At 63.9% G+C, this 54,598-nt stretch carries 56 protein-coding genes, 1 pseudogene and 1 riboswitch (2 of these 58 running past the window's edge); of the genes and pseudogenes, 30 read left to right on the forward strand and 27 right to left on the reverse strand.

What is annotated here, in order from left to right:
• On the reverse strand, positions 1 to 63 hold the beginning of the coding sequence (locus AC3CCE_RS08405; protein WP_023671675.1) for a YihY/virulence factor BrkB family protein. 789 nt of this gene lie to the left of the window's left edge; 63 of the gene's 852 nt are visible here — the first part of the coding sequence; it begins with the start codon at positions 61 to 63; the stop codon falls past the left edge of the window.
• Between the two features lie 60 nt (positions 64 to 123).
• Here AC3CCE_RS08405 and AC3CCE_RS08410 point away from each other — a divergent pair.
• The 7 genes and pseudogenes from AC3CCE_RS08410 to AC3CCE_RS08440 all read left to right on the forward strand — a co-directional run bounded on the left by AC3CCE_RS08410 (position 124) and on the right by AC3CCE_RS08440 (position 5,548).
• Positions 124 to 985 (forward strand): annotated as a pseudogene (locus AC3CCE_RS08410) (SDR family oxidoreductase).
• Between the two features lie 24 nt (positions 986 to 1,009).
• Entirely contained in the window at positions 1,010 to 1,201 is a 192-nt protein-coding gene (locus AC3CCE_RS08415) for a twin transmembrane helix small protein (RefSeq protein WP_023671673.1), read from the forward strand.
• Positions 1,202 to 1,220: 19 nt separating this feature from the next.
• Entirely contained in the window at positions 1,221 to 1,802 is a 582-nt protein-coding gene (locus tag AC3CCE_RS08420; RefSeq protein ID WP_023671672.1) for a cob(I)yrinic acid a,c-diamide adenosyltransferase, read from the forward strand.
• A 31-nt stretch (positions 1,803 to 1,833) separates the two neighbouring features.
• Complete coding sequence (locus tag AC3CCE_RS08425) at positions 1,834 to 2,634, forward strand: rhomboid family intramembrane serine protease (RefSeq protein WP_352623507.1); 801 nt, start codon at positions 1,834 to 1,836, stop codon at positions 2,632 to 2,634.
• A 215-nt stretch (positions 2,635 to 2,849) separates the two neighbouring features.
• Positions 2,850 to 3,599, forward strand: coding sequence for an electron transfer flavoprotein subunit beta/FixA family protein (locus AC3CCE_RS08430; RefSeq protein WP_023671670.1), 750 nt, complete (start codon positions 2,850 to 2,852; stop codon positions 3,597 to 3,599).
• Positions 3,600 to 3,619: 20 nt separating this feature from the next.
• A complete protein-coding gene (locus AC3CCE_RS08435; protein ID WP_352623509.1) occupies positions 3,620 to 4,549 on the forward strand; it encodes an electron transfer flavoprotein subunit alpha/FixB family protein in 930 nt (309 codons plus the stop codon).
• 120 nt (positions 4,550 to 4,669) lie between these two features.
• A complete protein-coding gene (locus AC3CCE_RS08440) occupies positions 4,670 to 5,548 on the forward strand; it encodes a 3-hydroxybutyryl-CoA dehydrogenase (RefSeq protein ID WP_023671668.1) in 879 nt (292 codons plus the stop codon).
• A gap of 27 nt (positions 5,549 to 5,575) precedes the next feature.
• Here the strand turns inward: AC3CCE_RS08440 and AC3CCE_RS08445 are convergent, their stop codons facing one another.
• The 3 genes from AC3CCE_RS08445 to AC3CCE_RS08455 form a co-directional block, all read right to left on the reverse strand.
• Positions 5,576 to 7,510: a PAS domain S-box protein gene (locus tag AC3CCE_RS08445; RefSeq protein ID WP_352623511.1), complete on the reverse strand. Its 1,935-nt coding sequence runs from the start codon at positions 7,508 to 7,510 to the stop codon at positions 5,576 to 5,578.
• A gap of 202 nt (positions 7,511 to 7,712) precedes the next feature.
• Entirely contained in the window at positions 7,713 to 8,351 is a 639-nt protein-coding gene (locus tag AC3CCE_RS08450) for an NrsF family protein (RefSeq protein ID WP_023671666.1), read from the reverse strand.
• A 1-nt stretch (position 8,352) separates the two neighbouring features.
• Entirely contained in the window at positions 8,353 to 8,904 is a 552-nt protein-coding gene (locus AC3CCE_RS08455; protein ID WP_023671665.1) for a sigma-70 family RNA polymerase sigma factor, read from the reverse strand.
• A gap of 204 nt (positions 8,905 to 9,108) precedes the next feature.
• On the opposite strand from AC3CCE_RS08455, the gene AC3CCE_RS08460 reads away from it, so the two are divergent.
• From AC3CCE_RS08460 to AC3CCE_RS08470, 3 genes are all read left to right on the forward strand, one after another.
• Positions 9,109 to 10,116 carry an iron ABC transporter substrate-binding protein gene (locus tag AC3CCE_RS08460; RefSeq protein WP_023698702.1) on the forward strand — a complete coding sequence of 336 codons (1,008 nt, stop codon included), beginning with the start codon at positions 9,109 to 9,111 and terminating at the stop codon, positions 10,114 to 10,116.
• Positions 10,117 to 10,270: 154 nt separating this feature from the next.
• Entirely contained in the window at positions 10,271 to 11,842 is a 1,572-nt protein-coding gene (locus tag AC3CCE_RS08465; RefSeq protein WP_023737454.1) for an ABC transporter permease, read from the forward strand.
• A complete protein-coding gene (locus AC3CCE_RS08470; protein ID WP_023686694.1) occupies positions 11,839 to 12,921 on the forward strand; it encodes an ABC transporter ATP-binding protein in 1,083 nt (360 codons plus the stop codon). Before AC3CCE_RS08465 ends, AC3CCE_RS08470 begins: the two co-directional genes overlap by 4 nt.
• Before the next feature lie 35 nt (positions 12,922 to 12,956).
• Here AC3CCE_RS08470 and AC3CCE_RS08475 read toward each other — a convergent pair whose 3' ends face one another.
• From AC3CCE_RS08475 to ugpB, 4 genes are all read right to left on the reverse strand, one after another.
• Positions 12,957 to 14,018 carry a sn-glycerol-3-phosphate import ATP-binding protein UgpC gene (locus tag AC3CCE_RS08475; protein WP_352623514.1) on the reverse strand — a complete coding sequence of 354 codons (1,062 nt, stop codon included), beginning with the start codon at positions 14,016 to 14,018 and terminating at the stop codon, positions 12,957 to 12,959.
• 7 nt (positions 14,019 to 14,025) lie between these two features.
• Positions 14,026 to 14,874 carry a sn-glycerol-3-phosphate ABC transporter permease UgpE gene (ugpE, locus tag AC3CCE_RS08480; protein WP_023698704.1) on the reverse strand — a complete coding sequence of 283 codons (849 nt, stop codon included), beginning with the start codon at positions 14,872 to 14,874 and terminating at the stop codon, positions 14,026 to 14,028.
• 9 nt (positions 14,875 to 14,883) lie between these two features.
• The gene (gene ugpA / locus AC3CCE_RS08485; RefSeq protein ID WP_352498166.1) at positions 14,884 to 15,768 is read right to left on the reverse strand and encodes a sn-glycerol-3-phosphate ABC transporter permease UgpA; all 885 of its coding nucleotides are present in this window, start codon (positions 15,766 to 15,768) and stop codon (positions 14,884 to 14,886) included.
• Positions 15,769 to 15,839: 71 nt separating this feature from the next.
• Positions 15,840 to 17,150 carry a sn-glycerol-3-phosphate ABC transporter substrate-binding protein UgpB gene (gene ugpB / locus AC3CCE_RS08490; protein WP_023743999.1) on the reverse strand — a complete coding sequence of 437 codons (1,311 nt, stop codon included), beginning with the start codon at positions 17,148 to 17,150 and terminating at the stop codon, positions 15,840 to 15,842.
• 473 nt (positions 17,151 to 17,623) lie between these two features.
• On the opposite strand from ugpB, the gene AC3CCE_RS08495 reads away from it, so the two are divergent.
• Positions 17,624 to 20,071 carry a bifunctional diguanylate cyclase/phosphodiesterase gene (locus AC3CCE_RS08495; RefSeq protein ID WP_352623516.1) on the forward strand — a complete coding sequence of 816 codons (2,448 nt, stop codon included), beginning with the start codon at positions 17,624 to 17,626 and terminating at the stop codon, positions 20,069 to 20,071.
• Here AC3CCE_RS08495 and tlpA read toward each other — a convergent pair.
• Positions 20,068 to 20,760, reverse strand: coding sequence for a thiol:disulfide interchange protein TlpA (gene tlpA / locus AC3CCE_RS08500; RefSeq protein ID WP_352623518.1), 693 nt, complete (start codon positions 20,758 to 20,760; stop codon positions 20,068 to 20,070). The two genes, AC3CCE_RS08495 and tlpA, sit on opposite strands and share 4 nt — an antisense overlap.
• A 34-nt stretch (positions 20,761 to 20,794) precedes the next feature.
• On the opposite strand from tlpA, the gene argH reads away from it, so the two are divergent.
• From argH to lysA, 3 genes are all read left to right on the forward strand, one after another.
• Positions 20,795 to 22,195: an argininosuccinate lyase gene (gene argH / locus AC3CCE_RS08505; RefSeq protein WP_352623520.1), complete on the forward strand. Its 1,401-nt coding sequence runs from the start codon at positions 20,795 to 20,797 to the stop codon at positions 22,193 to 22,195.
• A 68-nt stretch (positions 22,196 to 22,263) separates the two neighbouring features.
• The gene (locus tag AC3CCE_RS08510; protein ID WP_023743996.1) at positions 22,264 to 22,470 is read left to right on the forward strand and encodes a hypothetical protein; all 207 of its coding nucleotides are present in this window, start codon (positions 22,264 to 22,266) and stop codon (positions 22,468 to 22,470) included.
• An 80-nt stretch (positions 22,471 to 22,550) separates the two neighbouring features.
• Positions 22,551 to 23,819 (forward strand): diaminopimelate decarboxylase, encoded by a 1,269-nt coding sequence (gene lysA / locus AC3CCE_RS08515; RefSeq protein ID WP_352511813.1) that lies wholly within the window; start codon positions 22,551 to 22,553, stop codon positions 23,817 to 23,819.
• Between the two features lie 20 nt (positions 23,820 to 23,839).
• Here lysA and AC3CCE_RS08520 read toward each other — a convergent pair whose 3' ends face one another.
• Positions 23,840 to 24,142, reverse strand: coding sequence for an ArsR/SmtB family transcription factor (locus tag AC3CCE_RS08520; protein ID WP_023694025.1), 303 nt, complete (start codon positions 24,140 to 24,142; stop codon positions 23,840 to 23,842).
• A gap of 50 nt (positions 24,143 to 24,192) precedes the next feature.
• Here AC3CCE_RS08520 and AC3CCE_RS08525 point away from each other — a divergent pair, with 50 nt between their 5' ends.
• From AC3CCE_RS08525 to AC3CCE_RS08535, 3 genes are all read left to right on the forward strand, one after another.
• Positions 24,193 to 25,134, forward strand: a complete 942-nt coding sequence (locus AC3CCE_RS08525) for a threonine/serine dehydratase (protein ID WP_352511814.1) — start codon at positions 24,193 to 24,195, stop codon at positions 25,132 to 25,134.
• Between the two features lie 136 nt (positions 25,135 to 25,270).
• A complete protein-coding gene (locus AC3CCE_RS08530; protein ID WP_023711721.1) occupies positions 25,271 to 27,859 on the forward strand; it encodes a TIGR02302 family protein in 2,589 nt (862 codons plus the stop codon).
• A 41-nt stretch (positions 27,860 to 27,900) separates the two neighbouring features.
• Positions 27,901 to 28,272, forward strand: a complete 372-nt coding sequence (locus AC3CCE_RS08535; protein WP_023685340.1) for a glyoxalase superfamily protein — start codon at positions 27,901 to 27,903, stop codon at positions 28,270 to 28,272.
• Here the strand turns inward: AC3CCE_RS08535 and AC3CCE_RS08540 are convergent.
• Positions 28,269 to 29,132 (reverse strand): LysR family transcriptional regulator, encoded by an 864-nt coding sequence (locus tag AC3CCE_RS08540; protein WP_023726969.1) that lies wholly within the window; start codon positions 29,130 to 29,132, stop codon positions 28,269 to 28,271. The genes AC3CCE_RS08535 and AC3CCE_RS08540 overlap by 4 nt on opposite strands.
• Positions 29,133 to 29,358: 226 nt before the next feature.
• Here AC3CCE_RS08540 and AC3CCE_RS08545 point away from each other — a divergent pair, with 226 nt between their 5' ends.
• On the forward strand, positions 29,359 to 30,309 hold the full coding sequence (locus AC3CCE_RS08545) for a DMT family transporter (RefSeq protein ID WP_023750539.1): 951 nt from the start codon (positions 29,359 to 29,361) through the stop codon (positions 30,307 to 30,309).
• 6 nt (positions 30,310 to 30,315) lie between these two features.
• Here the strand turns inward: AC3CCE_RS08545 and AC3CCE_RS08550 are convergent, their stop codons facing one another.
• From AC3CCE_RS08550 to AC3CCE_RS08560, 3 genes are all read right to left on the reverse strand, one after another.
• Positions 30,316 to 30,687, reverse strand: coding sequence for a response regulator (locus tag AC3CCE_RS08550; RefSeq protein WP_488377125.1), 372 nt, complete (start codon positions 30,685 to 30,687; stop codon positions 30,316 to 30,318).
• 63 nt (positions 30,688 to 30,750) lie between these two features.
• Positions 30,751 to 31,293: a hypoxanthine phosphoribosyltransferase gene (gene hpt, locus AC3CCE_RS08555; RefSeq protein WP_023673315.1), complete on the reverse strand. Its 543-nt coding sequence runs from the start codon at positions 31,291 to 31,293 to the stop codon at positions 30,751 to 30,753.
• 23 nt (positions 31,294 to 31,316) lie between these two features.
• Entirely contained in the window at positions 31,317 to 31,952 is a 636-nt protein-coding gene (locus tag AC3CCE_RS08560; RefSeq protein WP_023685343.1) for a hypothetical protein, read from the reverse strand.
• 180 nt (positions 31,953 to 32,132) lie between these two features.
• Between AC3CCE_RS08560 and ftsE the strand changes: the two genes are divergently transcribed.
• The 3 genes from ftsE to AC3CCE_RS08575 all read left to right on the forward strand — a co-directional run bounded on the left by ftsE (position 32,133) and on the right by AC3CCE_RS08575 (position 34,627).
• Complete coding sequence (gene ftsE, locus AC3CCE_RS08565) at positions 32,133 to 32,792, forward strand: cell division ATP-binding protein FtsE (protein WP_023685344.1); 660 nt, start codon at positions 32,133 to 32,135, stop codon at positions 32,790 to 32,792.
• On the forward strand, positions 32,785 to 33,774 hold the full coding sequence (locus AC3CCE_RS08570; RefSeq protein ID WP_023748502.1) for a cell division protein FtsX: 990 nt from the start codon (positions 32,785 to 32,787) through the stop codon (positions 33,772 to 33,774). Before ftsE ends, AC3CCE_RS08570 begins: the two co-directional genes overlap by 8 nt.
• Positions 33,775 to 33,907: 133 nt before the next feature.
• A complete protein-coding gene (locus tag AC3CCE_RS08575) occupies positions 33,908 to 34,627 on the forward strand; it encodes a YdcF family protein (RefSeq protein WP_023673311.1) in 720 nt (239 codons plus the stop codon).
• 98 nt (positions 34,628 to 34,725) lie between these two features.
• Here the strand turns inward: AC3CCE_RS08575 and AC3CCE_RS08580 are convergent, their stop codons facing one another.
• The gene (locus AC3CCE_RS08580; protein ID WP_023711719.1) at positions 34,726 to 35,358 is read right to left on the reverse strand and encodes a pyridoxamine 5'-phosphate oxidase family protein; all 633 of its coding nucleotides are present in this window, start codon (positions 35,356 to 35,358) and stop codon (positions 34,726 to 34,728) included.
• A 114-nt stretch (positions 35,359 to 35,472) separates the two neighbouring features.
• On the opposite strand from AC3CCE_RS08580, the gene AC3CCE_RS08585 reads away from it, so the two are divergent.
• Both AC3CCE_RS08585 and AC3CCE_RS08590 read left to right on the forward strand, forming a co-directional pair.
• Complete coding sequence (locus tag AC3CCE_RS08585; protein WP_023742890.1) at positions 35,473 to 36,378, forward strand: LysR family transcriptional regulator; 906 nt, start codon at positions 35,473 to 35,475, stop codon at positions 36,376 to 36,378.
• A 115-nt stretch (positions 36,379 to 36,493) separates the two neighbouring features.
• A complete protein-coding gene (locus tag AC3CCE_RS08590; protein ID WP_023673308.1) occupies positions 36,494 to 37,303 on the forward strand; it encodes a lysophospholipid acyltransferase family protein in 810 nt (269 codons plus the stop codon).
• 69 nt (positions 37,304 to 37,372) lie between these two features.
• Here AC3CCE_RS08590 and AC3CCE_RS08595 read toward each other — a convergent pair whose 3' ends face one another.
• From AC3CCE_RS08595 to AC3CCE_RS08605, 3 genes are all read right to left on the reverse strand, one after another.
• Positions 37,373 to 37,999: a LysE family translocator gene (locus tag AC3CCE_RS08595; RefSeq protein WP_023698717.1), complete on the reverse strand. Its 627-nt coding sequence runs from the start codon at positions 37,997 to 37,999 to the stop codon at positions 37,373 to 37,375.
• 82 nt (positions 38,000 to 38,081) lie between these two features.
• A complete protein-coding gene (locus tag AC3CCE_RS08600) occupies positions 38,082 to 39,029 on the reverse strand; it encodes an aldo/keto reductase (RefSeq protein WP_352623525.1) in 948 nt (315 codons plus the stop codon).
• Between the two features lie 165 nt (positions 39,030 to 39,194).
• Positions 39,195 to 39,728 carry a gamma-glutamylcyclotransferase gene (locus AC3CCE_RS08605; protein WP_352623527.1) on the reverse strand — a complete coding sequence of 178 codons (534 nt, stop codon included), beginning with the start codon at positions 39,726 to 39,728 and terminating at the stop codon, positions 39,195 to 39,197.
• Between the two features lie 123 nt (positions 39,729 to 39,851).
• On the opposite strand from AC3CCE_RS08605, the gene AC3CCE_RS08610 reads away from it, so the two are divergent.
• Both AC3CCE_RS08610 and AC3CCE_RS08615 read left to right on the forward strand, forming a co-directional pair.
• Positions 39,852 to 40,850, forward strand: a complete 999-nt coding sequence (locus AC3CCE_RS08610; RefSeq protein WP_352623529.1) for a DUF2125 domain-containing protein — start codon at positions 39,852 to 39,854, stop codon at positions 40,848 to 40,850.
• A 124-nt stretch (positions 40,851 to 40,974) separates the two neighbouring features.
• Entirely contained in the window at positions 40,975 to 41,898 is a 924-nt protein-coding gene (locus AC3CCE_RS08615; RefSeq protein WP_352623531.1) for a sugar kinase, read from the forward strand.
• Positions 41,899 to 41,904: 6 nt separating this feature from the next.
• Here AC3CCE_RS08615 and AC3CCE_RS08620 read toward each other — a convergent pair whose 3' ends face one another.
• The gene (locus tag AC3CCE_RS08620) at positions 41,905 to 42,840 is read right to left on the reverse strand and encodes a prephenate/arogenate dehydrogenase family protein (RefSeq protein ID WP_352623532.1); all 936 of its coding nucleotides are present in this window, start codon (positions 42,838 to 42,840) and stop codon (positions 41,905 to 41,907) included.
• A gap of 4 nt (positions 42,841 to 42,844) precedes the next feature.
• Positions 42,845 to 43,954 carry a histidinol-phosphate transaminase gene (hisC, locus tag AC3CCE_RS08625; RefSeq protein WP_352623534.1) on the reverse strand — a complete coding sequence of 370 codons (1,110 nt, stop codon included), beginning with the start codon at positions 43,952 to 43,954 and terminating at the stop codon, positions 42,845 to 42,847.
• 126 nt (positions 43,955 to 44,080) lie between these two features.
• Positions 44,081 to 44,158, forward strand: a riboswitch (SAM riboswitch).
• 60 nt (positions 44,159 to 44,218) lie between these two features.
• On the opposite strand from hisC, the gene metX reads away from it, so the two are divergent.
• Together metX and metW are read left to right on the forward strand one after the other, a co-directional pair.
• The gene (metX, locus tag AC3CCE_RS08630; RefSeq protein ID WP_023685352.1) at positions 44,219 to 45,388 is read left to right on the forward strand and encodes a homoserine O-acetyltransferase MetX; all 1,170 of its coding nucleotides are present in this window, start codon (positions 44,219 to 44,221) and stop codon (positions 45,386 to 45,388) included.
• Positions 45,385 to 45,999: a methionine biosynthesis protein MetW gene (metW, locus tag AC3CCE_RS08635; RefSeq protein WP_023673299.1), complete on the forward strand. Its 615-nt coding sequence runs from the start codon at positions 45,385 to 45,387 to the stop codon at positions 45,997 to 45,999. Before metX ends, metW begins: the two co-directional genes overlap by 4 nt.
• Positions 46,000 to 46,006: 7 nt before the next feature.
• On the opposite strand, the gene AC3CCE_RS08640 is transcribed toward metW, so the two are convergent.
• Positions 46,007 to 46,327: a DUF1330 domain-containing protein gene (locus tag AC3CCE_RS08640; protein WP_023694041.1), complete on the reverse strand. Its 321-nt coding sequence runs from the start codon at positions 46,325 to 46,327 to the stop codon at positions 46,007 to 46,009.
• A 247-nt stretch (positions 46,328 to 46,574) separates the two neighbouring features.
• Here AC3CCE_RS08640 and AC3CCE_RS08645 point away from each other — a divergent pair, with 247 nt between their 5' ends.
• The gene (locus tag AC3CCE_RS08645) at positions 46,575 to 47,510 is read left to right on the forward strand and encodes a glycosyltransferase family 2 protein (RefSeq protein WP_023673297.1); all 936 of its coding nucleotides are present in this window, start codon (positions 46,575 to 46,577) and stop codon (positions 47,508 to 47,510) included.
• Positions 47,511 to 47,561: 51 nt separating this feature from the next.
• Here the strand turns inward: AC3CCE_RS08645 and AC3CCE_RS08650 are convergent, their stop codons facing one another.
• From AC3CCE_RS08650 to AC3CCE_RS08660, 3 genes are all read right to left on the reverse strand, one after another.
• A complete protein-coding gene (locus tag AC3CCE_RS08650; RefSeq protein WP_023714977.1) occupies positions 47,562 to 48,350 on the reverse strand; it encodes a DUF1194 domain-containing protein in 789 nt (262 codons plus the stop codon).
• A gap of 64 nt (positions 48,351 to 48,414) precedes the next feature.
• Complete coding sequence (locus tag AC3CCE_RS08655; RefSeq protein ID WP_352511823.1) at positions 48,415 to 50,235, reverse strand: ABC transporter ATP-binding protein/permease; 1,821 nt, start codon at positions 50,233 to 50,235, stop codon at positions 48,415 to 48,417.
• 136 nt (positions 50,236 to 50,371) lie between these two features.
• Entirely contained in the window at positions 50,372 to 51,154 is a 783-nt protein-coding gene (locus AC3CCE_RS08660) for a class I SAM-dependent methyltransferase (protein WP_023670688.1), read from the reverse strand.
• Positions 51,155 to 51,271: 117 nt separating this feature from the next.
• Here AC3CCE_RS08660 and gloB point away from each other — a divergent pair, with 117 nt between their 5' ends.
• A complete protein-coding gene (gloB, locus tag AC3CCE_RS08665) occupies positions 51,272 to 52,039 on the forward strand; it encodes a hydroxyacylglutathione hydrolase (protein ID WP_352459742.1) in 768 nt (255 codons plus the stop codon).
• A gap of 20 nt (positions 52,040 to 52,059) precedes the next feature.
• Positions 52,060 to 52,491, forward strand: a complete 432-nt coding sequence (locus AC3CCE_RS08670; RefSeq protein WP_352511824.1) for a cupin domain-containing protein — start codon at positions 52,060 to 52,062, stop codon at positions 52,489 to 52,491.
• On the opposite strand, the gene AC3CCE_RS08675 is transcribed toward AC3CCE_RS08670, so the two are convergent.
• The 3 genes in view from AC3CCE_RS08675 to AC3CCE_RS08685 are tightly spaced (at most 44 nt apart) and all read right to left on the reverse strand, a layout consistent with a single transcriptional unit that may run on beyond the window.
• A complete protein-coding gene (locus AC3CCE_RS08675; protein WP_352511825.1) occupies positions 52,488 to 53,162 on the reverse strand; it encodes a lysoplasmalogenase family protein in 675 nt (224 codons plus the stop codon). The genes AC3CCE_RS08670 and AC3CCE_RS08675 overlap by 4 nt on opposite strands.
• Positions 53,159 to 54,046 carry an aromatic amino acid exporter YddG gene (yddG, locus tag AC3CCE_RS08680; RefSeq protein ID WP_352511826.1) on the reverse strand — a complete coding sequence of 296 codons (888 nt, stop codon included), beginning with the start codon at positions 54,044 to 54,046 and terminating at the stop codon, positions 53,159 to 53,161. The genes AC3CCE_RS08675 and yddG overlap by 4 nt, the downstream gene beginning before the upstream one ends.
• A gap of 44 nt (positions 54,047 to 54,090) precedes the next feature.
• Positions 54,091 to 54,598: the 3' portion of a DUF3108 domain-containing protein gene (locus tag AC3CCE_RS08685; protein ID WP_352511827.1), read on the reverse strand. The gene runs 293 nt beyond the window's last position; 508 of the gene's 801 nt are visible here — the last part of the coding sequence; its start codon lies off the right edge, out of view; it ends in the stop codon at positions 54,091 to 54,093.

Genomic DNA, 54,598 nt, shown 5'->3' on the forward strand with positions numbered 1-54,598 from the left:
ATCGGTGTTGAAATGGCCAAGCGCGTCATAGAGCACGCGGCGCAGCACGACGATATTCCGCATCAAGAGCCGCGTTCCCTTCGATTGTCTCGACGCCGCGAATATGGGAAGGGATTGTGGCAAATGGCAACCCTTGCTCAAACCACGATGCCGCCTGCCAAAGAGTTGCGCACCATCATCGTCACCGGCGCCTCGTCCGGGATAGGCGCCCACTGCGCCCGTGCGCTGAAGGCGGATGGCTGGCGGGTGTTCGCGACGGCGCGCAAGCCTTGAAGACATCGCCGTGCTCGAGGCCGACGGCATCGAGGCCTTTTATCTCGACTACCGTGAGCCGGACTCCATCGAAGCCCTTGCGGCCTCGGTGCTGGAGCGGACCGACGGACGCCTCGACGCCCTGTTCAACAACGGCGCCCATGCACAGCCCGGCGCCGTGGAAGACCTGCCGGTTGCGGCATTGCGCGAGCAGTTCGAGGCCAATTTCTTCGGCTGGCACGACCTCACCCGACGCATCGTACCGGTAATGCGTCGCCAGGGACATGGCCGCCTCGTTCATTGTTCCTCGATCCTTGGGCTCACGCCGATGCCTTTTCGCGGCGCCTACTCAGCCTCCAAGCACGCGATCGAAGGCCTGATGCTGTGCATGCAGCAGGAACTCAGCGGCATCCATGTCTCGCTGATCGAACCGGGGCCGGTGACCTCGAAAATCGCCAGCAACGGGCTGTTCTGGTTCCTGAAGAACATCGACCACAAGAATTCCGTCCACCACCTCGCCTATGCCTCGCAGCTGGCACGGCTTCGGGCCGGCGGCAGTTCATCGCGGCTGAAAAAGGGGCCGGAGGTGGTCTATGCGGCCTTGCGCCATGCACTTCTGTCGCGGCGCCCACGCCCGCACTATGTGGTAACAGTGCCGGCCAGGATCGGCGTGATGCTCAAGCGCATCCTGCCGGCATCGATGCTCTACCGCGTTCTGGCCAGACGCGCCTGACCGCAACAGAACTGGGAACAGATCATGGCAACCGTCATCAAAGTCCTCCTCGTCCTCGTCATGGTCGCCGTGGTGATCGTGCTTGTCCGCGGCCTCATCAACATGATGCGCGGCGGCTCCGGTGTGAGCTCGAACAAGCTGATGCAGGCACGCGTGCTGCTGCAGGCGCTGGCGTTGGCACTGATCCTGCTGGTGGTGTATTTCACCCGCAAGTGACGGCCGTTCGGGAGGCGACGTGGTCAAGCTCAACAAGATCTACACCCGCACCGGCGATGACGGCACCACTGGCCTCGGCACCGGTGAACGCAGGCTGAAATCCGACCTGCGCGTCGATGCCTACGGCACCGTCGATGAAGCCAATGCCTGCATCGGCATCGCCCGCCTGCACACAGCGGCAAGTTATCCCGCCATCGACGCCATGCTGTCCCGCATCCAGAACGATTTGTTCGACCTCGGCGCCGATCTCGCCGTGCCCGACGACGGCAAGCCGCTCGGCTACGAGCCGCTGCGCATCATCGCCTCGCAGACCGACCGCGTCGAAAAGGATATCGACCTTCTCAACAAGGATCTGCAGCCGCTCAAATCCTTCGTGCTCAATGGCGGCACGCCGGCGGCGGCAGCACTTCATCTTGCCCGCACCGTGGCGCGACGGGCCGAGCGGATCATGGTGGCGCTGGCGCAGGACCCGGCCGAACATGTCAATCGCGAGGGGCTGAAATACATAAACCGCGTCTCCGACTTTCTGTTCGTCGCCGCCCGTGCGGTCAATGACAACGGAAATGCCGACGTGTTATGGGTGCCCGGCAAGAACCGCTGAATTTTCTCGAAGGCGGGAAAGGGCTTGGGGCATGTTCATCCCGCTTTACGACTCCAACAGGTTGCGGCACATCCGGCTGCAATATGTGACGATCGGCCTGATCGCGGCCAACGCGTTGGTCTTTCTCATCACCACGATCGGCGGAGAAAATTTCAACAACGCCGCCGTGCTCGGCCTCGGCTTCATCCCTTCGGTTGTCCACGACACGGCAGAACTCTCGCCCCAATTCGTCATCATTCCCGAGAGCCTGAGTTACCTTACCTATGCCTTCCTGCATGCCGATATCTTTCATCTCGGCGGCAACATGCTGTTCCTGTGGGTGTTCGGCGACAATGTCGAGGACGCACTCGGCCACATCCGCTACCTCATCTTCTACCTGCTTTGCGCCATCGCCGGCGCCTTCTTCCAGGGGCTCGTCGCCTGGAGTTCGGAGGTTCCGCTGATCGGCGCCTCCGGCGCCATTGCCGGCGTCGTCGCCGCCTATCTGGTCCTCTACCCCCGGGTGAAAGTGTGGGTGCTGGTCTTTGCCCGCATTCCGCTGCGTATCCCGGCCTTCATCCCGCTGATCCTGTGGATCGGCTTCCAGGTGGTGATGTTTGCCGCCGGCGGCGAAAACCAGATATCCTGGGCCTGCCACATTGGCGGCATCATTGCCGGTGGCGTGCTGGTGCTCATCATGCGCAGCCGCGGCGTGCCGCTGCTCGCCGGTGACGACGGCGAGCCGGAACCCGCCGATCAGCCAGCCGCTTCTACTGGGCCGGCGCCAGCCGGTCCGGCTCCCGTGCAACCTGAGACGCGTTGGGGCCGGGGTGGCGCTTCCGGTCACAACTGAACCGATTTGAGTGGTTTGGCCGCTGCCGTGGCATATTGACGTGTTGCGTCGCCACAACTACGGAGAGCGCCACCGCTAGGCGGCAGAAGACCAGAATTCGTCCGGCCAGGATTCCGTTTGGCCGCAATTCAGTCAGGAATGTCGGCTTTCGACAACTCTGCGGAGGCGCACGCTGCTATAGCGCGCCCGGATATCTCAGGAGAGGTGACAGGCAAATGAAGATCCTTGTGCCCGTGAAGCGGGTTGTGGATGCGAACGTCAAGGTTCGCGTCAAGGCTGATGGTTCGGCGGTTGAACTCGCCAATGTCAAGATGGCGATGAACCCGTTCGACGAGATCGCGGTGGAAGAGGCACTCCGGCTGAAGGAAGCCGGCAAGGCCGAAGAGATCATCGTCGTTTCGATCGGCCCGCAGCAGGCGCAGGAAACGCTCCGCACCGCGCTCGCCATGGGCGCCGACCGCGCCATCCTGGTCAAGACAGATGAACAGACCGAGCCGCTCGGCGTCGCCAAGGTGCTGAAGGGCGTCGTCGACGCCGAGCAGCCCGGCCTCGTGATCCTCGGCAAGCAGGCGATCGATGATGACTCGAACCAGACCGGCCAGATGCTGGCCGCCCTGCTCGGCTGGGCACAGGGCACCTTCGCCTCCAAGGTCGTGCTCGACGGCGATAAGGCCAAGGTGACGCGCGAAGTCGATGGCGGCCTGCAGACGGTGGAACTGAAGATGCCGGCGATCATCACCGCCGATCTTCGCCTCAACCAGCCGCGCTACGCCTCGCTGCCCAACATCATGAAGGCCAAGAAGAAGCCGCTCGACGAAAAGAGCCCGGCCGATTACGGCGCCGACGTCAAGCCGCGCCTGAAGGTGCTCAAGACCGAGGAGCCCAGCGGCCGCAAGGCGGGCGTGAAGGTCAAGAGCGTCGCCGAACTGGTCGACAAGCTGAAGAACGAAGCCGGCGTGCTCTGAGACTGGAAGGAACAGATAAAATGACCATTCTCCTCATCGCAGAACACGACAACGCAACTCTTTCCGACCAGACCGCCAAAGCGCTCTCGGCGGCGCTGCAGATCGGTTCGGACGTGCATGTGCTGGTGGCCGGCAAAGGCGCCAAAGGCGCTGCCGACGCCGCCGCCAAGCTCAAGGGCGTGAGCAAGGTGCTGCTGGCCGAGGCCGACGAACTGGCCGAGCGCCTCGCCGAACCGCTCGCCGCACTCGTTGTCTCGCTGGCCGGCGCCTACGACACCATAATCGGGCCGGCGACCTCGTCGGGCAAGAACGTCGCGCCGCGTGTGGCGGCCCTGCTCGATGTCGCGCAGGTCTCCGAGATCATCGAAGTGGTTTCACCAGACACGTTCAAGCGGCCGATCTATGCTGGCAATGCGATCCAGACGGTGCAGTCTACCGACGCCAAGAGGGTCATCACTGTGCGCACCGCCTCCTTCCAGGCTGCCCCCGAGGGCGGCTCGGCAGCTGTCGAGCCGGTGAAGGCCGCGGCCAATCCCGGCCTCTCCACTTTCGTCGAGAACAAACTCTCGGAAACCGACCGTCCGGAACTGACCTCGGCCAAGATCATCATTTCGGGCGGCCGCGCGCTCGGCTCCTCGGAAAAGTTCCAGGAAGTCATCCTGCCGGTCGCCGACAAGCTCGGTGCAGCCGTCGGCGCCTCGCGCGCTGCCGTCGACGCCGGCTACGCCCCGAATGACTGGCAGGTCGGCCAGACCGGCAAGGTCGTGGCGCCGGACCTCTATATTGCCGTCGGCATTTCCGGCGCCATCCAGCACCTTGCCGGCATGAAGGATTCGAAGGTCATCGTCGCCATCAACAAGGACGAAGAGGCGCCGATCTTCCAGGTTGCCGATTACGGCCTGGTCGGCGACCTGTTCGTCATCCTGCCGGAACTGCAAAAGGCGCTTTGACGCTCTCTGCCAAAGCGTATTAAATTGTGAAAGGGTGGGGTAGACGAAGCTGCCCCACCCTTTTAGTTTGCACTGCACAAAAAGCAGGCCGCAAAGGCCTTTTCGACGGGATCGCTGCAAATGGCCAAGATCGAGACGATCGGCATCATCGGCGCCGGCCAGATGGGCGGCGGCATCGCGCATGTATCAGCACTTTCGGGTTTCAAGGTGCTGATCTACGACGTCTCGCCCGACCGTATCGAGAAGGGCATTGCCACGGTCAGCGGCAACATGGCCCGTCAGGTCGGCTCCGGCAAGCTTGAGGAAAAGCTGCGTAACGAAGCGATGGCGCGCATTTCCGCAGCCCCCACCATGGCTGATCTCGCCGGTGCCGATCTGGTTATCGAGGCGGCGACCGAGGACGAGACGGTCAAGCGCAAGATTTACGCGCAGCTCTGTCCCCAGCTCAACCCGGAAGCCATTCTGGCGACCAACACCTCGTCGATTTCGATCACCCGGCTTGCGGCGCAGACCGACCGTCCCGAGCGTTTTATCGGCATACATTTCATGAACCCCGTGCCGCTAATGAAGCTGGTCGAACTGGTGCGCGGCATCGCTACCGAGGATCAGACCTTCGAGGCGGCCAAGGCCTATGTGAAACAGCTCGACAAGACGATCACCGTCTCTGAAGATTTTCCGGCCTTCATCGTCAACCGCATTCTGTTGCCGATGATCAACGAGGCGATCTACACGCTCTATGAGGGGGTCGGCTCGGTCGATGCCATCGACACCGCCATGCGGCTCGGGGCCAACCATCCGATGGGACCGCTGCAGCTCGCCGATTTCATCGGCCTCGACACCTGCCTGTCGATCATGCAGGTGCTGCATGACGGCCTGTCGGATTCGAAATATCGCCCCTGCCCGCTGCTGGTGAAATATGTCGAGGCCGGCTGGCTCGGCCGCAAGACCGGGCGCGGCTTCTACGACTATCGCGGCGAGCATCCGGTTCCGACGCGCTAACCACCAGAACGAAAGTTCCGTGCTCCCTCAGGACGCCGCTGCAAGCGGCGGCTCTGCTTGGCCTCTTGACCCGGTATCGTCAGGCGCCACGGAAACACAGCCGCGGCCGGCGGCCTTGGCCGCATAGCAGGCAGCATCGGCCCGGGCGATGATCTCGTCGACTTCACCGCTGTTGCTGTGGATTGGCGCCAGCCCGATGCTGGCATCGATCGCATGCGGCCGGCCGTCCCAGCTGAACTGCAGGCCGCGGATGGCGTCGATGACCGAGCGTGCGGCAATCCTGGCGCCGGCGCTCGGCCCGGCTTTCAGGATGACCGCGAATTCGTCGCCGCCGAGGCGGGCCACGATATCCTCCGGCCCAAGCGCACCGCGAATGGCCTCGGCAACCCGCTTCAGCAAGGCGTCGCCGGCGGCGTGCCCGCCAGTGTCGTTGACCAGCTTGAAATGGTCTAGATCGATGAACATGAAATGATGTTCGCCCGCCGGCCTGGCTGTGCCGGCCTTGCGGCTCCGGTCGACCAGTTCCTCCATGGTGCGGATAAAGCTCGAACGGTTGGCAAGGCCGGTCAGCGCATCATGCGCGGCGGCATAGGCGAGCTGGCGCTGCAAGGCGCGCGCATCGGTGAAGTCCTGGAAGACAATGACAAGACCGCAGAACTCTTGGCGGTCGTTCATGATCGGCGACACCACCTGGCGGATGCTGCAGCGTGTGTCGTCGCGACGGATGAGGACGGCGCGACTGTTCTGGTCGACAGGGCTGGCGCTGCCGAGCGCCGGCCGCGTCATGCCGATCCTTTGCCCGGTTTCTTCGTCCACCGCCCAGTAGACATGGCCAAGCGTCTTGCCGAGCGCCTCCGCGCCAACAACGCCGGTGAGCTTTTCGGCGACCGGGTTCATGAAGGTGATGCGGTTGGCGGCATCGGTGCAGATGACGGCGTCGCCGATCGACTGCAGCGTCACCCTCAGCCGCTCCTTCTCGTCGGCCAGCATTGCCGCCGATACGATGAGGCTTTCCTCGGTTTGCTTGCGCTGGGTGATGTCGGTCAGGCTGCCGATGGCCCTGACCAGCCGTCCGTCCTTGTCGCGTTCGAGCGTCTTGCCGCGGTCGAGGATCCAGACCCAGTGGCCATCCTTATGGCGCATCCGGAACTCGGCTTCGAAGAACGGTGTCCTGCCCTCCAGATGGGCACGATCGGCTTCGGCGACGTTTTCGCGATCGTCGGGGTGGATCATCGCCAGCCAGCGGTCGGGGTCGCCGTCCAGCTCGCCATCGGCATAGCCCAGCATCTTCACCCAGGTGGCGGAGTAGGTGGTGCCACCCTTGCGCATGTCGAGGTCCCAGACGCCTTGTCCGGCGCTGGCCAGGGCAAAATTCCAGCGCGTTTCGGCCTCGGCTATGCGCGCCTCGGATTGCTTGCGCGCGTCGATATCCTCGATCTGCGAGACCAGGTAGAGCGGGCGGCCGCTCTTCTCGTCACGAATGACGGAGCCCGCAAGATGGGCCCATACCGGCGTGCCGTCCTTCCTGAGGTAGCGCTTTTCGAAGTGGAAAGCGTTGACGGTGCCCGCCCGCATGCCGTCCATCGTCTCACGGCCGATCTGCACATCGTCGGGATGGGTGATCTGAAAGAAGGTCAGCGCCTCGATCTCCTGCTTGCTGTAGCCGAGCATGGCGGCGAAGGCCGGGTTGGTTTCGTGGATGCGGCCGTCGAGGCCGACAATGGCGATGCCGATCGCCGAATCCTCCATGGCGCGGCGGAAACGCTGCTCGCTTTCGGCGATCTGCCGGCGGTCGTCCAGTATCCGGTAAATGAACAGGGCGGCGAGAATCAGCGCAACGGCGGCGACCGGCACCGATATCTGCAGGCAGAGTTTCAGCACTTCGGCGCTGAGATCGAGCCGCGACAGCAGGAGCGCGACCACGGCAGCGCAAAGCCCTCCGGCCGCAAGCACCAAAGCCACGTGACTGTCAGCCCGCAGGCTTTTTCGCTCTCGTCGCATCACTGTGCATGCCACCCCATGCGCAACACATTTCTGCAAAAAACACTGGATGATCGATTTTAAGGAAAGGTTGCGCCGGAGCCACCGGCAACACGGTGAACCCGCAAACAATTGCCGGCATGATTAAGGATCGGTGATTATTGGGCGATCTTGAACCGCCCGGTCACCAGCGCACGAAGAACCGTCCCCCGAGCGCGCCCAGACCGGCGAGGACGGCGATGGCGAGCGTGTACCAGGTGGCGACGAAAAGCGGCGAATCGTCGAAGCAGTGCGCGGCGTAGAAGGTCGCCGCCAGGCCGCCGGCGAGCAGTCCCGCGACCGCCCCGGCCAACACCGGCCGCGTCGGCGCGCCATAGCGCAGCATCCACAGGAAGACGGCAAGCGGGCCGATTCCGATCAGCGGGATGAAGCCCATGCAGATCATCATGTTGGAGCCGACCATGCGCGTGCTCCACATCGGCTCCGGCACCATGAACAGTTCGAGAGCCACCGCCACGGCCACCAGCAGCGGCGCCGCCAGCATCCAGGCCGCGGCTCTTGCCGTCGAAGCGCCCGGCGTCGACAACGCCCGGACCAGGCCAAAGGCGGTGACGGCGAGCACGATGGTGAACACGAACTTCGCCAGGAACCGCATCGTGTGCATGGCGGTCATGATGTCGGGACGCGGGCCGATGGTGAGAAAGAAGACCAGAGCCGCGATCACCGCCGCGGCTGCCGCCGCCATCAACCAGGCCGAGCGCAGCGGCATCGCCTTGCTGCTTGTGTCGGCGTCGAGTGCCTTGATGAGATCCTCCGTCCTCATGTCACTGCCGCCCGAAGCGCCCCTGCCCAAATCGCTTGGCGATCGCGGCAAGCCCGCGATGCAGCGACACCCGCACCGCCGTCTCGCTGACGCCGAGCCTGGCCGCCGTCTCGCCGATGGAGCGGCCGTCGACCGAGATCGAAGAAACGACGGAACGCTGCGCAGCCGGCAGTCCGTCCAGCGCCCGGTTGATGTCGCGTTCGCTGACGGTCTCGGTTTCCGGCTCGGCAAAGGTCTCGGCGATCTCGTCGATCTCGATTTCGATGCGCCGTCCGCGCCGCCGGAAAGCATCGATCAGCTTGAAGCGGGCTATCGCATAGATCCATGGCAACACCGGCGCGTCCTGGCGCCAGGTATGCCGTTTCACATGAATGGCCAGCAAGGTTTCCTGCACGACATCCTCGGGATCGACCCCGCCCTGTACGATCTTGCGCCTCGCAAAGCCGCGAACCAGCGCGGCGATCCGGTGCAAAAAGTCGGCGTAGGCCCTTTCATCTCCCGCGATCGCGGCCCGCATCAGCCGGGAAAGCTCGGCCTCATCCTTGCCGCTCACAAGAGTTCACTCCCCGATCTTCGCGCCTCGGCACCGATTTGTTACGTGTCCGGCGAAATGATGTCCAAGCCAAAGTGCCGCAAAATCACGAAAGTTTGCGGGAGCGGCGACCGATTGAAGCAGCCAAGCAATGTTGACTACTGCTGTCAGGTATCGGTAGGTGCAGCCTGCGAAACCAGAACCACCGAGATTGAGGATGACGCCATGAGATACACGCTCTCCACCCTAGCGGGGGCCACAGCGCTGGCCGTGAGCATGATCGCCGGGCCGGCGATGGCCGCGGATGCCGGCATCATCGTCTACAACGCCCAGCATGAGAGCCTGGCCAAGGAATGGGTCGAAGGTTTCACCAAGGAAACCGGCATCAAGGTCACGCTGCGCAATGGCGGCGACAGCGATTTCTCCAACCAGATCGTCGCCGAGGGCGCTTCTTCGCCGGCCGACGTGTTCCTGACCGAAAACTCGCCGGCGATGACCCTGGTCGAAGCGGCGGGCCTTTTCGCGCCGGTCGACGCCGACACGCTGGCGCAAGTCCCGGCCGAATTCCAGCCGAGCAGCGGCAAATGGGTGGGTGTCGCGGCGCGCAGCACCGTCTTTGCCTACAACAAGACCAAGCTCACGGCCGAAAAGCTGCCCAAATCGATGCTCGATCTCGCCGATCCCGCCTGGAAAGGCCGCTGGGCAGCCTCGCCTTCCGGCGCCGATTTTCAGGCCATCGTCAGCGCGCTGCTCGAGCTCAAGGGCGAAGCCGCAACCGCCGACTGGCTGAAGGCCATGAAGGAGAATTTCACCGCCTACAAGGGCAACGGCACGGTGATGAAGGCGGTCAATGCCGGCGAGATCGAAGGCGGAATCATCTACCACTATTACTATTTCGGCGATCAGGCAAAGACCGGCGAAAACAGCAAGAACGTCGAACTGCATTATTTCAAGAACCAGGATCCCGGCGCTTTCGTCTCGATCTCCGGCGGCGGCGTGCTCGCCTCGAGCAAACACCCGAAGGAAGCCCAGGCGTTCCTCAAATGGGTGACCGGCAAAGGCGGCCAGGACGTGCTGAAGACCGGCACGTCCTTCGAATACGCTATCGGCAAGGACGCGCAGTCCAATCCCAAGCTGGTGCCGCTGGCCGACCTGCAGGCGCCGAAGGTCGATCCGGCGACACTGAACTCCAAAAAGGTGACCGACCTGATGACGGCAGCCGGCTTGCTTTAGTCCGCGTTCGTCCTAAAAGGGCAACGTTTGCGCTCCTGCGAGGCTTTCCGCAGGAGCGCTCTATTTTCGGGATGGCTTCGTCCATGACGACATATTGCGTTTCCGGCCGCGCCTGCGGCGCCCCCGCCCCGGCGGCAGTGGCGCGGTCGAGCTGATGCAAACTGCGGTCGATCTCGCACGTTCAGGCCAGACAGTCGGGCGGTCCCGCCGGAAGCCCATGTCCTGGATCGCGCTTGCCGCCATAATTGTCTCGCTGCTGTCGCTGCTGCCGCTGGCGTTCATCATCTGGATCGGTGTGCAGATCGGCTGGGACACTGCTTCGGCCCTGGTCTTCCGGCCGCGCGTCGGCGAACTTCTGGTCAACACCGTGCTTCTGGTGGCGCTCACCGTGCCGATCGCCACCGTGCTGTCGGTGACGCTGGCATGGCTGACCGAGCGCAGCGACCTGCCCGGCGCCCGCCTGTGGGCCTGGCTGTCGGTGGCGCCGCTCGCCATCCCCGCCTTCGTGCATTCCTACGCGTGGATCACCATGGTGCCGACCTTGCACGGCCTGTGGGCCGGCGTGCTGGTCTCGGTTCTCGCCTATTTCCCGTTCCTCTATCTGCCGCTGGCGGCGGCTCTGCGCCGGCTCGATCCTGCTTTGGAGGACGCAGCCGCAGCACTCGGCCTTGGACCATGGCGGGTGTTTTGGCGTGTCGTGCTGCCGCAGCTGAGACTGGCCATTTGCGGCGGCGCGCTGCTGGTCGGCCTGCATCTGCTGGCCGAATACGGCCTCTACGTCTTCATCCGCTTCGACACTTTCACCACGGCGATCGTCGACCAGTTCCAGTCGACCTTCAACGGTCCCGCCGCCAACATGCTGGCCGGCGTCCTGGTGACTTGCTGCTTCGTGCTGCTCGCGCTGGAGGTGCTGGTGCGCGGCGAAGAGCGCTATGCCCGCGTAGGCTCGGGTGCCGCGCGCCGCCAGCAGCGCACCAGGCTCGGTCGCGCCACCCTGCCCTGCCTGGCTCTGCCTGCCATCGCCACGCTTCTCGCCATCGGCGTGCCCTTCGTCACCATCGGCCGCTGGCTGGTCGCCGGCGGCGCCGATGTCTGGCGTTTGGACGAGATCGGCCTGGCGCTTGGCCAGACGCTGTTCCTGGCGCTGGCCGGCGCCTTGCTTGCGACCATCGCCGCCATGCCGATGGCCTGGATCTCGATCCGCGCGCCGGGACCGCTGCAGCGGCTGCTCGAAGGCTGCAACTACATTGTCGGTTCGCTGCCCGGCGTGGTCATCGCGCTGGCCTTGGTCACCATTACCGTGCGCATCGCCATGCCGCTCTACCAGACGCTGTTCACAATCCTGGTCGCCTATGCCCTGATGTTCCTGCCGCGCGCCTTGATCAGCCTCAGAGCCTCGATCGCACAGGCGCCGGTCGAGCTCGAACGCGCCGCCGCCAGCCTTGGCCGGCCGCCGCTGAAGGCGCTTTGGTCGACAACGATTCGCCTGTCGGCGCCGGGGGCTGCGGCCGGCATGGCGCTGGTCGCGCTCGGCATCATGAACGAGCTGACCGCCACCCAGATGCTGGCGCCCAACGGCACGCGCACGCTGGCCATGGCGTTCTGGTCCTATAGCGGCGAGATCGACTATGCCTCCGCCGCCCCTTACGCCTTCATCATGGTGGCGATGTCGCTGCCGCTGACCTGGCTGCTCTATGTCCAGTCGAAACGGATGGCCGGGCGATGAGCTTTCTCGAAATCAGTGGCCTCACCAAGCACTACGGCCCGGTCGCAGCCCTTGCCGGCATCGAGCTCAGCGCCGCAAGCGGCAGTCGCACCGCGATCGTCGGCCCGTCCGGCTGCGGCAAGACGACGTTGCTGCGGCTGATCGCCGGCTTCGAGGCGCCCGACCAGGGCCGCGTCGTGCTCGACGGCGAGGTGCTGGCCAATGGCGGCCATGCGGTGCCGGCGCACCGCCGCGGCATCGGCCTGGTGGCGCAGGATGGCGCCCTGTTCCCGCATCTCAGCATCGGCGACAATATCGGCTTTGGCATGGCCCGCGGCGAGGACCAGCGCGCCGAGCGCATCGCCGAGCTCGCCTATACCGTTGGGCTCGACAAGGCGATCCTCAAACGCCGTCCGCATCAGCTTTCCGGCGGCCAGCAGCAGCGTGTGGCGCTGGCGCGCGCCATGGCGATGAAGCCCAGGCTGATGTTGCTCGACGAGCCGTTCTCGGCGCTCGACACGGGGCTGCGCGCCTCGATGCGCAAGGCCGTGGCCGAACTGCTCGAAGCGGCCGGCATCACCACCATCCTGGTCACCCACGACCAGGCCGAGGCGCTGTCCTTCGCCAGCCAGGTGGCGGTCATGCGCGACGGAAAGTTCTCTCAGATCGGCACACCGCGAGAACTCTATCTGCAGCCGAAAGACCGCATGGTTGCCGAGTTTCTTGGCGACGCCATCATCTTGCCGGCAAAGATTTCAGGCGGCTTCGCCACCTCCTCGCTTGGTCGCATAGCCGTCGACTCGAAGGAGCGGCGCGACATCGCCCGCATCATGCTGCGACCGGAGCAGGTGCAGGTAAAGCGCACGTCGCGCGAAGGCATGTCGGGTCCTGCGGGCACGATATTCGCCGAGGTGACGGACTCGGAATTCGCAGGCTCGATGTGCACCATTGCCGTGCGGCTGTTGAACAACCCCGACCCGCCGGACGCCGCGGCGATCGGCAGCACACCGCTGACCTTACGCAAGCCGGGAATCGACGCACCTGCCGTCGGCGAGATCGTGCGTCTGACAGTTTCCGGCAAGGCGCATGTCTTCGCCTGAACTGCCGATGCGTCGGATTGGCGCGAGCGGCTGCGTCAATCGACTCGTTTCCCAGCCTTGTCGAACCAATGCAGCTTCTCGGCCCTGGCCACGACGCGCAGTTGATCGCCGGGTTTGGCCGTGGCGCGGCCGGCCACACGCACGACGATGCGGTTGCCGCCGGCGGCACAGTGAAGAAAGCTTTCGGCTCCCACAGGTTCGACCGCCTCGACCGCCGCAGGCAGAATAAGCGCGCCGGATGATGCCTCGGCACTGAAGGTGACGTCGGCATCCTCAGGGCGGAAGCCAAGCGTGGCGGCGTTCGTAGGCGCGAAGTCAACCGTCTTGCCGTCGGTCAGCGCCGGACCAGCCGGTCCTTGCGAAAGAGGCAGAAGGTTCATCGGCGGTGCGCCGATGAAGGAAGCGACGAAGGTCGAGGCTGGCTTCTCGTAGATGTCGAGCGGCGCGCCCGTCTGCTCGACCAATCCGCCATTCATGACGACGAGAATATCGGCCAGCGTCATCGCCTCGAGCTGGTCATGGGTGACGTAGACCGAGGTGACACCGAGCGAGCGCTGCAAATTCTTGATTTCGACCCGCATCTGGCCGCGCAGTTTGGCGTCCAGGTTGGAAAGCGGTTCGTCGAACAGAAAGACTTTCGGATTGCGCACGATTGCGCGACCCATGGCCACGCGCTGGCGCTGGCCGCCGGAAAGCTCGCGTGGGCGCCGGTCGAGCAGCGCCGTGAGTTCCAGGACCTTGGCGGTCGAGCGAACCCTGCTGTCGATCTCGTCCTTGGGAGTACCCCGGTTGCGCAACCCGTAGGCCATGTTGTCGTAGACCTTCATATGCGGATAGAGCGCATAGTTCTGGAACACCATGGCGATGTCGCGCTCGGTCGGACCGATCGTGTTGACGATCTTGCCGTCGATGGCGACGGTGCCGGAAGAAATGGTCTCAAGCCCGGCGATCATCCGCAGCAGCGTGGACTTGCCGCAGCCGGACGGCCCAACCAGCACGCAAAGCTCCTTGTCGGGAATGGCGATGGAGACACCCCTCACCGCCTCGACGCCGCTGGGATAGACCTTCTTCACATCCTTCAGATCGACGGTCGCCATCGGCTTCTCACTTTTCGGAATCGACAAGTCCGCGCACGAACCAGCGTTGCATCAGCACCACGATCAGGATCGGCGGCAGGATGGCCAGCATCGCGGTGACCATGACCAGATGCCATTGCGTATCGGCATCGGCGAAGGAAACCATCTTTCTAAGGGCGATGACGATGGTGTTCATGTCGTTGCTGTTGGTGACGAGCAGCGGCCACAGATACTGCGTCCAGCCATAAATGAAGAGGATGACGAACAGCGCCGCGATGTTGGTGCGCGACAGCGGCAACAGGATGTCGAAAAAGAAGCGCCATGGTCCGGCGCCGTCGACACGCGCCGCTTCCACCAACTCACCTGGAATGGTCATGAAGAACTGGCGAAACAGAAGCGTGGCGGTGGCCGAGGCGATCAGCGGAATGATCAGGCCGGCATAGGTGTCGATCATGCCGAGATCGACCATCACCTTGTAGGTCGGCAGGATGCGCACCTCGACGGGAAGCATCAGCGTGATGAAGATCAGCCAGAAGAAGACCATCCGAAGCGGAAAACGGAAGAACACGATCGCATAGGCCGAAAGGATCGAGATGAAAATCTTCCCCACCGCGATGCCGAGCGCCATGATCGTGGTGTTGAGCAGCAATCGGCCGACACTGACGCCGCCGATGCGGCCGACACCGCCGAACAGCGCCTCGCTGTAATTGTTCCAGACCTGGTCGCCGGGCAAAAGAGGCAATGGCGGCTTGAGGATGGTCTGCAGCGTCTGCGTGGAGGCAACGAAGGTGTAGTAGATCGGGAAAGCGACGATCAGGATGCCCAGGATGAGCACGGCGTGGGCGATGAGGGCGCGAAGCGGGGACTGACCAATCATCGCTCGCGCTCAACCGTAGTGGACTTTGCGTTCCACATAGCGGAACTGGATGGCCGTGAGTGAGATGACGATGACCATCAGGATGACCGACTGCGCGGCCGAATCGCCGAGGATCAAATTGACGAAACCGTCATTGTAGACCTTGTAGACCAGCGTCTCGGTGGCCTTGCCCGGCCCGCCGCCGGTGACCGCATGGACGATACCGAAAGTCTCGAACAGCGCATAGACCGTGTTGACGACCAGCAGGAAGAAGGTCGTCGGCGCGAGCAGCGGGAAAACGATGGTCCAGAAGCGCTTCGTCTCCCCGGCGCCGTCCATGGCCGCCGCCTCTATCAACGTCTTCGGCACTGCCTGCAGCCCGGCGACGAAGAACAGGAAATTGTAGCTGATCTGCTTCCAGGCAGCCGCAGACACCAGCAGGATCATGGCTTGGTTGCCGTTAAGCAAGGGATCCCAGGCGATGCCGAGACCTCTCAAGGCGTAGGCCAGCGAACCGATCGAGGGGTTGAACAGAAACAGCCACAACATGCCGGCAATCGCCGGCGCCACCGCATACGGCCAGATCAGCAGCGTGCGATAGAGGCCTTTGCCGCGCACCACCTTCTCGGCCATGACGGCAAGCAACAGGGCCACACCCATGGCGACGATCGCGGTCGCCAGAGAGAACACCAGCGTAACTTTGATCGAGTTGAGGTAGGCCGGGTCGGCCAGCACCTTGCGAAAATTGGCGAGCCCGACGAACTTGCTCTTCAGCCCGAACGGGTCTTCCCTGAGCATCGACTGGTAGAGCGCCTGCCCGGTCGGCCAGTAGAAAAAGATCAGCGTAATGGCGAGTTGCGGCGCCACCAGCAGGTAAGGCAGGGTCTTGTTGGGAAAGACGACGCGTGGAGACAGGGTGATTCCCTCGCTATTCAGGAAATCGTCCACGCGGGTCCGCGTGGACGAGGTTCAACTGACAAATCGCTTCAGTTTCCGATCGCTTCCTGAATCGCCTTGTTGCCGCGTGCGACCGCGTTGTCGAGCGCCTGCTGCGCAGTCTGCTGGCCGGCCAGCATCTTCTCGAACTCCTCGTTCTCGATGTCGCGCACCTGCGGCAGGTTGACGAGGCGCACGCCCTTCGAGTTCTCGGTCGGCGCCTTGCCCAGCATCTGCAGGATCGGCGTCTCACGGCCCGGGTTCTTGTCATAGAAGCCGGACTTCTTGGTCGCCTCATAGGCAGCGAGCGTCACCGGCAGATAACCCGACTTCTGATGCAGGTACTCCTGCACTTCGGTCTTGGAGAGGTAGGAGAAGAACGCCGCGACGCCCTTGTATTCCTCGTCCGATTTGTTGCCGAACACCCACAGGCTGGCGCCGCCCGGCGTGGTGTTCTGGGGCGCGCCCTTGGCGTCACTATCATAGGGAAGCTGGCCGATGCCGTAGTTCATGCCCGACTTGACGATGTCACCGAGACCCCCCGACGATTCGGTGAAGATGCCGCATTCGCCGGCAAGAAAGATCTGCTTGGCTTCGGAGGTACGGCCGCCATATTTGAAGGTGCCATCCTTGGCCAGGTCGGCGAGCGCCTGGAAATGATTGACGAAGATCGGCGCATTGATCTTGAGCTCGACGTCGGTTCCGGCAAGTCCGTTCTGGTTGGTGCCATAGGAAACGTCGTTCCAGGCAGCGAAGGCCTCAAGGTGGATCCAGGTCAACCACGTCGAGGTATAGCCGCAGGAAGCGGCGCCGCTCGCCTTGATCTTCTTGGCGGCTTCCCACACCTCGTTCCAAGTCTTTGGCGGGTTGTTCACATCAAGCCCGGCCTTCTGGAAAATATCCTTGTTGTAGTAGAGGATGGGCGACGAGGAATTATAGGGGAAGGACAGCATGGTCCCGTCCGGCTTCGAATAGTAACCGACGATGCCGGGCAAATACTGGCTCTTGTCGAAGGTCACGCCGGCGCTGGTCAGCACATCGGCCACCGGTTTGATCGCACCTTCGGCTGCCATCATGACGCCGGTACCCACGTCGAACACCTGGATGATGTCGGGCGCTTGCCCCGCACGATAGGCAGCGATGCCGGCATTCAGCGTTTCGGGATAGGTGCCCTTGAAAACAGGGAGAATTTCATAGTCGCTCTGGCTGGCATTGAAATCCTTGGCGATCTTGTCGACCACCTCGGCATTCGCGCCGGTCATGGCATGCCACCAACTGATCTGGGTGGCGGCGAAGGCGGAGGTGGTGGAAAGCAGGGTCAAGGTGGCGGCAACACCGGCCGCAAAGCCGAACAACTTCATGTTTCATCTCCCGTTTGTCATTGGCGAAAGGGGCACTCCCGCAAAGGCAATATGTGTCGCTGATGACAATCGGACAACGGATTTGTTGCTGTTTCGTGAATTTCATACCCGGCTAACTTCGCGCCCCCTCGCTCTGCAACGAGGACAGAGAGAAATGCCAAGCCGGCTCAGCGATACATGGGCGCGGTGGGCCTGCGACGATCGCCGACCGCCGGCGATGCATGAAGGGCCCCCGTGACAGCGCCACGCACCTGTACCATGCGGCCGCCATACCGGCGCTCGGCCAGATCGAGATGGTAGAGCGGCATCGCGCCAAGCGCTGCTGTGACCCTGTCTGGAATGAGACAGGATCGCCGCAAGGTACAACCCGAAAAACCCGCTGTAGTTGTAGCTCGCATAACCGATTCTTCGTCAAGCGCGACATACTAATCAAGTGGACGGCTTGATTGCTGTGGGAGAGCAGGTGGGGCGAGATGCTGACGGTCTATAATTGTATCGTGCATGAGCACGATCTGAGACTGGTCGCACTGGCAGCGCTCATTTGCGGTATTTCTTCCTTCTCGGCGGTCAACCTGCTTCGCCATGTCGACCGCTCGAGCGAGCGCAACCGCTATACCTGGCTGATGATAGCAGCCACTTCCACCGGCTTCGGTATCTGGGCGACGCATTTCATCGCAATGCTTGCCTTTTCTCCCGGAATCCCCAACGCCTACAATACGGAAATGTCGGCGCTTTCGCTCGCCGGTTCCGTCGCCCTGACCGCCGCGGGCATGTGGATCGCCACCTTGCGCCGGGGCATCGACTACCCTCTGGTCGGCGGCGCGGTCCTCGGTGCCGGTATCGCCGCCATGCACTATATCGGCATGGCCGCCTTCGAGGTCGAAGGGCGCATCGTCTGGAACCCGCTGCTGGTCGGCGTCTCGGTGCTGACAGGCGTCACCCTCGCCGCGCTGGCGCTGCTGGTCGTGTTGCGACGGCCGTCCATGCAGGCCACAATCGCCGCCGCCATCCTGTTGACGCTGGCGATCTGCAGCCTGCACTTCATCGCGATGGGCGCGGTGTCGATCTTCCCGGACTCCTCCATCGAGATATCGCAGTTCACGGTCGAACCGGTGTCGCAGGCCTTCGCCGCCGCTGCAGTCAGCATGGCTATCCTGGTGCTTTCAGCCGCAGCATTGTGGATCGACCTGCGCTTCCGTCGTCACAAGATCGAGGCCGAGCGCATGCACGGCCTCGCCAACGCCGCCGTCGAGGGCCTGATCGTATGCGACGGCGCCCGCATCGTCAGCGCCAATGACAGCATCGCCGCGCTAACTGGCATTGCGCCGGAAGTGCTGAACGCGATGCTGCTTGGCGACCTCTTCGGCGAACGCACCGCGGCCGGCATGTCCGACTGCAGCGGACAGGCACAGGAAGCGGAGCTCAGAGCCCATGACGGCGCCACCATCCCCGTCGAACTTATCGCCAGGAGCATCGACTATTGCGGCAAGCGGCACAGCGTGGTCGCCGTGCGCGACATCCGCGAACGCAGGAAGGCCGAGCAGGAGATACTGCGCCTCGCCCATTTCGACCCGCTGACCGGGCTCCCCAACCGCCGCAGTTTCTCCGGCCGGCTCGAGGCCGAAATTGCCGCAATGGACCGCGGCGGCAAGGGCGGGCATCTTGCGCTGCTGCTGCTCGACCTCGACCGCTTCAAGGAAGTGAACGACCTGTTCGGGCATGGCGCCGGCGATGCCATGCTGCAGAAGGTGGCGCTATGCGCCTCCGCCGTGCTCCGCCACGGACAGATGCTGGCGCGTCTCGGCGGCGACGAGTTCGCCATCATCGCTCCAAACCTTCCCGATCCGCAGGCGGCCGGCCGCATCGCCGAGGCGGTGCTGGCGGCCATGCGCGAGGAAAACCGGCTGTCGGTCGGTGGCGGGCTGGTGTCGGCCAGCATCGGCATTGCACTTTATCCGCTCGACGCCGATGAGCCGACACTCCTGGTCAGCCACGCCGACACCGCGCTCTACCGCGCCAAGGCCGAGGGCAAGGACACCTACCGTTACTTCGAGGCCTCGATGGGCGCCGAGGCGCGAGACCGGCGCGTGATGGAGCACGAACTGCGCCAGGCCATGGCGCGCGATGAGTTTCGCCTCGTCTACCAGCCACAAAAGGAGATCAGCAGCGGGCGGATGGTCGGGTTCGAAGCGCTGATCCGCTGGCGCCATCCGCAGCGCGGCGACGTGTCGCCGGCGACCTTCATCCCGGTGGCCGAAGACAGCGGCGTCATCATCCAGATCGGCGAATGGGTGCTGGCGACGGCCTGCGCCGAGGCTGCGCGCTGGAAGAACCCTCTCACCGTCGCGGTCAATGTCTCGGCGGTGCAGCTCCACAATCCGAATTTCAGCCGCAAGGTGCATGAAGTCCTGCTCGGCTCCGGCCTGACGCCCGGCAGGCTCGAACTCGAGATCACCGAAACGGCGCTGGTCAAGGACATGCCGCGCGCGCTGGCGACCTTGCGCCAGGTGAAGGCGCTTGGCGTGCGTGTGGCGATGGACGATTTCGGAACCGGCTACTCCTCGCTGTCCAATCTCCGCGCCTTCCCCTTCGACAAGATCAAGATCGACGGCTCATTCATCAAATCAGTCGACAGCAACGGCCAGGTGGCAGCCATCGTGCGCGCCGTTCTGGGGCTTGGCCGCGGTCTCGGCCTGCCGGTTTTGGCCGAGGGCGTCGAGACGCTGGGCGAGCTGAAATTCCTCGACGCCGAGGCCTGCGAGATCGGCCAGGGCTACTATCTAGGCCGGCCGAGCCCGATCGAGGCGTTCAGCGAACTGACCGGCGTCGCGGCGCCGGCGGCACAAGAGGACGCCAGCGTCAAACAACGCGGCGGCAGCATCTTGATGCTGCCGCCGGCGGCGGCCCTGCGCTCATCCTAAGGGGCGAGTGCGGCCTCGACCAGGCGCTTGGCATCCGGTCCCGACCATTCCGCCGGTCCGTTCATATGCGCGACCAGGCAGCCTTCGCCATCGATCAGCATGGTGACGGGGAGGCCTAGCGCCAAGCCACGCGTCTTGACGTCGTTGAACAGCGCCAGCGTCGAATCGCGGTAGTAGCCGAGCGACCCGATGCCGATATCGGCGAGGAACTTCTTCGGCTTCACATCGTCGCCGGCATCGACATTGACCGCGACCACTTCGAAGGCATCGCTGCCCTTTTCCTTCTGCAGCGTATCGAGCGCCGGCATTTCGGCGCGGCAGGGCGCGCACCACGTCGCCCACAAGTTGAGCAGCACGGTCTTGCCGACATGATCGGCGATCGTCATCGGCTTGCCGTCTGGGCCGTTGAAGGCGAGGCTTTTCAGCGATTGCGGCGGATCGGCGGGCAGCAATGCCGCCACCTGGCCGGTGGCTGCGGCGGCAACCTTTTTGGCGCGGTCGCTCTTGGCGGCGCAGGCGACATCGTCCTTGCTGTTGCCCGCGCCGGCCGCAGGTGCGCTGCCGGTGGCTGCGTTGTTGCCAGACCCGCTCTCGCTGACATATACCGCGACCGCGCCGGCCAGCACGCCCGCCAGCAAAGCGGCGAGGATCAGGCGCGGGGCCGGGAAGTATCTGTTACCGTCTGCCATTTTCTAAGACTGCTCCGGAGCACGGGTTATAGCGATGAGCGACAAGAAGGCCAGCAACCAGATGTGGGGCGGACGTTTTGCCTCGGGTCCGGCCGCGATCATGGAAGCGATCAACGCGTCGATTTCGTTCGACCGCAAACTCTATGCCCAAGACATAAGAGGTTCGATCGCCCACAGCGAGATGTTGGCTGAAACGGGCATTATTTCGGAGGCCGATCAAGAAAAAATCGCTCACGGGCTGAACACGATCCTGAAAGAGATCGAGGCCGGCACGTTCGAGTTCTCGACCCGGCTGGAAGACATTCACATGAACATCGAGGCCCGCCTTGCCGATCTGATCGGCCCGGCCGCCGGCCGCCTGCACACGGCGCGGTCACGCAACGACCAGGTGGCGGTGGATCTCCGGCTCTGGGTCAAGGACGAGTGCTTTCGCGTCGCCGAGGCGCTGAAGGGGCTGATCTCAGCCTTGCTCGATCGCGCCGAGGAGCATGCGGCGACCGTGATGCCCGGCTTCACCCACATGCAGGCGGCGCAGCCGGTGACCTTCGGCCACCATTGCATGGCCTATGTCGAGATGTTTTCGCGCGACCTGTCGCGCGTCCGCGACGCCATCGAGCGGATGGATGAAAGCCCGCTCGGCGCGGCAGCGCTTGCCGGCACCAGTTTTCCGATCGATCGCCACAAGACCGCCAAGGCGCTCGGCTTCCGCGAGCCGATGCGCAATTCGTTGGACAGCGTCTCCGACCGCGATTTCGCGCTGGAGTTTTTGAGCCTGGTGGCGATCTCCGCCACGCATCTGTCGCGGCTCGCCGAAGAAATCATCATCTGGTCGACGCCGCAATTCGGCTTTGTCAGACTGTCGGACAGTTTCTCCACCGGCTCCTCGATCATGCCGCAGAAGAAGAACCCGGACGCCGCCGAACTGGTGCGCGGCAAGACCGGCCGCGTCACCGGCCATCTCGTCGGGCTGCTGACCGTGATGAAGGGCATGCCGCTGACCTACGGCAAGGACATGCAGGAAGACAAGGAATCGGTCTTCGACGCCGCCGAGACGCTCGATCTGATGCTGGCGGCGATGACCGGCATGGTGCGCGACATGACGGTCAATGCGGCCGCCATGAAGAAGGCCGCCGGCTCGGGCCACGCGACCGCGACCGACCTCGCCGACTGGCTGGTGCGTACGCTGGGCCTGCCCTTCCGTGAGGCACACCATGTCACCGGTCGCGCGGTGGCGGTGGCCGAAGAGAAGAAGGTGAGCCTTGAAAAGCTGTCGCTGGAAGATCTGCAGTCGATCAACCCCGGCATCACGGCAGACATCTTCTCGGTTCTGGCGGTGCAGAATTCGGTGAAGAGCCGCACCAGTTTCGGCGGCACGGCGCCGTCGGAGGTCAGGAAGCAGATCCGCAGCTGGAAAAAGCGCATCGCCAAGGCATGATGCCGGGGTGCAATGCGCCTAAAACTCGGTTAAAAGCGCAGCACATAAAGTTTCGGACGGATGGATCGATGACCGCAAGCAGGATTTTGGTGACGCTGACGCTGCTTACGGCGATAGCTGCCGTGACCGCTTGCGGCCGTAAGGCCGGTCTCGACACGCCCTATGAAGCGGCCGTCCAGGCCCGCAAGGACGCCGAGCGCGCCAAACAGCCGGTGCCGCCGGAGCCGGAAAAACCGGTCGTGGACAAGAAGTTCATCCTCGACCCGCTGATCTAGAGCCGATGAGACCGGCTTGGTCTTTCTGGCCAGGTCTCGTGCTAACCAGGTCTCGTGCTCCAACTTCCGGAAACACTCTCGTGAACCATTTCGATTACCGCGACGGCGTGCTCCATGCCGAGGACGTGGCGATACCAGACATCGCCGCAAGCGTCGGCACGCCGTTCTATTGTTATTCGACGGCAACCTTGACCAGACACTACCGGGTGTTCGCCGGGGCCTTTGCCGGGCTCGACACGCTGGTCTGTTACGCCTTGAAGGCGAATTCCAACCAGGCGGTGCTGCGGACGCTGGCAAAGCTCGGCGCCGGCGCCGATACCGTCTCGGAAGGCGAAATGCGCCGCGCGCTCGCCGCCGGAATCCCGGCCAACAAGATCGTGTTTTCCGGTGTCGGCAAGACCGCGCGCGAGATGGATTTCGCGCTCGAGGCCGGCATTCTCTGCTTCAATGTCGAATCCGAGCCGGAGCTTGAATTGCTGTCGGCCCGCGCCACCGCGCTCGGCAAGGTGGCGCCGGTGTCGCTGCGCATCAACCCGGATGTCGACGCCAGGACGCACAGGAAGATCTCCACCGGCAAGGCCGAGAACAAGTTCGGCATTCCCTGGCAACGGGCGCGCCAGGTCTATGCCCGCGCGGCCGGGCTGCCGGGCACCAAGCCCATCGGCATCGATACCCATATCGGCAGCCAGATCACCGAGTTGCAGCCCTTTGACGATGCTTTCGCGCTTCTGGCGGAACTGGTCGGCGCGCTACGCGCCGATGGCCACGCCGTCGAGCATGTCGATCTCGGCGGCGGCCTCGGCATCCCCTACCGCACCGACAACAGCCCGCCGCCTCTGCCCGATGCCTATGCCGAGATCGTCAGGAAGCATCTGACAAAGCTTGGAGTGAAGGTGATGTTCGAGCCGGGCCGGCTGATCGTTGGCAATGCCGGCATCCTGGTCTCGGAAGTGATCTTCGTGAAGGAAGGCGACGCCAAGAACTTCCTCGTCGTCGACGCCGCCATGAACGATCTGATCCGGCCGACGCTCTACGATGCCTTCCACGACATCAAGCCGGTGGTGCAGCCGCCGGCCGACACGCCGCGCATGGGGGTCGACGTCGTCGGCCCGGTCTGCGAGACCGGCGACTATCTCGGCCTCGACCGTGACCTGCCCCGGCTCAAGTCTGGCGACCTCATTGCCGTCACCACCGCCGGCGCCTATGGCGCGGTGCAATCCGGCACCTACAACACCCGCCTACTTGTGCCTGAGGTTCTGGTCGACGGCGACCGTTTCCATGTCGTACGCCGGCGCCAGACCTATGACGAGCTTATCGGCCTGGATTCGGTGCCCGACTGGCTTGCATAGGAGCCGCCACGGCGGCTGCGCTACAGCCGGTTTTGGATGAGCATCCTTGTGTCGGCGATCCTGTCCTCGTCGCGGCGGTAGAACGTCCATTGCTTGATGCGCTTGGGCCGCAGCAGGCCGGCCTGGGTAAGCACGCGCATATGTTCGGAGAGCGTCGCCTGCGTAATGCCGAGCTTCTCCGCGATCAGCAGCGCGCAAACGCCGTCCTCGACCAGATCGCCGTCTGCCTGGGCCGGGAAATGCGCCTGCGGATCCTTCAGCCAGTCGAGGATCTGCAGCCTGCGTTCATTGGCGATCGCCTTGAAGACATCAACCTCTTGCATTTAGCCATTTTGCCAAGTTACTAATTGCTGTCAATCCCAAGGAGATGGTCATGACGAACGGCAACACCGTCACGCGCGAACGCATTGCCGCGATGGAACCGCGCATCCGCCGCTATATCAGGCACACGCCGGTGCTGCGCGTCGACATGGCCGATTTCGACCGGCCGCCGCTGGCGGTCGACCTCAAGCTCGAATGCCTGCAGCATTCCGGTTCGTTCAAAGCGCGCGGCGCCTTCACCAATCTGCTCGAACGGCCGGTGCCTGCGGCCGGCGTGGTTGCGGCTTCGGGCGGCAATCATGGCGCCGCGGTCGCCTATGCCGCCATGCGGCTTGGCCACAAGGCGACGATCTTCGTTCCCGAAGTCAGCCCACCGGCCAAGCTGCAGCGCATCCGCGGCTACGGCGCCGAACTGATGGTCGGCGGCGCCCGCTATGCCGAGGCGCTGGCCGCCAGCGAGGCTTTTGCCGAAAAGACCGGCGCGCTGCAGATCCATGCCTTCAACCAGGAGGAAACATTGGTCGGCCAGGGCACGCTCGGCCTCGAAATCGAAACCGATCTGCCAGACATCGACACGCTGCTGGTCGCTGTCGGCGGCGGCGGCCTGATCGGCGGCATCGCCGCCTGGTTTGCCGGCCGCATCAGGATCATCGCCATCGAGCCCGAAGGCGCGCCGACGCTGCATCGCGCCTTCGAGGCCGGCCACCCCGTCGATGCGCCGGCCGAAGGCGTCGCCGCCGATTCGCTGGCGCCCAAACGCGTCGGCGAGATGATGTTCCCGATCGCCGAGGCCTTCGTCGAACGCTCCATCCTGGTCACCGACGACGCCATCATTGCCGCGCAGAAGGCGCTGTGGGAGCGGGTGCGGATCATCGCCGAGCCGGGTGGCGCCGCAGCCTTTGCGGCTCTCTTGTCCGGCCGCTACACACCGGCGCGGGGCGAGCGGATTGCCGTCCTTGTCTGCGGCTCGAATACCGATCCGGCGAAATTCTAAACCTTGCTTCGACTGAAGTGGGACGCAAACCCGTCAAAGCTTTTCAAGTTTTCCGGAACCGCCTCGCCTTTGCCGTGTTTGCTGGTAAACTTCTGCTTGTTGAGTCCGGGCTATCCCGCCCGGGCAGGAAGGGCCGATGACGGAACGCCCCATTTCCAGTGGCGATCGCAGCCTGGCCGGGCGGCTTGCCCTGAGCCGGCTGGCGACACGGGTCTCGATGACGGTCGAGCGCGGCTGGCCGCTGCTTCTGCCGCTGCTCATCATCGCCAGCCTGTTTCTCAGCCTCTCCTGGCTCGGCCTTTTCCCCCGGCTGCCTGACATTGCGCGCATTATCCTGGTCACTGCGTTCGGTATTGCCACGCTGGCGGCGCTCTATCCGCTGCGTTTCTTCAAGCTTCCATCCGCCGCTGAAATCGACCGCCGTATCGAGGCCGCCAACCAGCTGCAGCACAGCCCGGTGCTGGTGCAGACCGACCGTCCCAGCGGCAAGGAAAGCATCTTTTCCCAGGCGTTGTGGCGCGAACACCAAAAGCGCATGGCCGACAAGCTCGGCAGCCTTGGCGCCGACCTGCCGCGTACCCGCGTGCCGGAGCGCGATCCGTGGGCATTGCGCGCCGTGGCGGCGCTGCTGTTGGTCACCGCTTTTGCCTTTTCCTTCGGACCGTCCGGCGGCAGGCTGTCCGATGGTTTCAGTGCCCATGCGGCGCGCGACATCGTACCGCCGCGCATCGATGCCTGGGTGACCCCGCCGGCCTATACCGGCAAGCCGCCCATCTTCTTGACCGCGCCAGTCATCGATGGCAACGCCAAGCAGGCGGTTGCCACCTTCACCGTGCCGCAAGGCAGCGACGTCTCGCTGCGCGTGACCGGCGGCTCCGGCGAGGAAACGCTAAGCTTTGCCGACAAGGGCGGCAATGCTCGCGCCATCGACCCGTCGGGACCACAGGTGGCGGCCGTCAAGGCAGCGGCGGTCAACCCGGCGACCCCCAAGCTGCGCCAGTTCACCGGCAAGCTGACCGCCGACGGGACACTGACGCTGAAGTCGGGCGAAGCCGATCTCGGTCGCTGGGCCTTCGCGGTGATCCCCGACAAGCCGCCGACGATCCGCTTCGTCGGCGAGCCCAAGCGCGCCGTCAACGGCGCCTTCGAGCTCAACTACCAGATCGACGACGACTATGGCGCGGCCACCGCCAAGGCGGTTTTCGCGCTGGCCGATCCGGCGGCGCCCGATGCGCATCCGCTCTACGGCCCGCCTGACCTGCCGCTGGCGCTGCCGCGCCGCGGCGGCAAGGCGAACGCCGCCAAGACCACCAAGGACCTCACCGAGCACGTCTGGGCCGGCGCCAGCATCAAGCTGTCGCTTGTCGCCACCGACGATGCCGGACACACCGCGACCAGCGAAACCAAGACTATTGTGATGCCGGAGCGGCCCTTCGCCAACCCGCTGGCGCGGGCCGTGGTCGAGCAGCGCCGCCTACTGGCGCTCGACGCCAATGCCAAGCCGCGCGTGCTCGACCTGATGGACGCCATCACGCTGCGGCCCGAGGACACGTTCGACAACATGTCGCATTACCTCGCCATCATGAGCGCCCGCAGCCGGCTGAAGATGTCGGACAGCGACGATCAGTTGCGCAACGAGGTTGCCTATCTCTGGGAAATCGCGCTCGGCATCGAGGAAGGCAATCTCTCGTCCGCCGAAAAGCGGCTCCGCCAAGCCCAGCAGGCGCTGCAGGACGCCATCAAGCGCGGCGCCAGCGACGAAGAGATCGAAAAGGCGATGAAGGAACTGCGCGAGGCGATGAACGAATTCCTGCAGGAATTCGCCGAGCGCGCCAAGCAGAACCCGAACGCGCCGCAGATGCAACAGAATGGTCGCGAGCTGCGTCAGAGTGATATCGACCGCATGATGGACCAGATCGAGAACCTGGCGAAGTCGGGCGACCGCGACAAGGCGCAGGAGCTGCTGTCGCAGCTGGAAAACATGATGAACAACCTGCAGGCCGGCCGTCAGCAGCAGGGCGGCGAGCAGGACAGCGAGATGCGCCAGCAGATGGACAAGCTGGGCGAGATCATGCGCCGCCAGCAGGAGATGATGAACGACACCTACCGCATGGACCAGATGCAGCGCGGAGATAATCAGCAGCCCGGCGAAGGCAATGGCGACGACCCGGACCAGCCGGGCGTCGGCAAGGATCGCGATCCTCTCGCCCGGCCGAAGTCGATGACACCGCAGGAATTCGCCGATGCGATGAAGCAGCTGCAGGAAGGCCAGGGCCAGTTGCAGAGCGAACTCGACAAGCTGAAGAAGGGCCTGGAAGGCATGGGCATGCAACCCAATGAGGGGTTTGGCGACGCTGGCAAATCCATGGGCAATGCCGAAAAGTCGCTTGGCGAAGGCGAAGGCGACCAAGCAGTCGGCCACCAGGGTCGCGCGCTGGAAGCGCTGCGCAAGGGCGCCAAGGAGATGATGAAGCAGCTGCAGGCGATGCAGGGGGACCAGGGCGGCAGCCAGGAAGGCGGCCGCCAACAGGACGCCGGCCGCGATCCGCTGGGCCGACCGCGCGCCAGCCGCGGACCCGATTTCGGCGATTCGGTGAAGGTGCCCGACGAGATCGACGTGCAGCGCGCCCGCCAGATTCTCGAGGCGATTCGCAAGCGGCTCGGCAACGCGCTCAGCCCCGACATCGAGCGCAGCTACCTCGAGCGGCTGCTGGAGCTGAAGTAGCCTCCAAGGCAACATCCGTCGAACTGAATGGTATCAGCGCCATGCCGAAACTCGGTGCCGTCACGCCCATCCTGCGCATCTTCGACATCGCCAAGGCACGCGAATTCTATGTCGACTTTCTCGGCTTCAAGGTCGAGTTCGAGCACCGCTTCGACGACAATGCGCCGCTCTACATGGGTGTAATCCGCGACGGCTGTGTCCTGCATCTGAGCGAACATCATGGCGACGGCGCGCCGGGTATAGCCATGCGCATCAAGGTCGAGGACATCGCGGCATTGCACCGCGAACTGATCGGCAAGAGATACCGCTACGCCCGGCCGGGCCTCGAAACCACGTCGTGGCAGACCCGTGAAGTGTCGGTCGGCGACCCCTTCGGCAATCGCCTGCATTTCTACGAGGATGCAACAGACTAAGCCGGCCGGTTGACGAACGCCTCGCGGATCGCCTCCTGCATGCCGTCGATAGCTTCGCCTGAGGCATTTGGGCTGCGGTGCATCACCACATTCGAGGAATCGATATGGCCGAACCCGTCAGCGGCGGTGAGTTCACGACAGCCATCCGGAATATTGCTGTGCGAGATCGGCGCGATCGCCAGGCCAGAGGTGACGGCGAGCTTCAGGCCGCCGGTGGTGTCGCTGGTATAGGCGACACGGTAGGCCAGCCCACGCTGCTCAAGCGATTTGATGGCAAAGTCCTTGCACCAGCCGGCCCGGTTGTAGAGCGCGATCGGCACCGGCCGCTCCTCATGCATGTGATGCAGGCTCGATGTCACCCACACGGTCGGATCGTGCATCAGCACCTCGCCGCCGGAAGGATCCTGCCATTCGAACACCACGGCGAGGTCGAGTTCACCGGCGGCTAGCGCCGCCAGCTGGGCGCCGGAATGTGCATAGCGCACGGTGACCTCGACCTTGGTGTGACGCTTCGAGAAGGCGCCGAGCGCGCGCGACAGGATGGCGTGACCATATTCCTCGGGAATGCCGATGCGCACCGGCCCGCCAAGCGGTGCCGCCGCCATCGATGCCGCCGTCTCGTCGAGCAGAGAGACGATGCGGCGGGCATTGACGATCAGCTCGCCGCCACGGCGCGTCAGCGCCACGCCGCGCGAGCCGCGTTCGAACAGGCTGTCGCCGACCAGCTCCTCGAGCTTCTTCATCTGCATCGACACCGCCGACTGGGTGCGCCCGGCCTGCTCCGCCGCCCGGGTGAAATTGCCCGCTTCGGCAATGGCGACAAAGGTGCGCAGGAGATCGCTGTCGAGGGCTGGCCGCATCGAATCCGTCATAAGCAAATTTGATCGCTGGTATCATTCCAATTCGTTTGCAACATGTCAAACGCCGCAGCATAGTCCGCTCACCCATTGGATATGCCGCCGCGAAACCGGCTGCGGACCAATCAAAGAGTCCTCACTCATACCCGCTGCCCGAAACGGTGGCGGGTTCTTTTTACCCCATGGCCGGGCGGCTGCGGGCAGTTAAGGCAAGGGCCGGCAGAACAACATGCGCAACCGGATCGTTCTCGGCATCATCAGCCTGTGCCTTGGCGTGCTGGTGTTCTCGCTCCAGGACCCGCTGGTCAAGGCGGTGTCGGCCGGCTATCCCGTGACCGAGGTGATGTGGATCCGCTCGATCGTCGCTTTGCCGATCCTGGTCGTTCTCGTTCGCGCCGATGTCGGCCTGCGGGCCATTGTCTCGAAGCGGTTCGGCCTGCTGACGATACGCGCCTTCATCCAGTTCTCCTCCTATACGGTCTACTATCTGGCGATCGCTGCCTTGCCGCTCGCCGACGCGGTGGCGCTCTATTTCATGGCGCCCCTGTTCATCATGGCGATAGCCGGACCCTATCTCGGCGAGCGGGTATCCTGGCAGGCTCTCGCCACCGTGCTGATCGGCATGCTGGGCGTGGTCGTGATGCTGCGCCCGGGCGCCGGCCTGTTCGACTGGGCGGCGCTGCTTTCGTTGGGCTCGGCTTTGCTCTACGGCTTTTCACAGCTGATGGCGCGCAAGATCGGCGACACCGAATCCTCCACCGTCATGGCCTTCTACCAGAACGGCGCCTATCTGGTCGGCGCCGCTGCGGTTGCCGGCACATTCTGGCTTGCCGGCATAACCCATGCTGTCCACCCCAGCCTCGAATTCCTGGTGCGGCCGTGGGTCTGGCCGACGACCCCGGATTTCCTCAAGATGGCGGCCTGCGGCTTCGTCGCTTCGGCCGGCATGATTCTGCTGTCGCAGGCCTACAGGCTGGCGCCCGCCAACCGCGTCGCCACCTTCGAATACACCGGGATTATCTGGTCGCCGCTGTGGGGCTTCCTGTTCTTCGACGAGGTGCCGCGCTCGACCACCGCCATCGGTGCGGCGCTGATCATCGGCGCCGGTCTGCTGGCGCTCAACACCGAACGGCGCCGGAGCGCTGCGCCTGTCCTCGCCGCGTCTCAGGATGCCGCCTGAAGCGTGTCAGGCGAAGCAGGCGAGCGCCTGGTCGACCCGCGAGCGGATTTCGGCCAGCGTGAAAGGCTTTTGCACGACGTCGATAATGATGCCGTTCAATTCCTCGGCGCGCTCGCGCTGGTCGGCATAGCCGGTCATCAGCAGGATCTTCATGTCAGGGAAAAGCCTGGCTGCGGCGATCGCCATCTCGATGCCATCCATTTCCGGCATGCGGATATCGGAGACGACGAGGTCGTAACCGCCGCCTGCAGCACTGACCATCGCCAGCCCCTGCGCGCCGTCGGCGGCGATATCGATCGAGTGCCCGGCGCGTTCGAGCGCGCGGGCGGCGAGGGTGCGGACGAACTCATCGTCCTCGACGATCAGAAGCTTTGCCATGGGCCGGAATTTGGCGGGCAAAAGTTGACTTTTTCTGAAAATTTGAAGCGTCGGGCCCTTTTCTCAGGCATCGCCTTTGACCACACCGACAAACGGCAGTTCGCGAAAAGCGTGAGCGACGTCCATGCCGTAGCCGACGACGAAGTAATCGGGACAGTCGAAGCCGACATAGTCGGCGTTCAGCTCCGTCTGGCGGCGCATGCGCTTGTCCAACAGCACCGCGATGGCGCAGCTTTTGGCGCCGCGCGACAGCATCAGGTTGCGGGTGAAGGAGAGCGTCTTGCCCGACTCCAGGATATCGTCGATCAGCAGCACGTCGCGGCCGGCGACCTCATTGTCGATGTCGCGCAGCACCCTCACCTCGCCGCTGGTGGTGCCGGCGCCATAGCTGGAAATGAAGATGAACTCGACCTCCGGCGACAGCCCGACATCGTGCATGGCGCGGATCAGATCGGCGGCGAAGATGAACGAGCCCTTCAGCACCGAAATCACCAGCAGGTCGTGATAGTCGTGCTCGGCGATCTCCTTGGCGAGTTCGAGATTGCGCCGCGCGATCGCGGACGCCGAAAACAGGACCTCGATGTCCTTGCCGCGCACAACTGGCATCAACAACCTTTCCAGAGAACCGACTAGCCGGCGAAGGTGACCGCCACGGCCTTGACGCCGTTTCTAGGCACATCGAGGCGGCTGGAAAAGCCGAATCTTTCGCCGGGCGCCAGAGAACGGTTGGATGTCCCCAGAGTATAACGGGTGATGCGGCTGTCATTGCCGGTGACACGTATCTCCAGCGGCGGCAATTGTCCCGCCTTCAAACCGTCATTGACGGCCTCGCCATCCACGAACAGCACCGGGGCGGGTCCTGAGGCGTCGACACGCGACGTGACGCCGGCAATGCTGAGTACGGCGCCCTCCGGCTGTTCGACTGACCAGAACGGCGTCTGGCGCACCAGCGCGTGGCCACCCGAGACCCAGAAGGCGGCAAGCGCCGCACCGATGCCGGCAATCCAGAAGATCGGCCCGCCACGCGATGCCGGCCGCCCGGCTGACGCATCTGATTTGCGCAGCATCTCCATGCCTTCCATCGACGGCGTCGCGATGTCGCGCGCCGGCGTCGGCATGGCTTCTATCAGTGGGATCAGCTGCGGCAGCACCTCATAATCCGCATCGACGATGTCGGTCGCCACAGGCCGCGATTCCGGTGCGACACTTGTCCCGGTCATGATTTCGCCGGAAACCGGGCGCGCGGTTCGTTGCTCAGCCATCATGGCCCCGCTGTTGCCTCTTCGTTTCTTTTGCGTAAATGGAAATGGTTAACGCTTCCCCACCGGAACCCTTGTGACGCACTCAAAAACAGCGAAAATTAACCGACGGTTAACCATGGCGGCCGATGGTCGTTGGACAGAAAGGGCTGGCACGCCGCCGCCACACACCTCAGGTCGTCGCACGTGATCCGCTTCGAAAATGTCGGCCTCCGCTATGGCATGGGTCCGGAAATCCTCCGCGACATCTCCCTGCACATTCCGGAGAGCTCCTTCCAGTTCCTGAGCGGGCCCTCCGGCGCCGGCAAGACGACGCTGCTGCGCCTTCTGTTCATGTCGCTGAAGCCGACACGCGGGCTGATCACCATCTTCGGCAAGGACCGCTCGCGCATCTCGCGCGCTGAACTGCCGCATCTCAGGCGCCGCATCGGCGTGGTGTTCCAGGATTTCCGCCTGCTCGACCACATGACCACCTATGAGAATGTCGCTCTGCCGCTGCGCGTGCGCGGCCGCGAGGAAGCGAGCTACCGCACCGACGTCACCGAACTTTTGAAATGGGTTGGCCTGGGCGAGCGCATGCATGTGCTGCCGCCGGTCCTTTCGGGTGGCGAAAAGCAGCGCGCGGCAATCGCCCGGGCCTTGATCGAACAGCCCGAAATCCTGCTTGCCGACGAGCCGACCGGCAATGTCGACCCGCCGCTGGCGCGCCGGTTGCTCAGGCTGTTCATTGAGCTCAACCGGCTCGGCACCGCGGTGGTGATCGCCACTCACGATCTCGGCCTGATGGAGCAGGTCGACGCGCGCCGCATGATCCTGGCCGGCGGAAGGCTGGATATTTATGACTGAGCTATCGGCCGAACAGCTGCATGAAGACGCCGCCGAGCCCGCGACGACGACGCAGCGCGTCCAGCGCCGCATGGCGCCGATCGTGCCGGCGCAGAATATTGCCGGCCGCGCCTTGGTGCTGGTCATCGCCATCATGACCTTCCTGTCCTGCCTGACTTTCGGCGCCGTCACGCTGGTGCGCGACACTGCCTCGGTCTGGGAAAACCAGATCTCGCGCGAGGCGACGATTCAGATCAAGCCGGTCGACGGCCTCGACATGGAGGCAGCCCTTGCCCAGGCCTCGCAGATCGTCGGCGAATTCCCCGGCGTGAAGGAAACCCGGATCATCGATCGCGACGCCACCGCGCGCCTTTTGGAGCCATGGCTGGGCTCGGGCCTGAATATCGACGAATTGCCGGTGCCGCGCCTGATCATCGTCACCATCGACGAGACCAGCCCGCCCGACTTCAGCGCCATCCGTGCGGCGCTCACGCCCAAGCTGCCGAGTGCTTCGCTCGACGATCACCGTACATGGGTCGACCGGCTGGTCGCCATGGCCCGCACCACGGTCACCATCGGCATCGCCGTGCTGGTCCTGATGCTGTCGGCGACGGTGCTGACCGTAGTGTTTGCGACGCGCGGCGCCATGGCGGGTAACGGCCATATCATCGAAGTGCTGCATTTCGTCGGCGCCGAGGCGCGCTTCATCGCGCGCGAATTCCGCTGGCATTTCCTGGTCACCGGGATGAAGGGCGCAGCCGCCGGCGGCACAGCCGCGATCCTGGTTTTCATCGTCTTTTCCTGGTGGTCGTCGCGCAACATGGCAACGCCGCAGGCCGACCAGGCCACCGCTTTGTTCGGCAATTTCGCCATCGGATCGGCAGGCTATCTCGGCGTCGGCCTGATGGTGCTGGTGATCGGCGGACTGACGGCGGCGACCTCGCACGCCACCGTCGTCGCCTATCTCAGCGACATCGATGTCCGCCAGCCGGATGCGGGGTGACCCGTGAGGGCAGAAGCGAAAACAGTTCGGGGGCAAGGACAGGAATGGAAGGGACGATCACGGATCGAAAACCGACGTAACGCAATGTGCGCTTTTTTCCTTACCAAAAAGGCATTTCAGGATTAACCATAGGATGATGAACGCGCGGGAGTCGACCGGAACGGCTGGACAGATGCCAGTGGTGCGTTTGCGTGTGCGTACGGGGCTGGGCCGTTTGCGCACCGCCCTGCGTCTCGCCTCCCTCTGTCTACTGCTGCTGGTGGCCCTGTTTGCCGGTGGCTTCGGCTGGTTCGCCAGCAAGGTCAGCCACATGACGACCCCGACCAACCCGGCCAAGGCCGATGCGATCATCGTCTTGACCGGCGGTCAGGCCCGCCTCGACGCAGCACTCGATCTGCTTGCCTCCGGCAAGGGCGAGCGGCTGCTGATCTCAGGCGTGCATCCCTCTGCCAGCCGCCGCCAATTGCAGGCTGCTACCGGCGGCGACAAGGCGCTGTTTTCCTGCTGTGTCGACATCGACCGCGCCGCGCTCGACACGATCGGCAATGCCGAGGAAAGCGCTAAATGGGTGGAGAGCCACGCCTATGGCAGCGTCATCCTCGTCACCAACAATTACCACATGCCGCGCAGCCTGCTCGAGATGGGCCGCCTGCTGCATGGCGCCAGGCTTGAACCCTATCCGGTGGTCAACACCAATCTGGACAATGGCGACTGGCTGACCAAGCCGGAAGCGCTACGCGTGCTTCTGACCGAATACAGCAAATACCTGCTGGCGCTTGCGCGCGGCGTCGTCCCGGTCCGCCAGACCGCCGACAGCGTCGCACTGGCCGAGGTTTCGACCGCCAAGGACTAAAGCAATTCCAGGAAAAGTGTGTAGCGGTTTTCCCGGGAAAAGCACGTACGCTTTCCCTTGGGAATTGCGTCCAGACAGACGACTCTGACGGCGCTCGATTACCCCTTGGCCGTGCCGTCTTCCGCGCCACGCAGCCGCGCAATCTCCTGTTCGAGGCTTTCAATCCGCTTGTCGCGTTCGGCGAGTGCGGCCGCGACATCGGCGGCCTCGAATCGCTGCGGAATGTGTTGCGGGCAATTGGCATCCCAGGCCGAGACGGTGAACAAGATGACCTGCTCGGGGCGCGCCTTGTAGTCCTGCGGCATCAGCCTTGCCAGAAGATCGGCATCGTCCTCGACGACGCGCGCCGTGCCCCAGATCTTGACGCGCTGGCGATGCGCATAGTCGATCAGGAACAGGAATGCCTGGTTGTTGTCGGCGAGATTCCCTTGCGTGATGAACTGCCTGTTCCCGGAGAAATCGGCGAAGCCGATGGTCTTTTCGTCCAGCACCTTGAGGAAGCCGGCTGGCCCGCCGCGATGCTGGATATAGGGCTGACCCTCGCCATTTGCGGTCGACAGGAAGACGCTGGTCTGCGCCGCGATGAAGTCGGCGAGGTCGGGCGTGATATGGGCGCGCCATCCGCCGCGCTCCTCGGCGCTGGCATAGCCCTTGCGCGAACCTTTGCGGGTCTGGATCGCCTTGACGGTCGGCGTGAAGGCGACATCGCTGGTGAAAGTATGAGCATTCATGGAAGCCTCCGCGAGGCCGAAACACGGCCATTGTACGCGAAGAGGTAGATCCTTCCATGTTTTGGATGTAGATGGCATAGTTGCAAGCTATCCTTCCAATTTCCGGAAGAAAGTATGGATCGTCTCGAAGCCATGTCGCTGTTCGTCGCCGCGGTGGAAGCGGGCAGCCTTTCCGCTGCCGGCCGCCATTTCGGCATTCCACTGGCAACGGTCAGCCGCAAGGTTTCCGACCTCGAAAAGCACCTTCAGGCGCGCCTGCTGAACCGTTCGACCCGGCAGCTCACGCTGACCGATGCCGGCCAGGCCTATCTCGCCGCCTGCCGCCGCATCCTCGGCGAGGTCGGCGAAGCCGAACGCACCGCTGCCGGCGAATACAGCACGCCGACCGGCGACCTGTTCATCACCGCGCCGGTCGTCTTTGGTCGCCTGCACGTGCTGCCTGTCGTCACCGAATTCCTGGCGGCTTATCCTCAAGTCAACATTCGCCTGACGCTGGCTGACCGGATAACCCAACTGGCGGAGGAACATCTCGACCTTGCCATCCGCATCGGCGAGCTTGCGCCTTCGAGCCTCATTGCCATCCGCGTCGGCGCGATCCGTCGCGTCGTGTGCGCCAGCCCCGCCTATATCGCCGCGCATGGCATGCCGCGGACGCCGGACGATCTGGCCGCGCATGAATGCATCAGTTTCGAAGGGCCTGCAGCGCTCGCCAGCTGGAGCTTTGCCGGCGACAAGGGCGAACTGATCGTGCCGATCCGCTCACGGCTGCGCGTCAACACGGCGGAAGCTGCAATCGATGCCGCGATTGCAGGCGCCGGGATGACGCGGGTGCTCTCCTACCAGATCGCGGACGCAGTACGTTCCGGCGTGCTCGTCCCGGTCTTGCGACCCTTCGAGCCGCAGCCGTGGCCGGTGAGCCTCGTCCATGCCGGCCAAGGCCTGCTGGCGGTGAAACTCAGGGCGTTCCTCGATTTCGCCGCTCCGCGGCTGAAGCAGCGGCTATTGCAGGCGACGTGGTGAGTTGAGGCTGGCTTGAGTCAGTGGCGAGCCGGCCTATGTCAGGCCATTGCGGCGTTTCCTTTTTGCCCGCGCTTGGTGTAACCAACGCACACCTCCTCAACGGGCCCTTCCCCGCATGCTCTATATCCGCTCGCTGGCGTTCAACTTCGTCTTCTATGTCAATCTGATCGTCCAGATGGTCCTCTGGACCCCTTACTACTTCCTCTCGCCACGCCATCGCGCCTGGTTCGTGCCGAAATTCTGGTCGCGCACCAGCCTGTGGCTCTACGACAAGATCGCCGGCACCAGGAGCGACATCACCGGCGTCGAGAACCTGCCGGAGGGCTCTTTCATCCTGGCGCCGAAACACCAGTCGTTTTGGGACGCGATCGCTTTCTTTCCCTTCCTCCACGATCCGCTTTATATCCTGAAGCGCGAGCTGACCTGGATCCCCTTCTTCGGCTGGTACATCCTGAAGATGCGGATGATCCCGGTTCACCGCGGCAGCCGCTCCAAGGCGTTGAAGCAGGTCGTTGCATCGACAAAGCAGGAGATGGGGCGCAATCCGCGCCAGCTGATTATCTACCCCGAAGGCACGCGCCGAGCGCCAGGCGACGAGCCGGCTTACAAATACGGCATTGTCGAGCTCTATACGCAGCTTGGCGTCCCGGTGGTACCGGTCGCCCATGTCGCCGGCCTCTATTGGCCTCGCCGCAAATTCTTGCGCTTTCCCGGCACCATCAAGGCCCGCTTCCTGCCGCCGATTCCGCCCGGGCTCGGCAAGGACGAATTCATGGACCGGCTGATCGGCGATACGGAAGCCGCCTGCGACCAGCTGCTGATCGAGGCATCGCAGGCTCCTAACCCGCCGCAAATGCCGCCGACGGCGGTCAAGCGGCTGGCCGAACTCGCCGCGGCCGCCAAAGCAATTCCAGGAAAAGTGTGAGCGGTTTTTTCCGTCCTGAATCGCGCCAAAACAAAAAAGACCAAAGCTTGATCTCTTCTGCGGGCCGGCTCAAGGCCACGCCGCCAGCGCCGTTGTCAGCACCAGCGTCGCCGCGAAGGCCAGATTGATGATCCGCGACGCCAGCGGCTGGCGCAGGGTGCGGGCGAAGGCCGCGCCGGCCAGCAGCCACAGCACATGGATGGCTACGATCATCAGGGTGAGAACCGCCAGCCTGGCCGGGATGCCGAGAGCATCGGCGCCGGCTGCGGTCGCGGAGCCAGCAAGGACCGCAGCAATCGCCACATAGGCTTTCGGGTTGGCAACGGCGAGCAGGAAGCCGCCGAGGAAGGTCGGCAGAACCGCGCTGCTGTCACGCGCGGCCAGCGGCGGCGCTGTCGCTATTCTGTAGGCGAGGTAGAGAATATAGGCGGCGGAAGCGACCGCCAGCACTGGCGCTACGCCCGGCATCGAGGTGAGGATAGCCTTGATGCCGGTGGCCACCACCAGCAGCACCGCGACCGTGCCTAAAATGATCCCCGATGTGTAGTGAAGCGAATTGCGCAGGCCGAAGGCGGCCCCTATCGCCGTGACGCTGATCGTCGCCGGGCCAGGACTGCCCATTACGACGGTTGCCGCCAGCACCAGCGCCAGCAATTGCTGCCAGGGCTGCGCCTGCGAAAGAATGTCTGCGGCCATGCTGCCTCTTCTCCCAATAATGGAGAACAGTGTGGCAAGGCGGACAGCCGTCGTCTTGGACGATCGTGCCGAACCTGCGCGGCTAGGCGCTGGCCTTGTCCAGCGCCACGAGATCCTCCGCGCTGAGCTTCAGCGATGCGGCGCGCACCAGGCTGTCGACCTGGTCCAGCGTCGTGGCGCTGGCGATCGGCGCGGTGATGCCGGGCTGCGCCATCACCCAGGCGAGTGCTACTTCCGCCTGCTTGGCCGAATGGCGCGCCGCCACAGTGTCGAGTGCGGCCAGAATGCGCATGCCGCGCGCATTGAGATAAGCCTTCACGCCGCCGCCGCGTTCACTTTTGCCGAGATCGGCCTCGCGACGGTATTTGCCGCTCAAAAACCCCTTGGCGAGGCTGAAATAGGTGATGACGCCGATATCCTCGGCCACGCACAGATCATGCAGCGGCCCGTCGAAGGATGAGCGGTCGTAGAGATTGTATTCCGGCTGCAGCACGCTGTAGCGCGGCAGCCCGCGCAGGCTGGCAACATCGAGCGCGGCGCGCAGCTGGCCGGCGTCAAGATTCGAGGCGCCGATATGGCGGACCTTGCCGGCAGCGAGCAGCTTCTGGTAGGCGCCGAGCGTCTCTTCGTAAGGCGTGGTCGGGTCCGGCCAGTGCGACAAATAGAGGTCGATCACATCGGTCTGCAGCCGCTCAAGCGACGCCTCGACCGCCCTTTCGATATGGGCAGCGGACAGATCCTTCTTGCCTTGTCCCATATCCGAGCCGACTTTGGTGATGACGATGATCTTGTCACGGTTGCCGCGGCTTTTCATCCATTTGCCGATGATGGTCTCGGACTCGCCGCCCGCGTGGCCCGGCACCCAGCGCGAATAGGCATCGGCCGTATCGATAGCGTTGAGGCCGGCGTCGCCGAACTGGTCCAGTAGGTCGAAGGAGGTCTTCTCGTCCGCGGTCCAGCCGAAGACATTGCCGCCCAGGACCAGCGGCGCGATGGAAAGGTCGGTTTGACCGAGACGGCGTTTTTGCAAGACGGGGCTCCGTGGGCTGGCGGCGGGCGTACCCGAATGCTTCGGGCCGCAGCTAAGCTAGGTCTCGCCGCGCCGAGGTCAAAGGCCTCAGCCAATTTTTCCAGCGTGCCAGCGCTTCACAAAGGCGCGAGCGCTTCGCCTGCAGGCCCGGCGTGGTCCACTGGCTCACGAGGCGATCCGCTTCGCCACCTCTTCCAGCCAGTGGTCGCTGATACCCAGCGCCGCGAGATGCTGCAGCGTGTTGAGCACATAGTCCTCGTTGTTTCCGGACTGGCCGACGGCGCCACGGATAACACCTGCCGCATGCGCGGGGTCGAGCCCGCCGGCATACTGCTCATGCTGGCGGTCGACGATATAGGCGACCGCTTTCACTCTCTCTCCCGCGGCCGCCCCATTCCCGTCGAGGCTGATATCGAGCACACGCTCGAGGTAGACGCTGGTCACCAATTCGCGCTCGCGCAGATAGGTCAGCACCTCATCGCGCAGCTCGCCGGGCACGCGAAAGGCCAGCCCGATGCAGGAGCCGCCACGGTCGAGGCCTAGCACCAGGCCCGGCCGCTGGCGCGTGCCGCGATGCACGAAGGAAAAGACGCACAGCGACCGGCGGTAGCCGTAAAGCCGCGCGCGCCGTGTCTCGACATGGGCGAATCCCGGTCGCCAGATCAGCGAGCCGTAGCCAAAAACCCAAAAATCGCCCATATCGCCAAGCCTGATTGTACGAGAGTGACGCCGCCGCATCGAATCGGTGCTCTTCTGTTCTTTTTGCTTGTTGCGTAAGCCACAGTCCACCCGCAACACGCCCGCGTTAATGAAAGCCGCAGCATGACGTCAAGTGACGAGCGTCCGTCGAAGTTTCGCCACCGGCTGATGTGGCTCGCTGCCTTGGTCGTTATGCTGTTCGGCGCCTACAGCGCGGTCTGGTTCTATGTCGCCGGTCGCGTCAGCAGCGAAGCCGACAAGGCGGTGGCCTCGCTCAAGGACAAAGGCATCGAGGCCGGCTGCGCCAACCTCACCGTCAGCGGCTACCCCCTGCGTTTTGCCATCTCCTGTGACAATCTGGCTTACGAGGACGACGCCAGGAACGTTGCCGCCTCGGCAGGCAGCTTCAACTTCGTTGCAGAACTCATCCGGCCTTTGTCGCCTGCCGCCGAGTTGCGTGGGCCGCTGCGGACCTCGGTGCCCGGGATGGCGCCGCTATGGATCGATTGGGACAATCTGCAGGTCAATGCCAAGCTCTCCTGGCCCTTGCCACGCAGCATTTCGCTGCAGGCCGAGAGCTTGTCCGGCCAGACCGATCCGGCCGACGACACCGACCCGGTTTCACTGTTCAGCGCCGGAACGGCGGCGGGCGAGTTGCGACCCGACGGCCAGGACATCGGCTACGTCGGCAGCTTCACCGATCTTGAGATCGACGCCGACGCGATCGGCGGGCGCGTGCTGCCGCCGCTCGACGGCAGCGGCGACGCGACGCTGAAGAACGGCGTCGCGCTGATGAAGACGCAGGCCAGGAGCCTGCGCGGCCAGGCGGTCGGCATCCACAAGCTCGATCTGTCGTCGGGAACCGCGCGCATCACCGTCTCCGGCCCGGTGTCGGTCGACGCCAACGGCCAGGTCAATGCCGACCTGACGATCAAGCTGCAGGATCCCAAAGCCGTGGCGGCAATCCTCGCCACCGCAATCCCCGAGCAGAAGAGCCAGATCGAGCAAGGCTTTGCCGGTCTGGCGCTGCTCGGCAACGAACCGTCGATGCCGCTCAAGGTGGTGAAGGGCAAGGTCTCGCTCGGCTTCATTCCGCTGGGCAAGATCAAGCCGCTCGATTAGAGCAATTCCAGGAAAAGTGTGAGCGGTTTTCCGTCCGGAATTGCGTTAAAACAAAGAGATAGAGCATGATCGCAAAGAGCGGGAATGGCTTTTGGGGAGAGATCATGTTCGAGCAAGCCGACGCATGAACCGACCGGTGAAACTGCTGAGCGTTGGCGCGCTGACGCTGGATACCATCCTGGCCGTCGAAACCCTGCCCACGCATCAGGGCAAGTTCATCGCCTCGGACGGCATCCAGATCGCCTCGGGCATGGCGACAAGTGCTGCCTGCGCCGCCCGCCGTCTCGGCGCCGAGGTGTTCCTGTGGGCAAGTGCAGGTGACGATGCCGTCGGCGACCAATTGCTGGCCGGCATCGAGGCCGAGGGCGTCGATTGCGGCTTTGTCCGCCGCGTCGAAGGCGCCCGCTCGGCGCTGGCCGCGATCCTGGTCGACGCTCATGGCGAGCGCATCATCGTGCCCTTCTACGACCCAAAGGCGCAGGCCGACCCCGAGGCGGTGCCTGTCGCCGATCTTTCCGGCTTCGATGCCGTGCTGGTCGATGTGCGCTGGCCGGGCGCCGCCGCTCTTGCCTTGACCGCCGCGCGCAGCGCCGGCCGTCCCGCCATCCTCGACGCCGACACGGCGCCGGTTGAGGTGCTGGAGCGCCTGCTGCCGCTGGCATCGCACATCGTCGCTTCGGAGACGGCGGCACGCATCGTCTGCGGCCATGCGCTGGACCCCGGAACCGCCTGTGCCGACCTCGCCAGCCGCACCGATGCCTTCGTGGCGGTGACCGGCGGCGCCGCGGGAAGCTGGTGGCATGACCGGTCCGCCGGATGCGTGCGCCACATCGCGGCGCCGAAGATCAAGGCGGTCGACACGCTTGCCGCCGGCGACGTGTTTCACGGTGCCTTTGCCGTCGGGCTTGCCGAAGCCATGCCTATCGAGCAGGCCTTGCGCTTTGCCAGTGCTGCCGCCGCGCTCAAATGCCAACGCTTCGGCGGCCGGCTGGGAGCGCCAAACAGGGCCGACACAATGGCCATGCTCGAAGCGACGTGGCCCGCTTGAGGGAACTTAGCTCTTCGCCGGATGTTCCACCGCCTGGCGGCCAAAATCCGGCACGTCGATGTCCTGGCCGGCCTCGATGATCGAACGGCGAACGGCCCGGGTGCGGGTGAACAGGTCGAACAGCTTGTCGCCGTCGCCCCAGCGGATCGCCCGCTGCAGCGAGGCGAGGTCCTCCGAAAAGCGCGCCAGCATTTCCAGGATGGCATCCTTGTTGTGCAGGCACACGTCGCGCCACATGGTCGGGTCGGAGGCGGCCAGACGGGTGAAGTCGCGGAAACCGGAAGCCGAATATTTGATCACTTCCGACTTGGTCACCGATTCCAGATCGTCGGCCGTGCCGACGATGTTGTAGGCAATGATGTGCGGAAGATGCGAAACGATGGCCAGCGTCATGTCATGATGCTGCGGGTCCATCGTGTCAATGTTGGAGCCGCAGCGCCGCCAGAATTCCGACAGCTTTTCCAGCGCGGCCGGATCGGTTCCCGGCAGCGGCGTGAAGATGCACCAGCGGTTTTCGAACAGCTCGGCGAAACCCGCATCCGGGCCCGATTTCTCCGTACCTGCCAGCGGGTGCCCCGGAATAAAATGCACGCCTTCCGGCACATAGGGCTGCATTTGCGCAATGACGGAGGCCTTGGTCGAACCGACATCGGTGAGGATGGCGCCTTTTTTCAGCGCCGGCGCGATCTCTTGCGCCACCTCGCCCGACGATCCCACAGGCACCGAGACGATGATCAGGTCGGCATTGCGGACCGCTTCCCTGGCGTCGGTGGTGTAGCTCTCGCCAAGACCGAGCTCCTTCGCCCGTGCCAGCGTGGCCGGGCTGCGCGTCGCGATGGCGACATGGCGGGCCAGGCCCTCGCGGCGGATAATGCGGGCCAGCGACGAGCCGATCAGGCCGATGCCGACCAGCGCGATCTTTTCAAACATCGGTGCTGTCATTGTTTCAGCTTTTCAGGAATGTCGTGAGGGCATCGATGACGCCGCGATTGGCTTCTTCGGTGCCGACGCTCATGCGAAGCGCATTGGGAAAGCCATAGCCGGTAACGCGCCGCAATATATAGCCGCGCTGGGTGAGGTAGTCGTCCGCCGCCTCAGCCGAATGCCTCTTGTCGTCGGGAAAGTGGATGAGGACGAAATTGCCGACGCTGGGCGTCACGCGCAGCCCAAGCTTCGTCAGCTCTTCATTCAGCCAGGTAAGCCAGGTCTCGTTGTGCAACGAACTGCGCTCGACATGGGCGCGGTCGCGGATGGCGGCAATGCCGGCCTCGATCGCTGTTGCGTTAACGTTGAAAGGGCCGCGGATACGGTTGATGGCATCGACGATGTGCAGTGGGCCATACATCCAGCCGATGCGCGCGCCGCCAAGGCCGAGCTTGGAGAAGGTGCGGGTCATGACCACATTCTGTGCGCTGCCCGCCAGCTCGATGCCGGCCTCGTAGTCATTGCGCCTGACATATTCGGCATAGGCCGCGTCGAGCACCAGAAGCACGTTGCCCGGGAGCGTGGAATGCAGGCGGCGGACCTCCTGGAACGGCAGATAGGTGCCGGTCGGATTGTTGGGATTGGCGAGGAAGATGATTTTGGTCCGCGGCGTCACCGCGGCCAGGATCGCGTCGACGTCGGCGCGCTCCTCGGTTTCCTTCACAGCAACCGGCTTGGCCCCCGCCGACTGAATGTAGATCTTGTAGACCATGAAGGCATGTTCGGTAAAAATCGCCTCATCGCCTGGCGCCAGATAGGTCTGCGCCAGCAGGCCCAAAATCTCGTCGGAACCGTTGGAGCAGATGATGTTTGCCGGGTTGAGGCCATGCACCTCGGCGATCGCCTCGCGCAGCCGGCGGGCGGTGCCGTCGGGATAGACATCGAGCTTGCCAGCCACTTCGCGCGCGGCCTCGATCGCCTTCGGCGACGGGCCGAGCGGGTTCTCGTTCGACGACAATTTATGGACCTTGGCGACGCCGGCCGGTGCCGTGCTCTTGCCCGGCACATAGGCGTCGATGTCCATAATGCCCGCGCGGGGCGTCGGCCGTGCCTTGTCCGCTGTCTTGTCCATGTCGCAAATCCATCGAGAATGCCTCCGTCCGGAGGCCGCAGCGGAAATACAAGCCGTAGCCGCGAATGTCGAGAGGCGGGCAATAGCTGGCCGTTGACGCCGGGCCGCACGAGTTCTAGAAGAACGCAACAGTTCCGTGGTGATTTGGCCGGTCGGCTTGCAGCCACGTTAAACAACTCGCTAAAGGGCCGTTTGCGTGACGTAACCGGCTTTGCGATCGCACTGCCGGTTTTTTATTGCCTGACGGCGGGCAAGGAGAGTCACATGGCCGCGCTCCGCGCTACAAAAACCAACAACGAGGCCGACAACCCGTCGAGCCCTGTGTTGCGTTTTGGCCCTGACAAGCCGCTGAAGCTCGACGCCGGCACGCTTTTGTCGCCGTTCCAGATCGCCTACCAGACATATGGCGCCCTCAACGATGCCCGCACCAACGCCATCCTGGTCTGCCACGCGCTGACCGGCGACCAGCATGTCGCCAGCACCAATCCGGTGACCGGCAAGCCCGGCTGGTGGGAAGTGCTGATCGGTCCCGGCAAGATCATCGACACCAACCGCTTCTTCGTCATTTGCTCCAACGTCATCGGCGGCTGCCTCGGCTCCACGGGTCCGGCCTCGACCAATCCCGCCACCGGCAAGCCCTACGGCCTCGACCTGCCAATCATCACCATCCGCGACATGGTGCGGGCGCAACTGATGCTGGTCGACCATTTCGGCATCGAAAAGCTGTTTTGCGTGCTCGGCGGCTCGATGGGCGGCATGCAGGTGCTGGAATGGGCATCGTGCTATTCCGAGCGCGTCTTCTCGGCCCTGCCGATCGCCACAGGCGCACGCCATTCCTCGCAGAACATCGCCTTCCACGAGGTCGGCCGGCAGGCCGTCATGGCCGATCCGGACTGGCATGGCGGCAAATATTTCGAGCACGGCAAGCGCCCGGAAAAGGGGCTCGCCGTGGCGCGCATGGCCGCCCACATCACCTATCTGTCGGAAGCCGCCCTGCATCGGAAATTCGGCCGCAATCTGCAGGACCGCGAAGCGCTGACCTTCGGTTTCGACGCAGATTTCCAGATCGAAAGCTATCTGCGCCACCAGGGCATGACATTCGTCGACCGCTTCGACGCCAACTCCTACCTCTACATGACCCGTTCGATGGATTATTTCGACCTCGCCGCCGACCATGGCGGCCGGTTGGCAGATGCCTTTGCCGGGACCAAGACCCGCTTCTGCCTGGTGTCCTTCACCTCGGACTGGCTGTTCCCGACCGAGGAGAGCCGCTCGATCGTGCATGCGCTCAACGCCGCCGGCGCCTCCGTCTCCTTCGTCGAGATCGACACCGACCGCGGCCATGATGCCTTCCTGCTCGATGAACCCGAACTGTTTGCCGCCATCAAGGGCTTCATCGGCTCGGCGGCCCGCGCAAGGGGGCTCGCCTCATGAGCGTCAATGGCAGCCAGCGCGTCGACCTCGAAGTCGTGGCCAACCTGATACCGCCGCAGTCGCGGGTGCTCGATGTCGGCTCCGGCGACGGCCTGCTGCTCGAACTCCTGCAGGAGACCAAGCAGGTCGACGGCCGCGGGCTGGAGCTGTCACAGCGCGGCGTCAATGAATGCGTGGCGCGCGGTCTCTCGGTCATCCAGGGCGATGCCGATACCGACCTCGAATTCTATCCAGACAAGGGTTTTGACTTCGTCGTCCTGTCTCAGACGCTGCAGGCGACCCGCAACCCGAAGCTGGTGCTCGACGAGCTGCTGCGAATCGGCAACCGCGCCATCGTCTCCTTCCCCAATTTCGGCCACTGGCGGGTGCGGCTGTCGCTGTTCGTCAATGGCCGGATGCCGGTGACCGCGGACCTGCCCTATTCCTGGTACGACACGCCCAACATCCATTTCTGCACCATCCGCGACTTCGTCAATCTGGTCGAGGAACTCGGCGCTTCGGTCGAGAAAGCCACCGCGCTCGACGGCAACGGCCAGAAGATCGGACTGTCGATGCCATGGTGGTTCTGGAATTTCTTCGGCCAGCAAGCGGTGTTCTTGCTGAAGCGGTAGTTTGCCCCTATTCCAGCACGTCCGTCGCCTTGTGCGGGTGCTGAACGCCATCGGCGATGATCACATCGGCGTGGGAGTTGTCGGTGCGCAAGGCCAGAATCTCCCGATAGGCTGATGAATCGTACCAGCCCCACGCATGCGCCCTGTCCGGAAACTCGATGACGATCAGATGCCCGGGCCATTCGTTTTCGACCACGTCCATGTCGCCGCCGTGGACAAGGAAGCGGCCGCCGAACGGCTCCAATGTGGCGTCGATCCTCTGCAGATACTCGACAATCTGCGGGCCCATTGTGACTTGACGCATATGGGCGACGGCGTAGGCGGCCACGGCTGAACTCCCTGTGAGATCGAAGCCCGACGACCGGCTTCGTTGGCGCAATCTGCAGACATGATGGCCATCGGTCGATTACGTCTGGGGTAATCGGCCGGCTTACGGCGTCCTGGCTCAACAGTTTGTGATGACATTGCCGCTGGTTTTTTGTAGCGTCGAATCGAATGCCATCCCGGGGTAAGGCTTGGACGGCGACCATCAAAACCTCCGGCCTCCAGGCATTTCGGGGCACAATCGAAGCAACATGTCCAAGGCAACCGACCTCGCTCCGCTGATCTCGGTGATCACACCGACGCACAATCGCCGCAGCAAGGTGGTGCGCGCCGTGGAGAGCGTGCTGGCGCAGAATTTTCCCCGGTTCGAACACATTGTCGTCGATGACGGCTCGACCGACGGTACGGCAGCCGCACTTGCCGAAATCCGCGATCCACGGCTGATCTATGTTGGCTCGAAATGGCGCGGCGCCAATGCCGCCCGCAATGCCGGCATCGAGCGGGCGCAGGCGCCGGTGGTGACATTCCTCGATTCCGACGACGTCTATTTGCCGGATCGCCTGGCGCGGACGCTGGAGCAGTTCGACAACAATCCCTCACTCGAAGTGCTGATCAGTTCCTTCGTGTCGCTGAAGGGCAATCGCCGCACCAACTGCGTCAACCGCGAGGCGCTGCTGAGCCGCGACTCGCTGGAGCGGGCCCTTGTCGCGCAGACCATCTTCATTGCCGGGTCGGCAATCACCGCCCGGCGCGAGTCGCTGCTGGCCATCGGCGGCTACGACAGTGACGTCACGCGCATGCAGGATCGCGAATTGTTGCTGCGCTTTGCCCGTCGCAGCGGCGCGCAGCTGTCCGAAGTGATCGACTGGAAAAAGTACAACTCGGAGAATTCGATCTCCGGTCGCCGGGACGGCTATGTCGAAGCCTATGCGAGCTTGATCGACAAGCACCCCTATATCGCCGACCGCTACCCCTACATTCCGCCTTACATGATCGCCCGGCAGCTCATCGCCGATGCACTCAAGGGCAGGGTTTCGCAGGCGTTCTCCGGCTATATGGCCAACCGGTCGTCGAAGGCGCTTGGCTATTCGCTGCCGCAGCTGTTGCGTGGCTATGTCGGCGGCCGGCGCTGGCGCCGCGATCTCTATGCCGAATTTCGCGACAAATACGGTGCACGGCCGGCCTGAAGTTTGCCGACAAGCCGCGCAGCGGCTTTCCCCTCCGAACTGCCTCAAACCTCATTTGTCGAGTTCCGGCAGATATGGGTCGGAATATAGCCGCCGGTCGCGTTCGCCCTGTAGGCAGTCCATGGGTGCGGCGGCATCGATCGGGACCACGGTCGCATCGGCGATGCCGCTCACCTCCAGGATCAGCTTGCGGCGTATGGCGGTGGCGAATTCCGAGGCCGCATAGATCGGCAACACGAAGGAGCCTGGCCCACCGGTGACGCAGTCGTCATAATACTGGTCGAGATGGCTGAACGTCGGCGACGGGCTGATCAGGATCGGCAGGCCGTTGATGACGATGCCCTTGGCCACCGCCGCATCGCGTGTCGTGGCGACGGGCAGCCCGGTGTTGTTGGGACCGTCGCCGGAAATGTCGATGACGCTGCGTGGCGCATCGAACCCCGTGCCCTCGAACAGCCCGGCGCCGAAGGCAAGCGCACCGGAAATCGAGGTGCCGCGAAAGCTGCGGAACGGCCGCGCTTCTATTCTGTCGGCGAAGGCGTTGGCGCTCTCTGCGCTGTCGATCACCTGCCAGGCGATGACGCCATCCTCGCGCACGACGCCCGCCCATTCGAAATAGGCAAGCGCGATGCGCCCGGTGGTTCCCGAGCGCACGGCCTTGATGAAATCGGGATGCCTGAGCGCCTCGACATAGCCAGCGCGCTGCAGCGCGAACTCCCTCTCGTCCATCGACTGTGATATGTCGACGGCCAGCACCAGTTCGACATCCACGGCAACGGCCGGGGCAGCCACGGGCGTGGTGCAGGCAAGGCAGGCAAGCAGGCTGAGCGCATCGAGCATGGCCGCACCACGGATGTTTCGACCCGTGAATCTTCGCCGCGATCGCGGCGAAATAAAGCCCCTTCTACTTCTTTCGCCGCACGGCCGCTTTCGGCGGCGGGTCGATGGCGCCGGTCCTGACTCGGGCGGGTTTCAATGGCGCAGCACCCGTATCCTTCACGATGTTCAATGCGCGTGGAAAGAAATGACCATTGTGCAGTCCGCGCCCGATGTTGAGGATCGCGGTTTCCGGCAGGCGTTTCTCCAGCATGGACAGTACCCTTCGCAGCGAAGGACCATCGAACGCGTCCATCGCTTCGTCGATGATCACCCATTTCGGCTGCCGCAAGGCCAGCCTGGCGAAGGCCAGCGACCGCTGTTCGTCATCGTTGAGTTCCCGCTCCCAGCGTGCGGAACGGTCGAGCAAGGATGACAGCCGCTCGAGGCCGACCTCGGCCAGCACCGCCCCAAAATCAGCATCGCCAGCCGGCGCCGAGCCATTCGGATGCAGCACTTCGCGTAACGTGCCGGCAGGAAAATACGGAACACGCGGCACGAAAATCGGCGTTTCTCCGGCCGGCAAGCCGATCCGCCCGCTGCCCCAGGGCCAAAGGCCGGCAATGGCGCGGAAGAACAATGTCTTGCCGGCGCCTGGGTCGCCGGTGATCATGACGCGCTCACCGGGATGGATCTCGACATGGCTGTCTGAAAGTTTGGTGCAGCCCTCCGGCGAGGCCACTTGGAGCTTCTCGAAGGTCAGGCTGCCATTGGCGTTATCGCCGAATTCGATGCGCTTTTCCTTGTCGTGCAACACATCGGTTTCATCGAGCGCAATGCGGAAGTCGGCAACGCGCATCAGCGTGGCGCGCCAGTCGGCGATGCCGCCGATATTGTTGATGAACCAGCGCAGCGACGAGTGCACCTGGTTGAAGGCGCCGACCGCCATCATCAACCCGCCAAAGCTGATATCGCCTGAAAAATAGACCGGCGATGCCACAAGGATCGGCGCCACCACGGTGATCCAGCCATAGGTATCGGTCACCCAGGAAAGGTTGATCTGCGCTTTGTAGATGTTTCGCATCGCGCCCAGCACCGTGCCAAGGTCGATTTCGAGCCGTCTCTTGGCATCGGCTTCGCCGTGATAGAGCGCGATGGCGTCGACATTCTCGTTGACGCGCACCATCCCGGAACGCAGCTCGGCCTCGCGGGTGTAGCGGTCGCTGTTGAGGCGGATCAGCGGCCGCCCGACCAGCCAGCTCAGCCAGGAGGCGATGCCGGCATAGAGGAACGCGGCCCAGACCATGTAGCCCGGTATCGCCAGCGACCAGCCGTTGATGTGGAAGACGAAGCCCGACGAGAGTTGCCAAAGCACGCCGACGAACGACACCAGCAGGATGAAGGATTGCAGCAGGCCGACGCCGAGGTCCGTCGACAGATCGGACAGATGCGCGGCATCCTGCTGCATGCGCTGGTCGGGATTGACGCCGATGGCGCCGGCATTGGCGAGCCGGAAGGCCCGCGCCGGCCGCATCCATTGGTCGATCAGGTCGAGCGTCAGCGCCTCGCGCAGCTTCAGCCGGATCATCTGGTTGAGCCAGGTCTGAGCGATGTTGAGCAGGAGCAGCGTGCCGGCAATCACGGCAAAGATCATCAGCTGATGCAGGAAGGCCGCCATGTCGCGACGCGCCAGCGCATCGTAGAAAGGCTGGTTCCAGCGGTTGAGCAGAACCTGGCCGATCGACGTGGCGACGATGACCGCCATAATGCCGACCGACGTCCAGACCAGCCACTTGCGCACCGGTGAGCCTACCAGCGCCCGTTTGATCGTCGCCACCTGATCGCGCAGGCTGCTGGCTTCGACGGTTGCCGGCTGAGCGGTGGCGGACTTGTCCGGTTGATCAGCCATGCACGAGGTCCTTGCGTTCAGAAGCGTTGCTGAACCAGATGGAGAGACTTGAAGGCATCCGCCGCTCAAACGGACCGCGAATGCATCTGCGACAGATAGGTGGGAAAAACCCACGCAACACCAGTTTTCATGATGATCACGAAGGTGTCACCTGACGCGTCGTCGATGTCACCCCTTCCGCCCGGCGGCCAAGCCGCGTCGCACCGTGCGGTGACAGTACCGGCACGAAGACACGGCGCGAGGCGCGCTGCGCGACCGGCACGCCCTGATAGAGCCGCTTCTGCGCCTCGACCACGATGACGCCGGAAAAGATCGGCCAGAACCGCCGGCCGGCGCGCTCCAGCACATTGTGGAACCGCATCATGAAGCGCCGCGGCGATGGCGGGAAGAACAGCGCGTCGGACCAGGAAGCCGGTGTGAAATTCGCCTCGCGCAGCAATTCTGTCAGCTGGCCGCGCGAGAACGGCCGGCCATTGCCGAACGGCGTGTGCTCGAACCGCGCCCAGACACCGCGCCGGTTGGGCACGACGATGACGACGCGCCCTGCCGGCGACAGCACCCGCCAGATCTCGTTCAGCGTCTCGCGCGGGTTTTCGACATGTTCGAGCGAATGCACGAGCAGCATGCGGTCGATGCAGGAATCGACCAGCGGCAATTCCTCGTCGAAGACCAGCGCCGTAGCCGTCGGCCCGTTCGCCGGCCAGACGACGGCGCCTTGCGTAGCAGGCATGAAGGCAAACACCCGCTCGGCATCGGTGCCGAACCGCTCCAGCCACGGCAAGGTATAGCCGAGCCCGACCAGCCGCTCATTGGGCACTGTTGCCCATATTGAGGACAGCGCCATGGTGATCGAGCGTTCAGCCAGGCGGCCGAGCGTGGTCGAATAGAAGGAGCGGAGATCGACGATATCGGAATGCATGCGCGGGACGGTAGCTGCGATGCCGCCCAAGTTCAACAAAGCCGGCACGTTCTGCAAAGCTAGATGACATCAGCGGCCAAGCGCCCTATGTCTGCGCCAACAGATGGAGAGATGCCAATGCCCGTCGAAATCGAACAGTTCATGTGCCGCAGCGACAATTTCGGCGTGCTGGTGCATGACCCGAAAAGCGGCGAGACCGCCATTATCGACGCACCCGAAGAAGCGCCGATCATTGCCGCTATCGAGCGTACCGGCTGGAAGCCGACAATGATCCTGACCACCCACCACCATGTCGACCATGTCGAGGCCAATCTGGCGCTGAAGGAGCGCTTCAAGCTGCGCATCGTCGGACCGGAGGCGGAAAAGGAAAAGATCCCCGGCATCGACGAGACCGTCGGGCAAGGCTCGGTCGTCCATCTCGGCGGTGAGCGGATCGATGTCATCGCCACGCCCGGCCACACTGCGGGCCATGTCTCCTATCATTTTCCGGCCTCGAAAGTGGCGTTCACCGCCGACACTTTGTTCGCGCTCGGCTGCGGCCGGCTGTTCGAATGCAAGCCGCCGGTGATGTATGAGTCGCTGAAGAAGCTCGCCGCACTCCCGGCGGACACGGTCATCTATTGCGGCCATGAGTATACGCTTTCGAACGCCCGCTTTGCGTTGACCGTCGACCCGACCAATTCGGCGCTCAGGGAACGCGCCGCCAAGATCGAGACCCTGCGCGCCGACAACAAGGCGACGCTGCCGACCACGATCGGCGAGGAATTGTCGACCAATCCGTTCCTGCGCTGGCACGACCCGGCGATCCGCAAGCATCTCGGCATGGAGGAGGCCTCCGACGCCGAAGTGTTCGCGGAAATCCGCAAGCGCAAGGACAATTTCTGAGCATCGTTCCGGGATCAGCCATGACCAGCGCCGCTGAAATCATCGCCATGCTTGGCCTCAAGCCGCATCCGGAAGGCGGCTGGTATGCCGAGACCTTTCGCGACGGCGCCGGTGGCGCGCGTGGCCATTCGACGGCGATCTATTTCCTCCTTGAACAGGACCAGATTTCGGCCTGGCACCGGGTCAAGGACGCGGCCGAGGTCTGGCATTTCCATGCCGGGGCGCCGCTGGCGCTGTCGATGTGCGAGGAAGGCAGTCCAAAGGTTAACCAGGTGATCGAGCAGGTGCTCGGCATTGAACTTGCGGCGGGCGAGCGGCCGCAGATCGTCGTGCCGGCCGGCTGGTGGCAATCAGCGCGCAGCCTCGGCGAATGGACGTTGGTCGGCTGCACCGTGGCGCCGGGCTTCGACTTCGCCGCGTTTGAAATGGCCGAGCCGGGCTGGCAGCCTTAGGCCAGAAGAAAACCAAGAGTTATGCAGAGCTGGGCGGCATAGTACAGCACCCAGACCGCATAACGGATGCCGGCGCGATAGGGTGCTATTGCCGGAACCAGGAATTTCTCCGCGGCAAGCAGCCCGTCCGATGCCATGAACATAACAGCGCCGCCGATGACCCACGGATTGTCGAGCGTCAACGCCGAGATGCCCATCGCCAGAATGGCCGCGATATAGACGGCGATCGGCACCCGCAGGCCGGGACTGACACGGCGCCAGAGCGCCGCCAGCATGACGACTGCGAAGGCCGCCATGGCAAGCGCGATGGCGCCGCGCCATGTCTCGGTGCTGAGCACATCCAGCCCGCCGCCGCCGCGCAGGAAGAGCGGCACATAGAGGACATGCGCCGCAAGGAAGCTGGCCAGCCCGCCGAGGAAGGCCTTTTCGCCGTCACGCGACAGGAAGGCGTCGCCGACGGCGCTGAGCGCCAGCGCCGCGACGAGCAACAGCTGCCCACCTTGCATGAAGGCCAGCGCCGCAAGCATGGCCACGGCCAGCGTCTTTGCCGCCGAGCGGGCCAGCGTCGGCCGCATGTCCAGGGTGAAGGCGTAGATCACCGCTGCCACCAGCGAAAAAATCAATGTGGCGTTGGCATTGGCGTCGATGCCGCCGGCAAACGGCATCGTCATGCGCTTGCTCTACCCGTCGCCGGCTTCCGCACGAACAGCGATTTCGCCGCCAGCGCCGCGCCGCCGGTGATCAGTACGCAGGCCGCCAGGATACGCAGCGACGGCTCGGCAACGCCCGCCGCGATCAGCACCAATGTCGACAGCAGTGGCGCCGCATAGCTTGCCGCGCCGAGCACCTGGATGTTGCCTCGTTTGACGCCGATATCCCAGGCGTAGAAGGCGGCACCCACCGGCATCAACCCCAAACCAACCACCGCCAGCCACTGGCCGGGGCCATCGGGCAGCACCGTCTTTTCCAGCAGAAGATGGCAGATGAGGGACAGGGCTGCCGTGGCGGCGCAGAACCAGGTGACGATCGAGGTCGGCACCGCCGGAAAGCGCCGCGACAGCAGCGAATAGGACGACCACAGTAGCGCACAGACGGCCGCCATCGCATAGCCGAAGGTGTAGCGAGCATCGAAGGCGAGGCCGCCACCCTTGGTGACGATCAGCACGGTCCCGGCGAGCCCGAGCAGCGCGCCGACGACGTGGTTCCAGGCCAGCTTCTCGCCCGGCATCAGCGCTGATCCCAGCACGATCAGCAGCGGCCACAGATAGGCGATCAGGCTTGCCTCCACCGCCGGCGCGTTGCGCAGCGCGGTGAAATAGAAGAAATGGTAGCCGAACAGTCCGGCAATGCCGATCACCCAGACCTGGCGTGGGATCTTCAGGCTTTTATCGGTCGCCGGCATGAACAGCCGGGCAACCAGCCCGACCGCGGTGCCGATGGTGAAGGTGATGGCCGAGAGCAAGAATGGCGGCACGGCGCCCGACGCATCGGTGAGCAACGCCAGCAGCGCCCACATGGCGACCGCCGAGAAACCGATCAGTGTTGCGCGCCCCATGCCCGTCTCCGGCGACGCGCCCCATTCTATTCGGGTGGGCGCGTCTATTCAGTTGCTTCGAACCGCCCCGCGCTGACAGTCAAGGTGCCGATCTGCGTCCCGACCGTGGCGTGGATCGGCGCATATATGCCGGTTTGGCCGAGCGGTGCAAACGTCACCATCATCTGGCTCTTCTTCTTCAGGTAATTCAGCGCCTTGCGGCCCTTGCGGTAGCCTGCCACCGGCTCGAAGCTCATCTTGCAGGTAACGGTGTCGCCCTTGTAGCCCTTGACCGAGATCGATCCTTTCGAGGCGTAGGTCAGCGTCAGGTCGGCGCGCATCTCGCCGTCATAGAATTTCACCTTGCGCCCACAGACCTGGTCGAGGCTGTCGGCATGGATGACGGTAGCCGCCATCGGATCGAGCACCGATGCCAGATCGTTGCTGCCCAGCGGTATCCAGTTTTTGGGATTGCGCTTTTTCGGTTCGGGAATGACCTGGGTGGCGGTCACCGCGCCATTGGCAAAGCGGATATCGACCATGGAAGCCTTCTTGCCGGACTTATAATCCGCG

It is taken from the genome of Mesorhizobium sp. P160187 (assembly GCF_057766425.1).

Excerpts from the sequence above, each read along its gene's own strand:
- AC3CCE_RS08520 (WP_023694025.1), bottom strand. The coding sequence starts at position 24,142 with ATGCAAGAGGTTGATGTCTTCAAGGCGATCGCCAATGAACGCAGGCTG.
- AC3CCE_RS08470 (WP_023686694.1), top strand. The coding sequence starts at position 11,839 with ATGAGCTTTCTCGAAATCAGTGGCCTCACCAAGCACTACGGCCCGGTC.
- AC3CCE_RS08450 (WP_023671666.1), bottom strand. The coding sequence starts at position 8,351 with ATGAGGACGGAGGATCTCATCAAGGCACTCGACGCCGACACAAGCAGC.
- AC3CCE_RS08560 (WP_023685343.1), bottom strand. The coding sequence starts at position 31,952 with ATGATGGCTGAGCAACGAACCGCGCGCCCGGTTTCCGGCGAAATCATG.
- AC3CCE_RS08575 (WP_023673311.1), top strand. The coding sequence starts at position 33,908 with ATGATGAACGCGCGGGAGTCGACCGGAACGGCTGGACAGATGCCAGTG.
- AC3CCE_RS08495 (WP_352623516.1), top strand. The coding sequence starts at position 17,624 with ATGCTGACGGTCTATAATTGTATCGTGCATGAGCACGATCTGAGACTG.
- hisC (WP_352623534.1), bottom strand. The coding sequence starts at position 43,954 with ATGGACAAGACAGCGGACAAGGCACGGCCGACGCCCCGCGCGGGCATT.
- AC3CCE_RS08525 (WP_352511814.1), top strand. The coding sequence starts at position 24,193 with ATGACGAACGGCAACACCGTCACGCGCGAACGCATTGCCGCGATGGAA.
- AC3CCE_RS08475 (WP_352623514.1), bottom strand. The coding sequence starts at position 14,018 with ATGGCGACCGTCGATCTGAAGGATGTGAAGAAGGTCTATCCCAGCGGC.
- AC3CCE_RS08440 (WP_023671668.1), top strand. The coding sequence starts at position 4,670 with ATGGCCAAGATCGAGACGATCGGCATCATCGGCGCCGGCCAGATGGGC.
- ugpB (WP_023743999.1), bottom strand. The coding sequence starts at position 17,150 with ATGAAGTTGTTCGGCTTTGCGGCCGGTGTTGCCGCCACCTTGACCCTG.
- AC3CCE_RS08425 (WP_352623507.1), top strand. The coding sequence starts at position 1,834 with ATGTTCATCCCGCTTTACGACTCCAACAGGTTGCGGCACATCCGGCTG.
- argH (WP_352623520.1), top strand. The coding sequence starts at position 20,795 with ATGAGCGACAAGAAGGCCAGCAACCAGATGTGGGGCGGACGTTTTGCC.
- ugpE (WP_023698704.1), bottom strand. The coding sequence starts at position 14,874 with ATGATTGGTCAGTCCCCGCTTCGCGCCCTCATCGCCCACGCCGTGCTC.
- AC3CCE_RS08465 (WP_023737454.1), top strand. The coding sequence starts at position 10,271 with ATGCAAACTGCGGTCGATCTCGCACGTTCAGGCCAGACAGTCGGGCGG.
- AC3CCE_RS08550 (WP_488377125.1), bottom strand. The coding sequence starts at position 30,687 with ATGGCAAAGCTTCTGATCGTCGAGGACGATGAGTTCGTCCGCACCCTC.
- AC3CCE_RS08510 (WP_023743996.1), top strand. The coding sequence starts at position 22,264 with ATGACCGCAAGCAGGATTTTGGTGACGCTGACGCTGCTTACGGCGATA.
- AC3CCE_RS08595 (WP_023698717.1), bottom strand. The coding sequence starts at position 37,999 with ATGGCCGCAGACATTCTTTCGCAGGCGCAGCCCTGGCAGCAATTGCTG.
- AC3CCE_RS08645 (WP_023673297.1), top strand. The coding sequence starts at position 46,575 with ATGTCCAAGGCAACCGACCTCGCTCCGCTGATCTCGGTGATCACACCG.
- AC3CCE_RS08660 (WP_023670688.1), bottom strand. The coding sequence starts at position 51,154 with ATGCATTCCGATATCGTCGATCTCCGCTCCTTCTATTCGACCACGCTC.
- metX (WP_023685352.1), top strand. The coding sequence starts at position 44,219 with ATGGCCGCGCTCCGCGCTACAAAAACCAACAACGAGGCCGACAACCCG.
- AC3CCE_RS08535 (WP_023685340.1), top strand. The coding sequence starts at position 27,901 with ATGCCGAAACTCGGTGCCGTCACGCCCATCCTGCGCATCTTCGACATC.
- hpt (WP_023673315.1), bottom strand. The coding sequence starts at position 31,293 with ATGCCAGTTGTGCGCGGCAAGGACATCGAGGTCCTGTTTTCGGCGTCC.
- AC3CCE_RS08540 (WP_023726969.1), bottom strand. The coding sequence starts at position 29,132 with ATGCGGCCAGCCCTCGACAGCGATCTCCTGCGCACCTTTGTCGCCATT.
- AC3CCE_RS08530 (WP_023711721.1), top strand. The coding sequence starts at position 25,271 with ATGACGGAACGCCCCATTTCCAGTGGCGATCGCAGCCTGGCCGGGCGG.
- AC3CCE_RS08415 (WP_023671673.1), top strand. The coding sequence starts at position 1,010 with ATGGCAACCGTCATCAAAGTCCTCCTCGTCCTCGTCATGGTCGCCGTG.
- AC3CCE_RS08670 (WP_352511824.1), top strand. The coding sequence starts at position 52,060 with ATGACCAGCGCCGCTGAAATCATCGCCATGCTTGGCCTCAAGCCGCAT.
- AC3CCE_RS08460 (WP_023698702.1), top strand. The coding sequence starts at position 9,109 with ATGAGATACACGCTCTCCACCCTAGCGGGGGCCACAGCGCTGGCCGTG.
- AC3CCE_RS08570 (WP_023748502.1), top strand. The coding sequence starts at position 32,785 with ATGACTGAGCTATCGGCCGAACAGCTGCATGAAGACGCCGCCGAGCCC.
- AC3CCE_RS08620 (WP_352623532.1), bottom strand. The coding sequence starts at position 42,840 with ATGACAGCACCGATGTTTGAAAAGATCGCGCTGGTCGGCATCGGCCTG.
- gloB (WP_352459742.1), top strand. The coding sequence starts at position 51,272 with ATGCCCGTCGAAATCGAACAGTTCATGTGCCGCAGCGACAATTTCGGC.
- AC3CCE_RS08610 (WP_352623529.1), top strand. The coding sequence starts at position 39,852 with ATGACGTCAAGTGACGAGCGTCCGTCGAAGTTTCGCCACCGGCTGATG.
- yddG (WP_352511826.1), bottom strand. The coding sequence starts at position 54,046 with ATGGGGCGCGCAACACTGATCGGTTTCTCGGCGGTCGCCATGTGGGCG.
- AC3CCE_RS08605 (WP_352623527.1), bottom strand. The coding sequence starts at position 39,728 with ATGGGCGATTTTTGGGTTTTTGGCTACGGCTCGCTGATCTGGCGACCG.
- AC3CCE_RS08590 (WP_023673308.1), top strand. The coding sequence starts at position 36,494 with ATGCTCTATATCCGCTCGCTGGCGTTCAACTTCGTCTTCTATGTCAAT.
- AC3CCE_RS08650 (WP_023714977.1), bottom strand. The coding sequence starts at position 48,350 with ATGCTCGATGCGCTCAGCCTGCTTGCCTGCCTTGCCTGCACCACGCCC.
- AC3CCE_RS08615 (WP_352623531.1), top strand. The coding sequence starts at position 40,975 with ATGAACCGACCGGTGAAACTGCTGAGCGTTGGCGCGCTGACGCTGGAT.
- AC3CCE_RS08435 (WP_352623509.1), top strand. The coding sequence starts at position 3,620 with ATGACCATTCTCCTCATCGCAGAACACGACAACGCAACTCTTTCCGAC.
- tlpA (WP_352623518.1), bottom strand. The coding sequence starts at position 20,760 with ATGGCAGACGGTAACAGATACTTCCCGGCCCCGCGCCTGATCCTCGCC.
- AC3CCE_RS08585 (WP_023742890.1), top strand. The coding sequence starts at position 35,473 with ATGGATCGTCTCGAAGCCATGTCGCTGTTCGTCGCCGCGGTGGAAGCG.
- AC3CCE_RS08580 (WP_023711719.1), bottom strand. The coding sequence starts at position 35,358 with ATGAATGCTCATACTTTCACCAGCGATGTCGCCTTCACGCCGACCGTC.
- AC3CCE_RS08655 (WP_352511823.1), bottom strand. The coding sequence starts at position 50,235 with ATGGCTGATCAACCGGACAAGTCCGCCACCGCTCAGCCGGCAACCGTC.
- AC3CCE_RS08675 (WP_352511825.1), bottom strand. The coding sequence starts at position 53,162 with ATGACGATGCCGTTTGCCGGCGGCATCGACGCCAATGCCAACGCCACA.
- metW (WP_023673299.1), top strand. The coding sequence starts at position 45,385 with ATGAGCGTCAATGGCAGCCAGCGCGTCGACCTCGAAGTCGTGGCCAAC.
- AC3CCE_RS08430 (WP_023671670.1), top strand. The coding sequence starts at position 2,850 with ATGAAGATCCTTGTGCCCGTGAAGCGGGTTGTGGATGCGAACGTCAAG.
- AC3CCE_RS08545 (WP_023750539.1), top strand. The coding sequence starts at position 29,359 with ATGCGCAACCGGATCGTTCTCGGCATCATCAGCCTGTGCCTTGGCGTG.